This is a genomic window from Sedimentitalea nanhaiensis DSM 24252 (assembly GCF_000473225.1).
GTDB classification, from domain to species: Bacteria; Pseudomonadota; Alphaproteobacteria; order Rhodobacterales; family Rhodobacteraceae; genus Sedimentitalea; species Sedimentitalea nanhaiensis.
This window is the reverse complement of the sequence record NZ_KI421509.1, coordinates 583130-638512: the sequence shown is the minus strand read 5'-3', so window position 1 is coordinate 638512 and position 55383 is coordinate 583130. Positions and strand designations below refer to the sequence as shown.

The window sequence follows — 55383 nt, the reverse complement described above, 5'->3', positions numbered from 1 at the left end:
TCCCTGCGACAGTTCGGTGATTCTTTCGGCCAGGCGTTGTGCAGACGTCCCCAAGCCCGGGAAATCCCGTCCCCATGTCGACACGATCGTGAGCGTCTTGCCGCCTTGCGCGATGGCCGGTGCCGCCAGAGCCGCGCCGGTGCCCGCGATTGCGGCCCCCTTCAAAAATTTACGACGTTCCATATTCAGTAGTTCCTCCCATTGGATCGCAACATTTTTTGTTTTTTTATGCAGGCGGGGCGCTGATGAAGAACCCCAAACCCGTGTGAGTGCGCGTCAGACTATTCGGAAGGCCCGGAAATGCAATGGCTTTTCTTCCCGAAAACGACTTGCCCGACGTAATTGCGTCCGCGCAAACCACGACCGGCCAACGTTTGATCACTGTGGCGTTACGACAGTTTGCCACAGGGGGGGCGCAAAGCAATTCGATGCGGGATCCGACAGGAGCGGCCGAATCCCGGCGTTCCGGACCACAGCATCCGGACCCGCCCGATGTGTGCTGCGGGTTTTCCTTGACCTGACCTGCCGCGATATCCGAGGCTGGTGGGCAAGAGGCGGACAGTCACGCGAAGCCAACCGTGGCGACGCCCCGCATTGAGACAGGCAGACTTTCAGGCCATCCGCGCGATCCCGGATCGCGTCATCCCTTCGAGCGGAAGACGACGTCGAGTGTCGCGTATCCAAGGAGGGACTGAACATGCGGGCAATCACAGTGATCGGACCGCCCCATTCGGGCAAGACCACGCTGGCCGCGGCGCTGGCCGCGCTGGACGGCACGCCGCCGACGATGCTGAAATTGATGGGCGATGTTGAACTGTCCTGCTTTCCGTTCATGCAGGACAGGTGGGCGGTGCTGGACTTGCCCGGCGGGTTGGACAATTTCGCCATGATCGGACCGGCGCTTGCGGCCAGCGACGCGGCCGTTCTCTGTGCACCGGCCGATGTCGAGGCCGCAGTGCTGAGCGCGCCCTATCTGCGCATCATCGAAGACTCCGGCATCCCGGCATTCCTGTTCATCAATAGAACTGACGTCGCCACTCATCGGATCAGCGATATCGTATCTGCGTTGCAGCAATATTGCGCACACGGAATTCTGCTGCGCCAGGTGCCGATTCGTACCGAGGGCCAGATCACCGGAGCCGTTGACCTGATATCGGAACGGGCATGGGAATATCACGAAGACGAACGGTCTTCGCTGGTCGAACTGCCCAAGGACGTCGCGATGCGCGAACAGGAAGCGCGCTTTGATCTGTTGGAATCGCTGGCCGATTTCGATGATGCCCTGCTGGAGCAGATCATCGAGGATCAGAGACCCATGACCGAAGGGATCTATGCGGTTGCGACCCGTGCGCTGCAACGCCACGATCTGATCCCCGCATTCCTGGGGTCGGCGTCGCATGGCAATGGCATCATGCGGCTGATGAAGTCGCTGCGCCATGAGACCCCTCAGATCGCCGCCCTGCCCCGGCACCATGGGCTGGGCGAGGACGAGCTTGCGGTGGGGTGCCTTGCGGATACGGTCAAGCATATGGGTAAAACGGTGCTGATCCGTGCGTTGGCCAACGGCATTGCCCCGGGCATGGCCCTGGGCGGCAGTAGCATCGGCAGCCTGAACCATATCGACGGCAGGACACCTCTCAAGTCGATGTCAGCCGGCGATCTCGCCCTGACGATCAAAAGCGATCACATAGCCCCGGCGACCTATTTGTCAGCCGACGGCTCGATGCCGTTGCCGGAATGGGCACAGGCCCATCCGCCTGGCCTGCATCGCCGGCTGACACCGGTGCATGAACGCGATGAAAACAAGCTGTCCTCCGCACTGGCAAAGCTGGCCGGGATCGATCCCGGCCTCCAGATCGGTCAGGACGAGTCGACCGGCCAGTTCGTGATCGGCGTTCAGGGTCCGTTGCACCTGCGGCGGATCGCCGAAAAGCTCGAACTGGGATTTGGCGTCAAAGTAGAGTGCGCCCCAATGCAGACCGCGCTGAGGGAAACCATCCGTCGCAAGATTGAAGCCCACTGCCGCCACCGCAAACAGTCCGGGGGTGCCGGCCAGTTTGCCGATGTTCTCATCGACGTGGCGCCTCGGCCTCTGGGCAGTGGCTTTGTCTTTGACGAGATCGTCAAGGGGGGGGCTGTGCCGCGCAACTACATCCCGGCGGTCGAGGCAGGCGCACGCGATGCGCTGGACAGGGGACCATCCGGTTTTCCGGTGGTGGATATTGCCGTAACACTGAAAGACGGCAAGTCACATTCGGTGGACAGTTCGGATCATGCGTTTCGAACCGCCGGAAAAAATGCGGTCAAGGCAGCGCTGGACGAGGCGGGAACCGTTGTGTTGCAACCGATCATGCGTGTGCGCATCGACGTGCCATCAATTCTGTCCGGCGGTCTGGCTCCTCTGTTCAGCGGCCTCAAAGGGCAGGTGCTGGGATTTGAATCCCACCCCACCGCTAACGGTTGGGATGTGTTCAATGGCCTGCTTCCCATGGCGTCAGAGGAAGATCTGTTTCGCGCCCTCGGCGGCGCCACGCGCGGCACCGCCTGGTTCAGTTCCAAACTTGATCATTACGAAGAAATCACCGAACCGGTGGCCTCTTACGCCTGACCGATATCCGCTGGATCGAAAGCGCGGAACCGACTGCCAAATGAGGAATGCCGCCTGCCGGCGCTTGACGCCGTAGTGCATCCAGGAGGGGAAATTTCGAACACCTCGTTCGATGTTCTCGTTCACTGGAATCGGGCGCTTAACGCACCCCCCCCCCGAAAAGGCCCCCGAGCAAGCCCCTTGCGGGGTGCGCGTTCTCGGCGGCTGGCAGACGATCATCACCTTCCGTCTTACTGGCCCACCTCCGAAGCAAGGAAGGCGCGTTGGTCCGGATGGCTTTGACCAATTGAGACTTCCGAACATAGCGGCCAAGGGCTGCCTGGGCCTCCAAAGCTTGCCAAACGTTACGGGCACGCGGTGATGTCCAATCAAACGGCAAGCACATCAATGGTATCGACAGGCGGTGCGCTCTGAATTATCTATGATTTATGAAACGCGCCCCTGAACAGACCCAGTCCGCCCGCATCGCGCGCGCCCTCGCCGAGCGTATCATTTCGGGCGAGATCCCGCCCGGCGCGCGGCTACGACAGGATCGCATCGCCATCGAGTACGGTGCCAGCCACGTCCCCGTGCGCGAAGCCTTCCGCGAATTGCAGACGCAGGGTCTGGCCGAGAGCGAACCGCGGCGCGGCTTTCGCGTCACCGAGTTCGACGTGGCCGAGTTGCGCGAAGTGGCCGAGATGCGCTCCAGCCTCGAATCCCTTGCCCTGCGCCATGCCGCCCCCAACATGACACGCGCCATTCTTCAGGAAGCTGAAGAGGTTACGCGCCACGGCGACAGCGCGAGCAATGTCCGCGACTGGGAGGCGGCGAACCGCCATTTCCACCGGGTGATCCTCGCGCCCTGCCGGATGCCGCGTCTCCTGCGGACCATCGACGACCTGCAGGCGGCCAGCGCGCGCTTCCTCTTCGCTGCCTGGCGCCGGGACTGGGAGGCGCGCACCGACCACGATCACCGCGCCATTCTCGAGGCCCTGCGCAAGGGTCAGACCGATCTCGCCTGCGCCACGCTCACCCGCCATGTCGGATGGATCGGCAAGCGCAAACCTTCGGTGAAGAATACTGACGCAAGAGAGACTTACGAGATTCCCGGGTGATTATCTATAATCCTGATTGCCGAAGCCCGCGCAACCTTCGTAATCATAGATAGATTAGATTCCTATCTCCGGAGAACAGACTCATGGCATTTCTCGACCCGTCCCTGACCCGCCCCGCCGCGCTCTGGCGCGGCATCGGGATCGCGCTTGGCGGTGCCCTGCTGATCACGCTCGGTGCCAAGGTCCAGATCCCGTTCTGGCCGGTGCCGATGACACTGCACACGCTGGCGGTGTTCTTGCTCGCCGCCGCGCTCGGGCCTCGGCTGGGCCTGGCGGCGATGGCCGCCTACCTGACCGCCGGAGCGCTGGGTCTGCCGGTCTTCTCGGGCACACCGGAGCGCGGCATCGGGCTGGCCTACATGGCGGGGCCCACCGGCGGCTACCTCGCGGGCTACCTGCTGGGTGCGGGGCTCACCGGCTGGCTGGCTCAGGGTCGCGGACTGATCGGACGCGTCCTGGCGATGCTCGCTGGTCTCGCCGTGGTCTATGCGCTCGGCCTCGCCTGGCTCGCCACCTTCGTCCCGGCACAAACGCTGCTGGCGGCGGGCTTTACGCCCTTTATCCTCGGCGATCTGGTCAAGCTGGCGCTGGCCTCGGGGCTGATCACAGGCCTCGCCCGCCTCGGGAGGCTTGCGCAATGATCCGGACCGACTGGACCACGGCGGAGGCCAGGACGATCCACGCCCTGCCCTTTCCCGACCTCTTGCACCGCGCCCAGACGCTCCACCGCGCCCACTTCGATCCCAATGCGATCGAGACCGCGAGTTTGCTCAGCATCAAGACCGGCGGCTGCCCCGAGGATTGCGGCTATTGCTCGCAATCCGCTCATCACGAGACGGGCGTGAAGGCCACCAAGCTCATGGGCACTGGGGAGGTTCTTGCAGCCGCCAGACGCGCCAAGGCCGCCGGCGCGCAGCGCTTCTGCATGGGCGCCGCCTGGCGCGGCCCCAAGGATCGCGACATGGATAAGCTGTGCGACATGGTGCGGGGTGTGGCCGATCTGGGACTGGAAACCTGCATGACGCTGGGCATGCTCAATCCCGATCAGGTCACACGGCTCAAGGCGGCGGGCTTGGATTTCTACAACCACAACATCGACACCTCGCCAGACTATTACGCGCAGATCGCGACCACCCGCACGATGGAGGATCGTCTGGACACCGTCGCACAGGTCCGCAAGGGCGGCATCAGGGTCTGCTGCGGCGGTATCCTTGGCATGGGCGAGACCGAAGAGGACCGGATCGTCATGCTCGTGACGCTGGCCACGCTCCCCGCACATCCCGACAGCGTGCCGGTGAACCTGTGGAACGAGATCGAGGGCGTGCCCGTACAGGAGCGCGCACAGGAGATCGATCCCTTCGCGCTGGTGCGTATCGTGGCGCTGGCCCGCATCCTGATGCCCGCCTCGGTCGTGCGCCTGTCCGCCGGGCGCACGGGAATGAGCGACGAGCTGCAGGCGCTGTGCTTCCTGGCGGGCGCGAATTCGATCTTCGTGGGCGACCAGCTGCTGACCACCGGCAACCCGGAGGCGTGGAAGGATCGGGCCCTGCTCACGCGGCTGGGGATGCATGTCGCCCCCGCGCGGAACCGCGCCGGGGTCGCGGCGGAATAGGCTCAGCCCCGCCTGCCCCGCGCGCTCGGCCCAGATCCCTGCCGGAACACCCGCGCAGCGCAGCCACAGCGAAGCCCCCCGACCGGCAGTTCGAGGGCGGCACGCCCGGCGAGCGGATCCCCCGGCAGCCCCGCCAGCAGATCCCGCCGCACCCTGCGGGCGCGGCGGCCGAGAACATCTGGACCGTGGACCTAACCGAGACGGGCGTCGCCGAGGGCAACACCTTCCGGCTGACCGTCTGCCAGCTCGATGTTTGGCGTGTGACCGGAGAGCGCCGCAAGCATGTGGCCAAACCAATCAAGAGTTGAGAGCCAGCGAGTGCACCGAGGCACCACGATACGGCAGGCTGACGTTCAACGTTTGGTGGCGGCGGCACAAGGTGCTGAAATCGGGCACCGCCCGGTCCAACCCGACCAGCCGCAAGAGGCTCTCGGCGAGCCCGGTCGCCTGTCTCAGAGACACGCCAAAGAGAACCTTTATCGTCAGCCAGGCCGGGACCGCTTCATCGCTGAAAGACTGTTGCCGATGGCACTTGCAGGTCGGTCGAGGCGTCCTGACCATCTTAGGATCAAACCAACCTCTCACACACGAAGACATGTGTTGCCGGTCAGCGATCCGCGCCGCCTCAGTGCGTCATTGTAAGCCGGCCAGTTCGTGGTCTTGTACGTCGAAGGGACCCAACTGCTCATAGCCTTCAGCTATCATTCTGGATTCGTGAGATGAATCCCGGAACGCTATTTGTGCAACAAAGCCGCGATGGTGATCAAAGCATCCTTCTTGACCAATGCCGCTGGGCGCTCAAACGACCGGAAAAGGTAGGTAAGCCTGCGCGCCTATGGCAACTCATACAGCCCAAAGGCATTCCCGTCAGGATCGCTAAATTCTGAATACGTCACAACACTTGGTACTTGAATTGCGTCGCCGGTATCAATGCCAGCGTCGGCCCACATGGCCTGAGTGGCGGCGATATCGTCAACAAGAAACCTCACTACCGCCCCGGCAGGCTGGTGATCTTCGGTTTCGAAAATCTGATACCAGACACCGGGCGCAACTTTGAACTCAACGACACCGGGAAAGGGCCTTAAAACCTCGACCTCCGCGCCGAACAAGCCGAGATACCACGCCTCTGCGTCGACAATGGATGAAACCGGACCCCCAACAGTGACTTTTCGGCTGAGGCAAAACCGGTTGTAAGCAACAGGGCCGCAGAAACTGCGTGAAGACCGCGCATCAGTCTACCCCGCCGGTTAAGTCCTCAGCAAGCATCATCGCATTCCCATCGGGGTCATAGAAAGTTGCCGTTTTGACCATCCCTTCAACGACATCGGTTTCGCCATCAAATTTCACTTTGGCCTGTTCCAGTTTTTGCCTCGCGGCATCCAGATCAGCAATACCGAAGACGGGAACGCAGTTACCGGGCGCAGGCCTGGTATGCTCGCCCAAACCGATTGTCACCCCTTGTGTGTTGGTCTGAAGCTCCGACCACCCCGCCTCATCTGCATGATAGATTGCTTCAAACCCAAGCATACCTTTGTACCACTCGGCACTTGCATGGCGATCTTTGACTGAAAGCGAGATAGTGATTGTCTTGCCCAACGAAATAAGCGACATGGTCTTCCCTGATGATTAAATCTATACTAACTATACTTTATGGACATTAGAACGTTTGTCAACACCACGTCAAGAGCTTGGGCCATTCCTATTCTGGCGAGCCTGCACGCAGGCATTGCCGGGCGACAAGCGCCGCTATTGGCTGCCACCGGAGCGAGCAGGACTGCTTTCGCGCAAAGCATGGACCACTTGATCTCAATGGGATTGTTGGAACGAAACCCCGGCTATGGCCATCCGCTTCGTCCAGAGTTTCGCCTTACAAAGCCTGGCGTTTCTGCTGCCGCCATTGCCAGCAAAATTCAAAGTGTCACCGCTGAAGAAGATCGGGATTTGCTTCGCCGTTCATGGACACTGCCTGTGCTGACAGCGCTCCACAGACCGAGTCATTTCAATGATATCAAACGAAACCTGCATACGATTACGGATCGCGCCCTGTCGCAGTCGTTGAAGACGATGGAAGTTAGACGCTGGGTTGAGCGCAGCGTTGACGAGGCTGCTCGCCCACCCAGATCTATATATTGTGCTGTCAACACTGGCGGATTGATAAGCAGTGTCGCCGCGTCTGAAGTTAGCTTTTTCTAGCGTCACCAGCCCGTCATCGTGAGACAACCGGAAAAACCTACCTTCCGGCGGTCCAAGGTTGGAGAGCAGTGCAATCGCACTGCCATGGCAATCTCCGACTGATCCGATTGACGGGCGCACACCCATTTCATTGCAGCGTATGCCAAAGGCCACGGATGTGTATTGCGATCCCTGGTCGCCATGATGAATGACGCTGTCGGGTTTGCGCTGTGTTACAGCCATGTCCATTGCCTCGATGACCAGCTGTGCTGTCTGCCCATTGCCCATCCGATGATTCGGCAGCCGTCAGGCGATCACCACCGTGGCAAATACGGCGGAAAGGTCAAGATCGCCTGGCGCGAGACCTGCCCTCGGGCGACCGGAACCACGGCGCGGGCCGGGCGCGGGATCGTCCGGGTCGGGCGTTACAAGCGGCCAGACATAGATTGGGCGGCAGAGCGCTCACACTCTGCCGCAACACTGGCCAATGGCGGCTGTCACCCGATGGGGGCGGTTGGGTTTATTTGGCGTTGGGGAAAAACAGCTGTTGACCGTCGCGGGTATATCCGGCGATGGCCGCCTGCCCCGCGTCCCCGGTCAGCCAGTCGATGAACGCCTGTCCTTCGACCGCCTTCACACCCGGATGCCTGTCCGGGTTGACCAGGATCACGCCATACTGGTTGAACAGGCGCGGGTCGCCCTCGACCAGAACCTCCATGCCGTCCTTGTTGCCAAAGGCGATCCAGGTGGCGCGGTCGCTCAGCACATAGGCCCCCATGCCGGTCGCCGCGTTCAGCGTCGCGCCCATGCCCGACCCCGTCTCGCGATACCAATCGCCCGACGCCGCCGCCACGTCGATGCCGGTGTCACCCCAATGGCGCAGCTCGGCCTTGTGGGTGCCGCTGTCATCCCCGCGCGAGGCAAACGGCGCCTGCGCCTTGGCAATCGCGCTCAGCGCCGCCACGATATCCTTGCCCCCGGCAATCTCTGCCGGGTCCGCCGAGGGGCCGATCAGCACAAAATCGTTGTACATCACGTCCTGGCGCGACACGCCCCAGCCATCGGAAACGAATTTCTCTTCGGCGGGTTTGGCATGCACCAACAATACGTCGCCATCGCCGTTCATCGCGTTCTTGATCGCCTGCCCGGTGCCCACGGCCACCACCCGCACCTCGACGCCCGACAGCTCCTGAAATTCGGGCAGGATCGCATCCAGAAGGCCCGAGTTCTGGGTCGAGGTGGTGGATTGCACCACGATGAAATTCTCCTGCGCCACCGCCGCGGTTGCACCGAGTCCTATGGCCAAAACTCCGGCCCGGATCCAAGTTCCGATCATTCCCTTCACTCCAATATTCAAGGGGTTACAAAACCAGCGACCCGGCCAGAAACCGGCGTCCGGCCTGGCTTTGCGGGTCGTCAAAAAAATCGTGCGCCAGACTGTGTTCCGCAATGCGGCCCTGATGCATCAGCACAATGTCGTGGCCCAGCCGGCGGGCCTGGCCGATGTCATGGGTGACCATCACGATACGGGTGCCCCGGCGTGCAGCGCGCAGAATCATCGCCTCGATGTCCTGCGTCGCCGCCGGGTCCAGCGCGCTGGTCGGCTCGTCCAGAAACAACACATCCGGCTCGGTTGCCAACGCGCGCAGGATCGCCAGCCGCTGACCTTCGCCGCCCGACAGGCTGCGTGCCGATTGCCGCCCCTTGCCGGCCAGCCCACCCTCGGCCAGCAGCGCCTCGATCCGCGCCCGACGCCGGGCCCGTGTCAGCCGGTGGCGTTTCAGCACATAGTCCAGATTGGCCGCCACCGACCGGCGCAGCAGCACCGGGGTCTGAAACACCATGCCCTGGCGCGCCCGGCTTTCTGCACCGATCGGCACACCGTCCTGACGCACCTGCCCCGCATCCGGCGCGATCAACCCGTGCAGGCACCGCAACAGCAGGCTCTTGCCGGCGCCGTTCGGCCCCATGATCAGGGTCGGCCCCGGCCCGTCCAGCGCCAGATAGCGCAGATCCAGCAACCGCTCGCCATTGCGCCCGATCCGCAGGCCCTCGGCCTCGATCATCGGCTGTTGGCCCATTTCGAGAACCGGCAGATCACGCATGGCGCATCGCCTCGCCCTCCTGACGCAGCGACAACAGGCTGACCAAACCGGTCACGCTGATCGCCATGCCGATCAGGATCACCCCCAGGGCCAGCGCCAGGGCCAGATTCCCCTTCGAGGTTTCCAACGCGATGGTCGTCGTCATCACCCGCGTGACATGGTTGATATTGCCGCCCACGATGATCACCGCGCCGACCTCGGCGATGGCGCGACCGAACCCGGCCAACAATGCCGTTGCCAACGCAATCCGCCCGTCCCACAACAGCGTCGGCACCGACGCCAGCCGCGACACACCCAGGCTGCGCAGCTGCTCGGCATATTCCGCATCCAATGTCTCGACCGTTTGCCGGGTCAGGGCCGCGATGATCGGCATCACCAGCACCACCTGGGCCACGATCATCGCAGTCGGCGTATACAGCAACTGCAAAACCCCCAGCGGCCCGGACCGCGACAGCACCAGATAGACCAGCAGGCCCACCACCACCGGCGGCAGCCCCATCAGCGCGTTCAGCAAGACGATCACGAGCCGCCGCGCCGGAAACCGCGCGACCGCCAGCGCCGCCCCTAAAGGCATGCCGATGACCGCCGCAATCAGCACGGCCATCACCGACACCTGCAGCGACAACAGCACAATTGCCCACAACTCGGAATCTCCTGTCAGGATCAGAGTCATCGCTGTTGTGAATTCTTGCGCAAAATCCTGCATTATTTACCAAATTTAGCAAGTATGGAAACACAAACAAAATATGACATGGATTCTCATGGCCGTCATCCCCCAAGATACGCCGCATCCCCAACAGCGAAAAAAAACGCGGCCCCCAAAAGGGAGCCGCGCAACCGCTCAGCCATGAGCGCTGCTGCGTTACTTCAGCGCCGCAGCGGTCACCGCATGGGTCCAGGCCCCCTCGGGCGCCTTGGTGATCACCGGGTCCGAGCCGCCCGACAGCAATGTCTGCACCGTGCGCTCGTAATCGCCCTCGTCCAGCGCGCCGTTGCTGCCTGCGGTCAGCTTGGCAATTTCGCCCATCATCCGCACCTGATGTGCTTCGGTCTGCGCGCCGCTCGCGTCGTTCTCAAGCACGATATCGGCCGCCTCCTCGGGATGCTCCTCGGCATATTTCCAGCCCTTCATGCTGGCCCGCACGAACCGCACCATCCGGTCGACAAAGGCCGGATCGTCCAGGTTCTTTTCCAACACATACAGGCCGTCCTCCAGCGTCGCGACACCCTGATCCTCGTATTTGAAAGTCACCAGTTCCTCGGCGGTCACACCCGCATCCAGCACCTGGCCGTATTCGTTATAGGTCATGGTCGAGATGCAATCCGCCTGGCGCTGCAACAGCGGATCGACATTGAACCCCTGCTTCAGCACCGTCACCCCGGTCTCGCCCCCATCGGTCGCAACACCCAAAGTGTTCATCCAGCTCAGGAACGGGAACTCATTGCCCGAGAACCACACGCCCAGCGTATGGCCCGCAAAATCCTCCGGCGTCTCTATGCCCACATCCGCCCAGCAGGTCAGCATCATGCCCGAGCGTTTGAACGGCTGCGCGATATTGACTAGCGGCAACCCCTTTTCCCGCGCCGCCAGCGCCGCGGGCATCCATTCCACCACCACATCGGCCCCGCCTCCGGCGATCACCTGCGGCGGGGCCACGTCCGGCCCGCCGGGCAGGATGGTCACATCCAGCCCCTCTTCGTCATAGAACCCCTTGTCCTTGGCGACATAATAGCCGCCGAACTGCGCCTGGGTAACCCATTTCAGTTGCAGCTTGACCTCGTCCGCCGCAAAGGCCGGCATCGCCCCCAACGCCAGCGCCAGCGTGGCTCCGCTCAGTATCTTTTTCATCCGTACATCTCCCTGTTGGTTGGTTTTGCCCGGCCCACGCCGGGATCTTTGGTTAACTGCGTTGCGACGGGTGCCAAAAGGTCACCGCTTTCTCGATCATCGCCACCAGACCATAAAACAGCGATCCGGCCAATGCCGCCACCACGATTTCGGCCCACACCATATCCAGCGCCAATTGTCCCACGCTGGCCGAAATCCGAAACCCCATGCCCACAGTGGGCGAGCCAAAGAATTCGGCCACAATCGCCCCCACCAACGCCAGCGTGGTGGCAATCTTCAGCCCGTTGAAAATGAACGGCATCGCTGCGGGCAGGCGCAGCTTGAAGAAACTCTGCCAATAGCCCGCCGCATAGGTGCGCATCTGATCGCGCTGCATCGCGCTGGTCTCGTTCAGCCCGGCCACCGTGTTCACCAGCACCGGAAAGAACACCATCACCACCACAACCGCCGCCTTGCTGTGCCAGTCAAATCCGAACCACATCACCAGAATCGGCGCGGTTCCGACAATCGGCAGCGCGGCCAAAAAATTGCCCACCGGCAACAAGCCACGGCGCAGGAAATCGCTGCGATCCACCAGAATCGCGGTGGCAAACGCCGCCGCACAGCCGATCACATAACCGCCCAACGCGCCCTTCAGGATGGTCTGGACAAAATCGGCCCACAGGATCGGCAGGCTGCCCGCGAATCGCTGCGCAATCAGACTGGGCGCGGGCAGGATCACCAGCGGCACCTGCAAGCCGCGGACCAGCAACTCCCAGACCAGCAGAATCGTCGCGCCAAAGATCACCGGCACCAGCAATTGCATTGCGCGGCTCTGCGCGCGGGGTCCTTCGGCCAGCCGGGTATTCACCCACCAGCCCAGCCCCCAGACCAAAAGCGCCACACCCACCAATATCATGCCCCGCAGCCCTTCCTCTTGCCGTAAATATCCCGGGGGAGTCGCCCCTGGGCGACGGGGGCTGGCCCCCGCATGGCCTCAGAGCCGATCACGTCATCCCCATCCGTTTCAGCACCCGCGTCTCGATCAGCCCCAGCACTCCGACCAGCACCGCCGCCAGGATCGCGGCGGCAAACAGCGCCGACCAGATCTGCACCGTCTGCCCATAATAACTTCCGGCCAGCAGACGCGCGCCCAGCCCGGATACCGCCCCGGTGGGCAACTCGCCGACAATCGCTCCGACCAGCGAGGCGGCGACGCCGATCTTGAGCGAGGCAAACAGATAGGGCATCGAGGCGGGCAACCGCAGCTTCCAGAACCCCTGCCCGTTGCTGGCATTATAGGTGCGCAACAGATCCAGCTGCATCGCATCCGGGCTGCGCAGCCCCTTGACCATACCGACCACCACCGGGAAAAAACTCAGATAGGCGCTGATCACCGCCTTGGGGACGATCCCCTGAACGCCGATCGAATACAGCACCACGATGATCATCGGTGCCAGCGCGATGATCGGAATGGTCTGGCTGACAATGGCCCAGGGCATCACGCTCATGTCCATCACCCGCGAATGCACGATACCGATGGCGAGCAGAATGCCCAACCCGGTGCCGATGACAAATCCCAGCAACGTCGCACTCAGCGTCACCCAGCCGTGATAAACTAGGCTGCGCTTGCTGGTGATCTTCTTCATCACCGTGGTGTCCCACAGTTCGATTGCCACCTGATGCGGTGCCGGCAGCCTTGGCCGCTCCTGCGCCCAGGTGGCGGGGATGGCAAAGCCGTTGGCCACCAGCAAGGCAAATTCCGACATGTCGCGCCGCGCCTTGCCGCCTTCCGGAGTTACGGTCGCCCCGGCCCGCTCGGCCTCGGTCAGCACACCCTTGATGTTCATCGGCAGGCAGGCCGCGTACCACAGCCCCAGGATCATCGCGACCACACTCAGAACCGGCAGAACCGACCTCATGCCGCCGCCCCGCGGTCGGCACCGGCGTATGTACAGCATATGTACGCAGTATGTACGCGTGCCATACCCCTGAAATCAGTCATCGCCATGGCCCGCCCTCAACCCCTCGCGCACCCGGTGGGCGATCTCGATGAACTCCGGCGTGTCGCGGATTTCCAGCGGCCGTTTACGCGGCAGCGGACTGTCGATCACATCGGTGATCCGCCCCGGACGCGGGCTCATCACCACGATCTTGGTGCTCAGATATACCGCCTCGGGAATCGAGTGGGTGACAAAGCCGATGGTCTTGCCGGTCCGGTCCCACAGCGCCAGAAGCTGCTCGTTCAGGTGGTCGCGCACAATCTCGTCGAGCGCCCCGAACGGCTCGTCCATCAACAGGATATCGGCATCGAACCCCAGCGCCCGCGCGATGCTGGCCCGCTGCTGCATGCCGCCCGACAACTGCCAGGGGTACTTGCCACCAAACCCTTCCAGATCAACAAGTTGCAAAACGTCCTTGACGCGCCTGTCCCGCTCGGAGCGGCTGAACCCCATGATCTCAAGCGGCAGCTTGATGTTGCCCGCAATGGTGCGCCAAGGGTACAATCCCGCCGCCTGGAACACATAGCCATAGGCCCGGCTCTTGCGCGCCTCCTCGGGGCTGACCCCGTTGACCGTGATGGTGCCTCCGGTGGGCGTCTCCAGCGCCGCCATCACCCGCAGGAACGTGGTCTTGCCACAGCCCGACGGCCCGATGAAACTGACGAACTCGCCCTTTTCGATGGACAGGTTCACGTCTTTCAACGCCTGCACGGGGCCGTCGTTGGTCGGAAAGGTCAGATCAAGGTTCTTCGCCTCGACTACCGTTGTTTCGCTCATTCTGTCCCAGTCATGTTTGGCTCCATGCTTGCCAGTCAAGCCGTTGCTTTCAATTGTCTTTATAGATAGGCTATCAAACCCCTGTTGCCGGAATTCCCGTGCGCTCGACGGGGCGCGGCGCGGTCAGTTCTTTCCAACTGCTCAGCGCCCTGTTCACCGACATGTTGGCCTCACGTTTGACGAATTTTCCATGCCCTTCCTGAGTGCGGATCTCGCCATCATGCACAGCCACATGGCCACGGGTCAGGGTGAACCGGGGCAGCCCTTTCACATGTTTGCCCTCGAATACATTGTAGTCGATCGCCGATTGCTGGCTGGCCGCGCTGATGGTCTTTTCCTTCTCCGGGTCCCAAACCACCAGATCCGCGTCGGCTCCGACCAGAACGGCACCCTTTTTAGGATAACAATTCAATATCTTGGCGATGTTTGTTGAAGTCACGGCCACAAACTCGTTCGGCGTCAGCCGACCCGTTGCCACCCCATGGGTCCACAGCATCGGCATACGATCCTCCAACCCGCCGGTCCCATTGGGAATCTTGGTGAAATCCCCGACGCCATAGCGTTTCTGCTCGGTGCTAAAGGCGCAATGATCGGTCGCTACCACGCTCAGAGAGCCCGATTGCAACCCGGCCCACAGGCTGTCCTGATGCTGTTTGTTGCGAAACGGCGGGCTCATCACCCGGCGCGCGGCATGGTCCCAATCGGTGTTGAAATACTCGCTCTCATCCAGCGTCAGATGCTGGATCAGCGGCTCGCCCCAGACCCGCTTGCCCTGCATCCGCGCGCGCCGGATTGCCTCGTGACTGTCCTCGCAACTGGTGTGCACCACATACAGCGGCACGCCCGCCATGTCGGCAATCATGATGGCGCGGTTGGTGGCCTCGCCCTCGACCTGCGGCGGGCGGGAATAGGCATGCGCCTCGGGGCCGGTATTGCCCTGCGCCAGCAGCTTGGCAGACAGTTCCGCCACCACGTCGCCGTTCTCGGCATGCACCATGGCGATTCCGCCCAACTCGGCAAGCCGTTGGAAAGACGCGTACATTTCGTCGTCATTCACCATCAGCGCGCCCTTGTAGGCCATGAAGTGCTTGAAAGTGTTGATGCCGCGATCCTCGATCACGGTCTCCATGTCGTCAAACACCTGCTCGCCCCACCAGGTCACCGCCATGTGGAACGAGTAATCGCAATTGGCCCGCGTCGACTTGTTGTCCCAACGCTTGAGCGCGTCGAGCAACCCCTCCTGCGGATTGGGCAGGGCGAAATCGACCACCATCGTGGTGCCCCCGGCCAGCCCCGCGCGGGTGCCGCTTTCAAAATCGTCGCTGGAATAGGTGCCCATGAACGGCATTTCCAGATGGGTATGCGGATCGATCCCGCCCGGCATCACGTAGCAGCCAGTTGCGTCCAGTTCCTCGTCGCCTTTCAAGCCTTTGCCGATCTCGGCGATCACTCCGCTCTCTATCAGCACATCCGCCTTATAGGTCAGATCGGCAGTAACGATGGTTCCGTTCTTGATGACTGTGGTCATTTCATATCCTCCTCCGAGACGGGATTTAGCGGTCCGTCATTACCCCTGTGTGTCGCTCTCCCTCAGCGACACCTGGCGTAATGAACAGCAAGGTTTCATCTTGGGCCTCAGCCACTCCCTTGGTGATGTCCAAGAAAGTGTTTTCATGAACTCGTCGAACCTCACTCCACAATTTCCGCCGTTTCGACCACCGCATGGAACAGGACGTTGGCACCGGCGGCGGCCCACTCGGGGCTGATCTCCTCGGCCTCGTTATGGCTCAGCCCGTCCACGCAGGGGCACATCACCATCGCGGTGGGTGCCACGCGGTTGATCCAACAGGCATCGTGGCCGGCGCCGGAAATCAGGTTCATATGGCTGTACCCCAATCGCTCGGCGGCATTGCGCACCGCAGCGACACAGGTTTCGTCAAAGGTGACCGGGTCAAAGCCTCCGACTTTTTCGAACTCGACCCCCAGTCCCATGTCATCACAGATCTTTTGCGCCTCGATGCGCAGGCGCGCCTCCATGTCCTCAATCACGCTCAGATCCGGGCTGCGGAAATCGACGGTGAACACAGCTTTGCCCGGTATCACGTTGCGGGAGTTGGGAAATACATCAATGTGCCCAGCGGCTCCGACGGCGTGCGGCGCATGGCTCAAGGCAATCGCCTCGACCTGTTCCAGCACCCGCGCCATGCCCAATCCGGCGTTCTTACGCATTGGCATCGGGGTCGATCCGGTATGGCTGTCCTTGCCCACGATCGTCACTTGGGTCCAGCTCAGACCCTGACCGTGGGTGACCACGCCGATCTCCTTGCCCTCGGCCTCCAGGATCGGGCCCTGCTCGATATGCAGCTCGAACATCGCGTGCATCTTGCGCGCCCCGACCTCTTCCTTGCCACGCCACCCGATCCGCGCCAGCTCGTCACCGAATTTCAGCCCCTCGGCATCCTCGCGCGCATAGGCCCAATCCTGGGTGTGGACGCCCGCAAACACGCCCGAGGACAGCATCGCAGGCGCAAAGCGCGTGCCTTCTTCGTTGGTCCAGTTCGTCACCACGATCGGATGCCTGGTCTTTATCCCCATGTCATTCAGGCTGCGGATGATTTCCAGCCCGCCCAGAACCCCAAGCACACCGTCATATTTGCCGCCTGTCGGCTGCGTGTCCAGGTGACTGCCGACATAGACCGGCAGCGCGTCCGGATCAGAGCCCTCGCGGCGGGCGAACATGTTGCCCATCTGGTCCAGCCCCATGCTGCACCCGGCGGCTTCGCACCATTTCTGAAACAGGGCGCGGCCCTCGGCGTCTTCGTCCGTCACCGTCTGGCGGTTGTTGCCGCCCGCCACGCCGGGGCCGATCTGCGCCATCTCCATCAGGCTGTCCCACAGCCGTTCGCCATTGATCTTCAGGTTCTCGGCCGGTGCCGCCATCTCTCTCTCCCCCGCGGATTTGCCCGCTTATGCTCGAATGATTTGACCATCTGGTCAAACCGACGCTATCACGGCACGGTATACAGTCAAGAAGCTGACGGCGCGGGCGGGACAGGATCCGTCTGGTTCGCCCATTTTTCAGGCACCACAGCACGGATTCCGCCCATGTCCCCACCCCGCCCCGCAACCCGCATTCAGGCCCGAAATCGTGCCGCGATTCTGGACGCTGCCCTGGACGTGTTTTCGGCCCAGGGATTTCGCGGTGCAACGGTCGATCAGATCGCCGCCGCGGCCGGGCTGAGCAAGCCCAACCTGTTGTATTATTTTCCCTCCAAGGAGGCGATTCACAACGCCTTGCTGGAACAGCTCCTGGACACATGGCTGGCTCCGCTGCGGGCGTTGGATCCCGACGGAGATCCATTGCAAGAACTGTTGGCCTATGTTCAGCGCAAGCTGGAAATGAGCCGGGATTACCCGCGCGAAAGCCGCCTGTTCGCCAATGAGATCGTACAGGGCGCACCCCGCATTCACGGTGCATTGTCCACCGACCTCAAATCTCTGGTCGACGACAAGACCCGCGTTATCCGGACCTGGATCGAGGCGGGCCGCATCAATCGCGTACATCCGTATCATCTGATCTTTTCGATCTGGTCGCTGACCCAGCATTATGCCGATTTCGACGTGCAGATCCGTGCCGTGCTGGATGATGAGGATCCATTTGATGCTGCTCCCGATTTCATTGACACGCTATACCGGCGATTGCTGACCCCGCCCTGATCTTTTGGTATCAGGGCAGGACAGGTGCAGGCAAAGCTCACTCGGCCGCCTGGGCGGCTGGATTGTTGGGGTGCATTGTCCAGTTGGCATAGTCCGGCTGAACAGTTTCGCCCGTGCGCGGATCGACCTCTCCGGGTTGCATCTGGACCATTGTGATACAGTTCTCGACCGGACAGACATCGACGCACAGGTTGCAGGCGACACATTCCTCGTCGATCACCTCGAATACGCGGCCTTCGCTCATTGCGATGGCCTGATGGCTGGTGTCCTCGCAGGCGGCATAGCAGCGTCCGCATTTGATACAGTCGTCCTGGCTGATCTTGGCCTTGGCGACATAGTTCAGGTTCAGATACTGCCAATCGGTGACATTGGGCACCGCCATGCCGACAAAATCGGAAGTGGACTCATAGCCTTTTTCGTCCATCCATTGGCTCAGACCCGCGATCATCTCCTGCACAACCTTGAAGCCATAGGTCATGGCGGCGGTACAGACCTGCACATTGCCGCACCCCAGCGCCATGAACTCTGCCGCGTCGCGCCATGTGGTCACACCGCCGATGCCGCTGATCGGCATGCCCGCGGTCTCCTGCGCGCGGGCGATCTCGGACACCATCGACAGGGCGATGGGTTTCACGGCGGGACCGCAATAGCCACCGTGGCTGCCCTTGCCGTCAATCGACGGCTCGGGGCTCATCGTGTCCAGGTTGACCGTTGTGATCGAATTGATCGTATTGATCAGGCTGACAGCATCGGCACCGCCATTCCTGGCCGCTGCCGCCGGTTTGCGAACATCGGTGATGTTGGGCGTCAGTTTCACGATCACCGGGCGGTCGTAATACTGTTTGCACCAGCGGGTGACCATCTCGATATATTCCGGCACCTGCCCTACGGCGCTGCCCATGCCGCGCTCGCTCATGCCATGGGGGCAGCCGAAATTCAGCTCGATCCCGTCCGCACCGGTTTCCGCGACACGCGGCAGGATCGCCTTCCACGCCGCCTCTTCGCAGGGCACCATGATCGAGGCGATCAGCGCCCGGTCGGGGTAATCCGCCTTGACCCGCGCCATCTCTTCCAGATTCACCTCGAGCGGGCGGTCGGTGATCAGCTCGATGTTATTCAGCCCCAGCAAACGCCGGTCCGCGCCGTAGATCGCGCCATAGCGCGGCCCGTTCACGTTAACCACTGGCGGGCCGGCCTCGCCCAGAGTCTTCCAGACCACACCGCCCCATCCGGCCTCGAACGCCCGGCGCACGTTATATTCCTTGTCGGTCGGCGGCGCGCTGGCCAGCCAGAACGGGTTGGGGCTGCTGATGCCCAGAAAATTCGTTGTCAGGTCTGCCATCGGTTCAGTCCTTTTCCGCTCAGCCCATCAGGCTGTTGTGAATATCCATTGCTGCATCGCGCCCTTCGGCCACCGCCGTAACGGTCAGATCGTCACCGCCGCTGGCGCAGTCGCCTCCGGCCCAGACCCCGGTCACACTGGTGCGCCCTGTGTCGCTGACCGCGATCTTACCGCCGTCCAGGTTCAGCCCGTCCGGTGCATTTTCCAGCGTCTGGCCAATCGCCTTGTAGACCTGATCAGCCGCGAGCCGCACGGTTTCCCCGGTCGGCTTCAGACTGCCGCCTTCGCTGCTGGTGTATTCCAGTTCGATCTCGCGCACCGCGCCGTTGCCATGAAGGGCGACAGGCTGGACGTTGGTCATGATCCGCACCCCTTTGGAGGTGGCCAAATCCCGCTCAAAACGGCTGGCACCCATGGCATCCTGATCCCGGCGATAGGCAATGGTCACGTTTTCCGCGCCCAACAGTTTCGATTGCACGGCCGCATCGACCGCCGTCATGCCACCGCCGATCACCACAACATTGCGTCCGACGGGCAATGCGGCCAGATCCCCCGCCTGGCGCAAATCGGCGATGAAATCCACCGCGTCGCGCACGCCGTCCTTGTCCGCGCCCTCTGCGCGCAGGGCATTGACCCCGGTCAGGCCGATCGACAGGAAAACCGCATCATAGGCATCTCGCAGCCCGCTCAGGGTGAGGCCCCGCCCCAAGGCACTGTCGGTTTCAATCGTGATGCCACCGATCTGCAACAACCAGCGCACCTCGGCCTCTGCAAAATTCTGCGTCGATTTATAGGCGGCGATGCCAAATTCATTCAGCCCGCCGGACTTTGCACGCGCTTCATGGATCACGACATCATGGCCCAGCATCGCCAGCCGATGCGCACAGGCCAGCCCGGCAGGCCCCGCACCCACAACGGCCACGGTCTTGCCAGTAGGCTCGGCACGTGTGAACGGATGCACCCCGGCTGCCATCACCGTGTCGGTGGCATAGCGCTGCAGGCGGCCGATCTCGACCGGCTTGCCCTCGGCCGTCTCGCGCACGCAGGCCTCTTCGCATAAGGTTTCTGTCGGGCAGACTCGCGCGCACATGCCGCCAAGGATATTCTGATCAAAAATCGTACGCGCCGCCCCCGCAGGATGGCCGGTCTGGATCTGACGTATGAACAACGGGATATCGATGCTGGTCGGACAGGCCGTGACGCAGGGCGCGTCATGACAGAAATAACACCTGTCCGCTGCCACCGCCGCTTCGTGCGGCGCATAGGGCGGATGCAGGTCGCTGAAATTCTCGGCTAGCACGTCGGCGGACAGTCGCCCTGCGACAATACCCGATGCCATCTGGCCCTTCGCCATGATTGTCTCCCTGATCTGTGTTCATCTTGGGTATCAGACTGCCACAACTTTTGATTTTGGCAATTCATTTTTTACCGATTGGTCAAATTTGTGATCCGACACAAAAAAATGCACCGAAAATCTGCCGGAAAGCCGAAAATCGGTGCAAGATTGATCGCATTGCTGCTCAGGCCAACTGTAAAGCTGCGTCTCAGACCATGCCAGAGAGGTGGCCGCGTTTGATCCAGACCGTCGCGCCATCGGACCCCACGCGACCTTCAAACCGCGATCCCGGCGGCAGACGCAGCCAATCCCAGCGCATAAACGCTTCTCCTCCCTCGCTGAATCCACCATTGACCACAAACAGCTCCGCACCGCCGCTGGCGTCAAACCCGACTGTGGACTCCGGTGTCCAGCGTTCCATTCGCACCTCTTCGTGCGTGTCTCGGTACAGCAGTTCGGACTTGGGGCCAGTTGCATGGGTCTGAACATGTACTTGCGCGCGATTATCAGGCTGCATCTGGTGCAGCTTGACAAGAATCGTCGCGCCTTGCTCAGCTGCAGGCGTATGCCGCGAGGTCGGTGGATTACGCACATAACTGCCAACCGGGAAATCGCCGGTTTCATCCTGAAATACACCGTCCAGCACCAGATATTCCTCGCCGCCGCCATGGGTGTGGGCCTCAAAGGCGCTGCCCGGAGCAAACCGAACGATCGTCGTGGCCCGCGCGATCTCGTCACCGATGCGATCCAGCATCTTGCGCTGCACGCCCGCAGCGGGGGATTGAACCCACTCGGTCTCCTCAACATGCACCGCGACGCGTTTGGTGAAATCTGCGTTTAGCTTCATCGCTCCTGCTCCTGTCAGACTGGTTCAGCAAACAAGGTGATGAATTTTGCACCAAATGGAAGCGGCCTCACGTGAACGTGGGGCTGGAAGTATGACGGCGGGTCCGCCATCGCTTTGAACCACGCTGAATTGCACCTTTATTCGGTCATCTCGGGTCTGCTCTTTATTTTCAGGCGCTAAAACACAGCAACTGCACCGAATTCCCGCGAACCCCTCTGTAATGAAAATCCAGACTTCTATCCGAAATAGTGATGTAAAATTTGGCCAAACCACTTGTCCGCAACAGGCGCAGGGCACGTCGCTTGTCGGCGGGATCTTTTTTGCATCGCCACCCGACCGAAAGCGCCGCTGTCGCTTCGTTGATTGACCTTGGCGTCGACAGGCTGATGTATCGCGAAATCACACCCCGTGATCTGGTGGCAATGGTCATGCGCACCGCCACCATTTTCTCGTTGGGGATCTTTATGTTTGCGACGGCCAATGTGTTTGGCTGGGTGGTGATCCACGAGGAGGTGCCGCAAAAACTGGCCATCTTTATCTCGACCGCGACCCCGGATCCGTTCATCTTTTTATTGATCGTGAATGCCTGTCTGCTGCTTGTCGGTATGCTGATCGACGACATCGCGGCCTTGCGTCTGATCACCCCGATCCTGCTGCCGATTGCGATGAACACCTATGGCATCGATCTGTTCAGTTTGGCGTCGGGATCGGTCTGGATCTTGTTCTGGACCTTTGAACGCCGCGGGTCGGCGTTGGGCTGTACATCGCTTCGTCGATGTCCGGCGTGCGCCGACTCCCCATCTTTGCCGCACATTGGCAGTTCCTGTTGGCTGCGGCGGCGGTTCTGATCCTTTTTAGCTATTTCCCGTTTCTCGGCACCGCCTGGATCTGAGGGGTAAGCCATCGGCTGCGACGGCTCGCACTTCTTTGCGGCCATCCTCGCCGCTTGCTGCGCCTGAATCTCGGCCTCGTAGGGGCGTATTCGCGGCGGCGCGCTCCAGATTCCCAAGCGCAGGGCCATCATGGTGGCGTGGTCATAGTAGGTCATTCGCGAATCCTTGTGATTTTCCGCATCCGACCACATCCCTGCTGACAGCACGTTGTCAGCAGGGGATGCTACTGTGTCAGTACGCAGCAAGGAGCCTGTCATGCGCCGGTCCAGCCGATTGTTCGAAATCATCCAGACGCTGCGTGCCGCGCCCGGCCCGCTGAGGGCAGATGATCTCGCTCAAATGCTCGAAGTCTCGACCCGGACCGTCTATCGCGACATCGCCGCCCTTCAGGCGATGCGTACCCCGATCGAGGGAGAGGCCGGGGTCGGGTATATCATGCGCGCAGGCTATGACCTGCCGCCGCTGAATTTCGACCGCGACGAAATCGAAGCCCTGCGCGTCGGGCTTTCCATGCTGGCGCGCACCGGCGACAGTGCCCTTCAGCAGGCGGCGCTCCGGGTCTGCGACAAGATCAAGGATCTGCACGAACCTGCGGATTGGCTGCGGGTTGCGCCCTGGGGTGCCCCGGCTGATGATCCTGCGCGCGGCTGTGTGTCACTGGCCATGCTGCGCCAGGCGGTTCGCGACCAACGCAAGGTTCGGCTGAACTATCGCGATGGTGCCGAAAACGAGACAACGCGCACTGTCCGGCCCGTGGCGTTGATCTATCATGTAGAATGCGTGATGCTGGCGGGATGGTGCGAAATGCGCCGGGCGTTTCGTCATTTTCGCTCTGACCGGATTTACAACTGTTCCTTGCTGGACGAGGATTTCCGCGATCAGGGGACGATGCTGCGCAAGCTCTGGCTGGAAGACAACCAGTGGCGCGACGAGGCCTAAAGCCGTGCCCAACCTGACACAGGGTCTTGATAAAGACCTGCGCCGCAGGCGGCAGCGCGCCCTGTCGACGATAGGACACGCCGACAGGGCCCGGACCCACCGGAACCTCCCAACCCAGCGGGGTCAGCTCGCCTTTTCAAATCAATCGCGGCCACTTAGCCCGGCAGAACCGAAATCACATCTCTGAATTGCTCGTGCCCTTCATCGCTTTGATCACAAGGTCGGGACGGCCCTGCAAGATGATTTCGATCGCCATGGGCAACAGCCGCGCCGTGTCCGCCAGCCCGCAACCGGTGCGCACCGCGTTCGATGGCTGTGGGCTGCGAACCCGAGCCCCGTTCAGAACCGAAAGGTTACTCCGGTCAGAATCCCTTGCTGGACCGTGTCATAGATGAATGCGCCATCGACGCGGTCAACCGACAACCAGCGATAGCCCATGACCGCCGAGACCCTGTCGGAAAACGTATACCCCAGCCCGCCAAAGACATCGTACATCTCGTCCGATCCGACACCGAATCCCCCGACGTAGGCCCAGCCGGTCAGAAAGGTGCGCGCCCCGATGCTCGTGCGCCCGCGAAGGCCGATGACCGGGTCAACCCAACTGTCGCTGCCGCTGGCACCAACCGCGGGCTGCACGCCGGAGCCAAGTGCGATGTCGGTCTGAACCTTCCAATAGCGCAGTCCGCCAGTGGCCCACAGCTCGGCCTTGCCGGTCTGTGCCAATTGGTAGTCGGCGGCCAGCGTGGCAATCGTTGTCGTGCTGTCTACCGACACGTCGCTGAAATTCGGTCCGGCCGTTGCCTGCCCGGCTGAAACCTTGATATATTGCAAGTCTCCGGAAACGCCAAAACGCCCGCTATACCCGCGCATGGCAACCATTCCGGCAAAGTCGAGATTGTCCCAGATTTCTCCGAAACTCAGGTCGATATCCACCGGCGGAAGATTGCCGACCACCGCCTCGCGTCCGGACAGGCCCGCAGCCCACAAATAGGGAGCCACCACCCAATTCCAGTCACGGCCCAGTCCGGCCGGATCTGCCTGCGCAGTCGGAACCGTTGCCAGTGTGAAACCCAGCGCACCAAGCAAAGCCGCGCACCGGGTCCATCCATCGCGTTGGGCCACCCGACCCGGAATCGTACCTAACGTCATGTCTCACTACTCTCCCTTGTTCGTGACCTGATAGATCATCGCAACACCTGCGCCCCACTGTCACCCGGGATGGAACACGGCCTTTCAAGATCCGCCCCGTTAAGGTAACCCGATCTTCGAACCCTACCGGTATTGGACAGCATGGCAGATAATCTGGCACACCGCCAATCGTTCAATATCATGATCGTCGGGCAGTCCGGACGACTGCAATACGAGGCCGTTCTTTTTGCCGCTTCGTTGCGGCACAGTGCGCCCGCCTTCTCCGGACGCCTTTTTGTTGCGACCCCCCAGCCCGGCCCGACCTGGGAAAAGAACCCGACCCTGCGCAACCCCGAGGTCTTGCACCTGCTCGAGCGCCTGGGGGCCGAGATCCTGCCGTTCGAGTCACTGGCGTTCGGTCAAAACTATCCATATGGCAACAAGATCGAAGCCTTGTTATCCCTGCCGCCGGACGAACCCTTTGTCTTTTTCGACTCCGACACGTTGATAACCGGCGATCTGATGTCGGTCCCCTTCGATTTCTCCCGTCCCGGTGCATCGCTGCGTTGCGAAGGGTCCTGGCCAAAGCCAACGCTTTACGGTCCCGGCATCGGCGAAATCTGGAAATCGCTGTATGACCGGTTCGATCTGGATTTCGACAGCAGCCTGGATCGCTCACAACCCGAAGGATACTGGCGGCGCTATCTCTATTTCAACGCCGGATACTTCTTTGGCGCATGTCCGGTGAAATTCGGGCAGCGGTATCTAGAATATGCCACTTCGATTCAGGGCGCTCCTCCGCCTGAACTGGTGGAACAAACGCTGGACCCCTGGTTGGACCAGATTGCTCTGCCTCTGGTGGTGCACGCTTTGGGCGGTGGGCGCGACGTCCTGCCAGCGGGCTATCTCGATGGGAACGTCAGCTGTCACTATCGCTTGTTTCCGTTGCTTTACGCGCGCGAAGACGACAGCGTTGTCGATCTTCTGGAACGGGTTGCCGCGCCCAATTGGATCAAGAAGGTCCTGAAAAACCACGAGCCGATCAAACGGCTGGTGTATCAGGGCCGCGGTGCCAAGCTCCGCGCGCTGATTGACCGCAACAACCTGCCGCGCCGTGAACAGGCCCTGCGCAACCAGATCAAATCGGCGGGCTTCTGGATCCGATGACCGGGCACCAAGCGCAGTTGTCATGGCAAAACCGATGGCATAGGACTTGTCGCCGAGGACCATTCAGGGAGACATTTCATGACCGACGGCCCAAACTACGGCTTTGACACATTGCAGGTTCACGCCGGTGCCCGCCCCGACCCGGCCACGGGCGCCCGGCAGACACCGATCTATCAGACCACGGCCTATGTGTTTCGCGATGCCGATCACGCGGCAGCGCTGTTTAATCTGCAAGAGGTCGGCTATATCTATTCGCGCCTGACCAACCCTACTGTGGCCGTGCTGCAAGAGCGCATCGCGACGCTTGAGGGCGGTGCCGGTGCGGTTTGCTGCTCTTCGGGCCACGCGGCGCAAATCATGGCGTTGTTCCCGCTGATGGATCCGGGCAAGAATGTCGTGGTGTCGACACGCCTATACGGCGGTTCGATCACCCAGTTCAGCCAAACGATCAAACGCTTTGGCTGGTCGGCCACCTTTGTGGATTTTGACGATCTGGACGCGGTCAAAGCTGCCATAGACGACAACACCCGGGCGATTTTTTGCGAATCCATCGCCAACCCGGGCGGCTATATCACCGACATTCCGGCGATCGCAAAGATTTCCGACGCCGCAGGTATCCCATTGATCGTCGACAACACCAGCGCCACCCCCTATCTGTGCCGCCCCATCGATCTGGGCGCGACGCTGGTGGTGCACTCGACCACAAAATACCTGACAGGTAACGGTACAGTGACCGGCGGTTGTATCGTGGATTCGGGCAAGTTCGACTGGTCCGCGAATGACAAATTCCCTTCGCTCAGCCAGCCGGAACCGGCCTATCACGGGCTGAAATTTCACGAGACCTTTGGCCCGCTGGCCTATACTTTTCACGGCATCGCCATCGGGTTGCGCGATCTGGGCATGACGATGAACCCGCAGGCGGCACATTATACCCTGATGGGTATCGAAACCCTGTCGCTGAGGATGCAGCGCCACGTCGAGAACGCCGAAACGGTCGCAACCTGGCTAGAGAACGATCCGCGGGTGGATGCGGTCACCTATGCCGGGTTGAAATCCAGCCCCTATTACGACCGGATCGCCACGGTCTGCCCCAAGGGCGCGGGCGGATTGTTCACCTTTGCAGTCAAAGGCGGCTATGACGCCTGCATAAAGCTGGTCGACGCGCTGGAAATTTTCAGCCATGTGGCCAACCTGGGCGATACACGCTCGCTGGTGATCCATTCCGCCAGTACCACGCACCGCCAACTCACGCCCGAACAGCAGGACGCCGCTGGCGCCAGCCCGAACATGGTACGGATTTCAATCGGGATCGAAGACGCCGGCGATCTGATCGCCGACCTGGATCAGGCGCTGGCCAAGGCCGTCAGCTAAAAAAGGCCGGGACCGCCGATCGGCGGTCCCGTTTCCCCGTCATTCGGCGATGGCAAAAACCATCGAAACCGAAGCCGACAGTGTGATCTCGCCCGCCGCGACCGGCATCGAGGACTCGCGCGCAGCGGCCATCTCCATCATCATCGGGCGCGGAGTGTTGCCGCCGTGATCGGCAATCGACACGACCGGCCCCAAGGTCACGCCGGCGGCCTCGGCCAATTGACGCGCCTTTGCGATCCCGTCCTCGACCGCTGCCTTTCTCGCGGCCTCGATCAGTGGTCTTTGTTCTTGAACCGAGAAATTCAACCCATTGAAATCATTTGCACCCTCAGAGATAACCGCATCCAGAAGCGGCCCAAGTGTGTCCAGATCCCGAACCCGTGCCAAAACCATATTGCTGGCAACAAAACCTGTGATCTCTGCCCGTTCACCATTGGACGCGGCCCGGTTGGACCAGACCGGATTCAGTGAAAACCGTTGCGTCTGGATATCGCGAGGTGCGAGCCCCATCGCGGCGAGACGCTCAAGGATCTGCGCCACCGCATCCGATGTGGCATCCATGGCTGCCTTGGCTTCGGTGGCTTCATGGGTCACGCCCAGGGTGATCGTCGCCATATCGGGCACCGCTTCGATTCGGCCTTCGCCCGTCACGGTGATCTGACGTGACGCCGACTCGGCCATCGCCGGTCCGGTTGCCGCCATTGCCAAGATTGCGGCCATCGCCGCAATGCCCAAAGATCGTTTCATGCTACTCGTCCTCCGTTGACGTTGTATCGAACACAGTTCGCAACATGGGCATCGTCCCGCCGGTCCCGCAAGGGGACAGGTGGTCTTTTCCTTTTCCTCGGCTTTCTCCTGATCTAAAGTCACAGCGCAGTCGCTCGAGGCAGGCGCTGCTGATTGCATGGGTTGTTTGTTGAATGAAACCGGGTTTCGCGCTCTCCTTGTCGTTTCAAGGCATTACGCTGCTGCATCGCGCAGCGGACGGCTGGCGTAGTGTAGGCGAAGTCCTGCTGGATGTTCCGAACCTGTCCGATGCGTTGTCGGATTTGCGCGCCAAGGCGTATGCGTTGAACCCCGACAATCCGGCCTGCAAGATCATAATCCCCAACGACCAGATTCGGTACATAACGATCGACACCGGATCGTTCGAGGGTCAGGCCCGCGAGGAAATGGCCCGCGCCGCATTGGAGGGCGCAACGCCCTACGATGTCTCGGACCTGGCCATCGACCTGTGCTTTGACGGCCATCGAACGCATATCGCGGCAGTCGCGCGCGAAACCCTGGACGAAGCCGAGACCTTTGCCCTGGAGCATGGATTCGAACCGGTCAGTTTCGTCGCGACCCCGGATACGGACGGCTATGACCAGGAACCATTTTTTGGCCTGACCCGCTCTGTCGACCCCAACATGGAAATCGAACCGGACAGCAACCCGGTGAAAATGATTGGCCCGGCTGTCTTTCCGGATTCGCCCCCGGCCCTGGAACCGCGTGAACCCGAAACGCCCCCCGAGCCGAAACAGGCACCGGAGCCCCCGACCGACACAACGCCCGAGCCTTCCATCGAGCCGGAGCGGGAAGCGCCGCCTGAACCTAAAATCACCCAGCCGGTGACCCCCGACCCGCCCGGCGTCGTTGCCCAGGAGGCGCCCCCCGAGCCCCCCTTGCCTGCCAAGGTGACGTCCACTCCAAAGTCGACATCCGCCGGCTTTGCCAGCCGTCGCGGTAAACCTGCCGATTCCGGTGACGCTCCGTCACTGTCCGGTGCCAGCCGTGATGCGGCGACGCCCGCCGGCGCGGCACGGTTGCACCTTTCTCCGGTCGCGCAACCGGCGGGGCCCAAACCGACGGCCCCGTCGGCACGCTCTGTGTCCGTTGCTGCGCCATCGCTGGACCTGCCTGATGATCCGGTTGATCCGGTTGACGAACCCACTGCGGATCGGCAGGTGCCCCTGCCTGCGAGCAATCCCCCTACACCAAAAGACAACGCGCGGACCAGGTTCCTGAGCGACCGCAAATCGGATGCACCCGACGCCGGGCCACACCGGACCGACGCCAAAGTGATCATCCCCTCTCGGCCCTCTTTGGACGCCCCCAAGGACGAAACCGAGCGGATGACCGTCTTTGGCGCACGCAACCGCCAGCAGGTCGGTGGCAAACCGCGTCATCTGGGGTTGATATTGACGTTGGGGCTGTTGGTTTTTCTGGCGGCCGTCGCCGCCTGGGCCGCGATCTTTCTTGAGGATGGTGTCAGCGGCCTGCTCGCCCCCGATGCGCCAAAGGACTCCGTGGTCGCCGCCATTCCCCAGACGCCGTCGGTTGAGGGCACCCCGGCTGCTCCCACCCCGCAGGCAATCGCTGAAAAGGGGCGCTCGGCGCTTCCCGCCCCGACCCGTATCCCCGCGTCGGAGCCTGCCGAAACAATCGCTGACCGGCCTCTCCCTGACCTGACCGACACGGATGCTGCGGTTTTACAGGCCATGGGCACGACCGAGGGGTCCAAGCCCCCCTCGCTGCAGCAAGAGGATGCACGGTATGCCGCGACAGGAATTTGGCAGAACGTCCCGCATACCCTGCCCGCGCCGGAACCGCTGGATCTGGAAAACCTGTACGAAGTGTCTATCGACCGGCGAGACCTGTCTCAGGATGCCGTGGCGCTGCCCCCCAGCGCCGGTTTCGATACCGATCAGCCGCCCGAGTCGATCTCTTCGCCCGCCGCCGCTGGCATCGCATTTTCACTGGATGAACAAGGGCTGGTGACACCGACCCCGCAGGGTACGCTGAACCCGGACGGGATCCTGATCCACCTGGGGCGCCCGCCTGTCTCGCCGCCCCCCACCCCGGTTCGCTTTGAAGTCGAACCTGAGGGCGAGGCCGAAGCCTTGCAAGACCGGCTGGCGGGGCTGCAACCGCGCCCGCGCCCCACTGATCTGGTCGAGCAGAATGAACGGTCCCGTCTCGGTGGCCTTTCGCGCGAGGAACTGGGCAGGGTCCGTCCCAAGACACGGCCCCGCGCCGCCAAACAGGAAGCCGAAGCTGACGAAACTCCGACCGCACAAGCCGTGGCCGCATCGCGCCGGCCGGATGCCCGACCGAAAAACTTTGCCGCCAAGGTGCAAAAGGTAAAACAAAACCAGGCCAGCCCCTCTGCCCGTGCCGCCAGCCTGGTTCCAGCGGCTCCGCGTACGGTCACGCCCAAGATCCCGTCTTCGGCTTCGGTGTCGCGGCGGGCGACGTTGGACAATGCCATCAACCTGAACAGGATCAACCTGATTGGTGTCTACGGCACGCCCGCCAACCGTCGGGCGTTGGTCCGGTTGCCCAGTGGGCGCTATAAGAAGGTCAAGGTCGGCGATAACGTGGACGGTGGCCGTATTCTGGCCATCGGCGACAGTGAGTTGCGTTATCAAAAGGGCGGTCGCAATCTGACGCTCAAGATCCCAAGAGGCTGAGCGGCATTGTCTGTCGGACCGGCTCACGAAGACGCGCCGCAGGCACAAATCCTGCGGCGCTCTTGATCGCCCCCCCCCGATCGGCGGACCTCCCCTTAGTCGGCAGTCAATTCACCGCTGTCGATCTGCTCTTGTTCAATGCTTTCGAACAGCGCCTTGAAGTTTCCTTCGCCAAAGCCATTGTCGCCCTTGCGTTGGATGAATTCGAAAAAGATCGGCCCGATTACGGTCTTGCTGAAGATCTGCAACAGGATTCTGGTCTCGCCCCCGTCCACAACCCCTTCGCCATCAATCAGAATGCCGTGCTTTTTCATCCGCTCCAGCGGTTCGTCATGCCCGACCACACGGTCTTTGCTGAGATCGTAATAGGCATCCGGCGGACCCGGCATGAATTTGATTCCCCTTTCGGCAATCGCGTCCGTGCTGTCGTAAATGTCGTCAGAGCCAACCGCGATGTGCTGAATACCCTCTCCCTTGTACTTTTTCAGATAGGCGACGATCTGACCGGTCTCGCCCCGATCCTCGTTGATCGGGATCCGGATACGTCCACAGGGCGATGTCAGTGCACGGCTGAACAGGCCGGTGAACTTACCTTCGATGTCGAAAAAACGGATCTCCTTGAAGTTGAAAAGATCGCTGTAGAAATTGAACCACTTGTCCATGTTGCCCTTGAACACGTTGTGGGTCAGATGATCGAGATAGAAAAAACCGACGCCGCGCGGCTTGGACTGGACCAGCCAGTCGAATTCTTCGTTATAGGGGCTGGTTTCGTAATACCGGTCGATGAAATAGATCAGGCTGCCACCGATGCCCTTGATCGCAGGCACGTCCATGGTCTTGTCATCACCTTCGTAGGGTTCAGCCCCCTTGGACACTGCGTGATCAAACGCTTGCTTCGCATCCACCACCCGCCAGCCCATGGCTGGAGCACAGGGACCGTGCTCCTCGACAAATCGTGCGGCAAAGCTGCCCGGTTCGGCATTCAGCACATAGGTAATATCGCCCTGTTGCCACAGCTCGATATTCTTGGTTTTGTGCCGCCCTACCAATGCATACCCCATGCGCGCAAACAGCCCACGCAGTTCTTCCGGTTCAGGGTGGGCAAATTCGACAAACTCGAAGCCGTCGGTCCCGGCGGGATTTTCGTCGCTGATCACTGATTTGGGTGCATTATGTGGAAAGGGACCCATGTACGCCTCCTGTTAATGTTAATGATGTGTTCGTCGTACATGATATAGGCAGAAAGCCGCGCTTGTTCTGCGCATTGTTCGGCAACAAGGGGATTGGATGTGCGGGATATTCACACTAGGTCAGTTCAAAGCGAGGAAAACCCGCATATGTTGGATTCTATTGATACGCGCCTGCTGTCCGCCCTGCAAAAAGACGCCCATCTGACGGCCCAGCAACTGGGCGAAATGTTGAACTTGTCGCCGAGCCAGGCCGGCCGACGACGCCAACGCCTCGAGTCCGAGGGATATATCCAGGGCTATTCAGCCCGGCTGGATCCAGCCCGGCTGGGCCTCAGGGTGCAGGGATTTGTCCAGGTTCAGCTGGGGACCCATGGGCCGGATCAATCGACCAGCTTTGCCCGTCTGGTTCGAACCCGCCCCGAAATCACCAGTGCCTGGACCATGACGGGCGAGGCCGACTATCTTTTGAGAGTATATTGCGACGACCTGCCCGCGTTGAATGCCCTGATCCACGAGGTAATTTTGCCCCATCCGGCAGTTGCGCGAGTGCAGAGCCAGATCGTAATGGATCAACTAAAACGCGACGCCCCGCTGCCGACCTGAACCGTACCCTCGAAAGGACGACCGAGTATGGAAAACTTTCTCTACCAGGCTGCAATCTACCTGGCTGCCGCCGTGATCGCGGTGCCGATTGCAGCGCGATTGGGTTTGGGCTCGGTGCTGGGCTATTTGGCCGCCGGCATCATAATCGGACCTGTCCTGGGGCTGGTTGGCAGCGAAACTCAGGAATTGCAGCATTTTGCCGAATTCGGTGTGGTGATGATGTTGTTCCTGATCGGCCTGGAACTGGAACCACGCGCCCTTTGGGACATGCGGCACCGGCTGATCGGTCTGGGCGGCTTGCAGATTGCGATCAGCACGCTGGCGCTGATGGTGGCCGCCATGTCCGCCGGGCAGGATTGGCCGGTGGCGCTGGCCATCGGTCTGGCGCTGTCTCTGTCTTCGACCGCGATTGTGCTGCAGACCCTGTCGGAAAAAGGGTTGATGCAGACCAGCGGCGGGCGGTCCGCCTTTTCGGTGCTGCTGACCCAGGATATTGCTGTGATCCCGATTCTGGCGATCCTGCCGCTGCTGGCTGGCAAGGCCGTTACCAGCATTTCCAGCGACGGGTCGATCGCGCGCGCTGGCGATAAGGCCGCCGCCGGATATGGCGGACAGATGTCCCTGGTCGAGGGCCTGCCGGGTTGGGGAGTAACGCTGGTCACCATCGCTGCCGTCGGTGCCGTCGTTCTTGCAGGTGTCTATCTGACACGACCGGTATTTCGTTATATTCACGCGGCACGGTTGCGCGAAATGTACACGGCGCTGGCGCTGTTGATCGTGGTGGGAATTTCATTTCTGATGACACTGGTGGGGCTGTCCCCTGCGCTTGGCGCGTTTTTGGCCGGTGTGGTTTTGGCCAACAGCGAATTCAGGCACGAATTGGAAAGCGATCTTGAACCCTTCAAGGGCCTGTTGCTGGGCCTGTTCTTCATCACTGTTGGCGCCGGAATCAACTTTGCCCTGTTCTTTTCCGAACCAGCAGACCTGATCGGTCTGGCGTTGCTGGTCATCGTCGCCAAGGGAACCATTCTCTATGTCTTGGGCCGAGCCTTTGGGCTGAAGGGACGTAATCGTTGGCTGTTCACCCTCAGCCTGGCACAGGCCGGGGAATTCGGTTTTGTGCTCGTCGCCTTTTCGGTTCAACAACACGTTATTCCGCAATCGGTCTCGGAAAAGCTGTTGTTGATCATCGCCCTGTCGATGCTGATCACGCCCCTGCTGTTCATTATCTACGATTTCATTTCCAGCAAGATGCGCGATGTATCCAGTGCAAGCCATGAACCGGACGCGATTGATGAACAGGGTCCGGTTATCATCGCGGGCATCGGACGCTTTGGTCAGATCGTCAACAGGCTGGTGCAAGCCAGCGGGTTCAAGACCGTCGTTCTGGACAGCAACATGGAAACCATTCAGCTGATGCGCAAATTTGGCTTCAAGGGATTTCTGGGCGACCCCACCCGCCCCGAGTTGCTCAAGGCGGCTGGCCTTGCCAAGGCGCGGGTGCTGGTCGCGGCGATGGACGACAAGGACGCCGTGACCCGCCTGGTGGCTTTTGCGCGCCGCGAACGATCGGACCTGCATATCATTGCCCGCGCCTATGACCGCAACCATGTCTATCACCTGTATCGGGCCGGGGCGAATGACATCGTACGCGAGACGTTTGACGGCAGCCTGCGGGCCGGGCGCTATGTGCTCGAAAACATCGGACTCAGCGAATTTGAAGCCGACGCCGCCGAACGAACATTCTATTTCCATGACCGCTATGCGGTTCGTCAACTCGCCGAGGTCTGGGACCCCAACATTCCCGCCACCGAAAACGAAGCCTATCTGGCACGCGCCCGGGAATTGGAGAAAGAACTGGAACTCGCCCTGCTGAACCGTGACAGCCAGCAAGAGAAAAAATCCGCCTGATCCATTGCAACCGGCCGCCCGAGGTCTTCGGATCGGGCGGCCGAGTAACTTTCCGGTCAGGCCGACCCCGCGACTCCGGCCTCGGCAAAGGTGGCCATACCGCTGTGACAGGCAACCGCGCCTTTCAGAATGCTTATCGCCAACGCCGCGCCCGAGCCTTCGCCCAGCCGCAAGTTCAACGCCAGCAGAGGCTCTTTGCCCAGACGGGTCAGTAAATCGCGATGCGCACCCTCGGCACTCTGGTGCCCCGCAACCGCGTGATCCAATGCAGACGAGTTCAGCTGCTGCAGACAGGCCGCCGCCGCGCCGCAGATAAATCCGTCAAGGATAACCGGTATTCGCAGCATACGCGCCGCCGCAATGGCTCCGGCCATGGCCGCAATCTCGCGCCCTCCCAAACGTGCAAGAATCTGCAACCCATCCAGCGCGCCCCCCCCATTGCGGGCCACGCCCTCGGCAACAACACGGGTTTTCACCTGCAACCCGGCATCATCCACCCCGGTACCACGCCCGGTCCAGTCCTCGGCCGCACCGCCGAACAACGCATGACAGATAGCCGCCGCCGAGGTGGTATTGCCAATGCCCATCTCACCCACCACCAACAAATCGGCATCGGCATCCACGGCCGCCCAGCCGACCCTCAGCGCGGCCAGCAGATCGGCCTCGCTCATGGCAGGTCCTTGAGTAAAATCCGCCGTTGGCCGATCCAAATCCAGCGCATGAACATCCATTCGTGCGCCCGCCGCGCGGGCCAGCTGATTGATTGCTGCCCCGCCATGTTGGAAATTCGCCACCATCTGCACCGTTACTTCCGCCGGAAAGGCCGACACACCCTGGGCCGTCACGCCATGGTTGCCCGCAAAGACGATCACCTGCGGTGTTGTGATCGTTGGGCGGCCGTTTCCACGCCAACCGGCATACCAGATCGCCAGATCTTCGAGCCGACCCAGCGCGCCCGGCGGTTTGGTCAATTGTCCGTTGCGCTCTTGCGCTGCCTGCCGCGCAGCCGCGTCGGCACAGGGGGCATCGCGCATCAGGTCGCGCAACGTTGTCAGATCTGTCAGGTCGGGCAGCATTCAAAGCCTCATTGCATCGGGTGATACCCCGGTGTTTAACCGGCACGGTGCCCACGACAAGCCCCTGAAAGGCCAAGACATGCGCAAAAGCGACACGGCCCGTCCCCGGCCCATCGACCTGATGGTCGCGACGGCGCTGCTGACCCGGCTGCCACTGCCCCGTTTGCCTGACCGGGCCTTTGCGCGGCAGGCCCGCGCAGTCTGGGCCTTTCCTCTGGTGGGCGCGCTGGTGGCCGTGTTCGCCAGCGCCTTTGGATACATCGCCCTGTCCGCCGGATTGCCCGTGACTGTGGCCTCCGGCATCGTTTTGACCGCGCAGATCGCCGTGACCGGGGCCATGCACGAAGACGGGCTTGCCGATACGGTGGACGGTTTCTGGGGCGGATGGACCCGTGACCGGCGACTTGAGATCATGCGCGACAGCGCAATTGGCACTTATGGGGTTCTGGCATTGATCCTGTCGCTCGGGCTGCGGTGGGCCGCGCTGACGGCTCTGCTGCCGAATGGGTTTTATCCGGTCTTTGCGGCGGCCATCCTGTCGCGCGCCGTCGTGCCAGTGGTAATGGCCGCCTTGCCACACGCCCGCAGCGACGGGTTGTCCCACAGTGTTGGAACAGCCACCCGTGGCAATGCCATGCTTGCTGCCTTGCTCGGGCTGGGCCTGGCAGGGGTGGCGCTGGGACCGTTGATTGTACCGGTCGGCCTGTGCCTAGGTTTGGTCGTTGGGGCGTTGGCATGGCTGGCTCACATCCGAATCGGGGGACAGACAGGCGACGTTCTGGGGACCGCACAGCAGGTCGGGGAGCTGTCCGTTCTGCTGATGGCATTGGCCCCGATGCCCACCTAGGGTAATGCGTCTCCAGCTATCCGGCCGGGCTTCATATCAAGACGGTTGAGGCCGGCCTCGCAGTCTGCAGCTTGAAATAACAGGCGTGCATTCAGCAGGTTGCGATTACAAAGCAAATGGAGAACCCGGCGGCCCGTGCCAGGCCGAACCACCGCCAGTGGCCGCATCATCGGCATGACCCGTATGGCAAAGGCCGTGCTGGCGCTTCTCACCGCTCAAAACAAGGTGTAACCCGGATCCCTGTGACACCAACGCCGCGATGCACCTAAACGGCGCAGATAAGCGCGCAAAGCCATTTGAAGCCCGTTCGGTACGGGGGAACTGGCATCTAGGGGCCTGCCAATTGGGGGAACCCAAAACACAAGCCTTTCAAGAATTCTGCCGGGTCAACGACTTTTTCGAACCGCATTCGCGTGCAACGTTTGTACGCTAGTCCGTGGTCCGCAGCCTGGACGTCTGCACAACCGCGACCGCGGCCAAGGGCAGGATTACGCCCAGAACTGCCACCGTGATCAGCAGCATTCCAAGCTGCGAGTAATCCGCCGGAATCTGGATCGCATCGGTCACCCTGTCACGTACCTCGCGGGTGATCGTAAAGACCTGATTCAGATATTTCGTCGCCAATGCGCTCGCCGACAGGGCCAGATTGGTGAAGGAGGCCATGACGGCGAAAAATGTCGCCTTGAGGTGGCTGGGTGCGTTGCGTGCAATCCAGGCCAGCATGGGGATCATTGCAACCTGTCCCAGGGGCGATTCCACTGCCGTATCCATAATCGCGATGAACCGGGCATCGACGATTCCGCCGGTATGGGCCGCCGTCCAGTTCTGCAGACCGTAGAACAGTCCGATATTGGGCAGTGACAGCACACCGGCCACCACCGTCAACAAGATCACGATGCTGGTGATCGGCCTGTTGGCCATCATGGGGCGCAGCAGAATGATTCCGAGCAGGGTCAGGACCGAGGTGATCAGATAAAGTACCGACAGAAACTGTTCGTCAAACTCCAGTATGTCGATCTCAAACCAGGTCGCGCCCTGCCCCGGCAATGGCACGGCGCGAAACACGAAGATAATGATTGCGGTGCCGATCAACGCGCGCGCCTTGGCCGGTTCCAACGCCGCGATCAGCTGCCGCATCAGGAACAGCACAATCGCCATCGACCCGGCAAAAACGATTTCTTGCGCATAGGCCACATCGGACAGTCCGATGGCCACGGTCAGTGTGACGAACACCAGGCCGCCGGTGAAATACCAATGGTTGGGGGCCACGTCTTCTTCTGACCGTCCCAGGGCGATTTCAACCTCTGTGGCCGATTTCCCAATGTGCTCCAACCGGCGGCGCAACCGCAGACGCTGTAGCGCGGCAAGCAGCACGCCCGAGATCGAGATCAGCGGAATGATCAGCGCCAGCAGATAGATCCGGGCATATATCGCAGCCTTGTCCGCCTGCCCCAGGCTTTCCGCCCCCGAAAACATGAAGATGTTAAGCAGTGCAACCGCCACGGTTCCGCTGATCAAGGAGAACCGGCCCAACGTCTGCATTGTGGTGTGCATCGCCTTGGCATCCGCCTCGGGCACTGGCGTTCCGTCATGATTGTACCGGGGGACGGCCTCGACCGACATAGCATCGGCTACAGCGTCCTGGATGACATAGCCACAGGGTGCAAGCAGCGCACTGGTGACGTACCAGACCGCGATCGGCATCAGCCCGGCCATCCAATCGGGTGCGGTAATCAGGAAATACATGATCAGCAGACTCGCTGCGATCAGCCCCGCGCCCAGATAAACCAGCAAGGACTTGAAACGCCATATCAGGTCCACCAGATGCCCCAGCGGCATTTTCAACGCCCAGGGCAATCCGGCCCAGAATGCAATACCCGCCAGAAACGCAGCCGATAACCCCAGATAATCCTTAACGAAAAAAGTTCCGACAATTGCCGTCAGACCGGAAACGCCATAAGAGAAATAGATCATCAAGGGCGGCAGAAAAGACCAACGCATCTGGCGGCCCAAATCCAGAACCACCCTATCGAACCAGATTGACGTGGCGCCTGCGGTCATGTGCGTTCTCCTGCCCGATCCATCGCGAACCTAGGCGCAATAGGATACATTGGAAATCGACATCGCCCAGCTGAACGGCCTGCGGCACAAAAAAACCGCGCCCTCAGGACGCGGTCATACATGTGAACTTCAGCAGGTTCAGGCCGCGCGCGACATCAGCACGTCGCCAACCTGTTTGGCAGCCAGGCTTTCGTCACCACCGCCAACGGCGGCGACTTCGCGCGTCAGGCGCTCCAGCGCAGCTTCGTAGAGCTGGCGCTCGGAATAGCTCTGTTCGCGTTGATCGTCGGTGCGGTGCAGATCGCGCACCACCTCGGCAATGGCGATCAGATCTCCCGAGTTGATCTTTTGTTCATATTCCTGCGCCCGGCGCGACCACATTGCGCGCTTGACCTTGGCCTTGCCCTTGAGCGTGGTCATCGCCTTGGTGATAACATCGGGCGAGCTGAGGCTGCGCATACCGATTTCGGTGGCCTTGTTGGTCGGAACCCGCAGGGTCATCTTGTCTTTCTCGAAAGAAATCACGAACAGCTCCAGCTTGAGACCGGCGACTTCCTGCTCCTCGACAGATATGATCTGACCAACGCCGTGCGCAGGGTAGACAACATATTCGTTGGGGCGGAAATCGAGCTTTTTCGTTTTGGTCATTCAGATCTTCCTTGCTTGCCACCGGCATCGGCCACAAGAAACCGCAGCGGGGCAAACGAATGCCTCGTCTGACAGTCAATTCTGGCAAATAAAACCGCCCCGCACGAGTGAATGCGGTCGACGGATCCGGTCATTGACACCATTTGTAACCGCACTATAGCACAGAATCATCCCCTCCGAAAGCGGACGTAACGGAAACTTGTAATTCAGTACGTTGTTTCAGGCACTTGGCTGTCTGAAAGAAGTCCACCCCTAACAATCGGGCGATTCGTTCAGCCGCCTTCGCCGGGCGCTTCGGAAAAGTACTTTTCCAGCTTTCCAGATTCGCCATCGCGTTCCTCGGCCTCGGGCAGCGGGTCTTTCTTGGTGATGATGACCGGCCACATTTCCGAATACTTGCGGTTGAATTCGACCCATTTGTCCATGTCCGGCTCGGTGTCCGGGCGGATCGCATCGGCCGGGCACTCCGGTTCGCAGACGCCGCAATCGATACATTCGTCCGGGTGAATCACCAGCATGTTTTCGCCCTCGTAGAAACAGTCCACGGGGCATACTTCGACGCAATCGGTGTATTTGCAGGCAATGCAGTTGTCGTTGACAATATAGGTCATGGTCGGCTTTCCGGTTCACCTTTTGGCGGCCTAGCTAAATCAGCAGAGGCGTTTCTTCAAGCTGTCAATCGGCCACGGGTTCAGTTGCGGAACAACTCCCTCGCCCAACCAGCGCAACCCAAGACACGGTTTTGCTGCGGCAAGGCACAACAGACAACCGTCCGCACAGCCCCCTGAATTTTGGACCACGGGTCTCCTTCGCCTCAATCCCCGCGCAGGGCGTCCAGCGCCCGACGGTCCTTTTTTGTCGGTCGTTCGCCGACTCGTTCCGGCGCGGGGGCCGCCCGCTCGGACGGCGACAGATCCTCGTAAAGACCCTGGGCCTCGCTGGCGGGGCCGCGCCGCGTCCCCAAGGCCGCGATCCGGATGACCCGAACCTGACGCCCCTGCACAAAAGTCAGCACATCATCGATGCTGACCCCAAAGGCGGGCTTGGCCACACGGTCGCCATTGACCCGCATCTGCCCGCCGCTGACCTGCTTTGCCGCCAGCGTGCGGGTCTTGAAAAACCGCGCCTGCCAAAGCCACTTGTCCAGCCTCAGCTTGTCCATCGCGGCCTCGGGCACGGTTACTTGCTGTCCTTCAGCCCCATCAGAGCCGCAGCAAAAGGATTGTCCGGATCGATCCTCTTTTCCGGCTTTGGCGGGCGGGCGGAAAAGGTCTTTGCCCCCTGCGCGCGGTTCGTGGCGTCACCCTTGCCACGCGGTTTTCCCTTGCCGGCCGGTTTACCTTGGCGCTTGCCCTGCCCCTGCGGTTTCCCGCCGGCCCGCTGCTGCCCGCGACCGCGGCCACCGTCCTGCTGGCGGTGCCCCCATGTGAAGGTGTAGTAGACCTCCATCTCGGGCTCACCGCTTTCAGACACTTCCGCAGGCGTGTCGGGGGTAGATTCGGCTCCGGTTTCCGCGACCGGATCGACAACGGTTTCTTTAGTCGCCTCGGAATCTTTGACAGCCTCGGGTTGAACGGAGGCCACCTCATCGGGCACCGCAGTCGCGGTCACCGGGTCGGAATTGGTTTCGGCTTCCAGGGCTGCGGGTGTCGCAGGCGTGGTTTTGGCTGTCGCGGGCTTGACCTTGATGCGCTCGCCCCGCTCGCCGCTATAGCCCAGCCCCTGCATCAGTTTTGCGAACTGCTCCAGCGTCGTCCCTGTGATCGACAGCATGTCCGGTTTGGCCTCGAACCCGCTCCGGCTGTTTTCGGCCCGCAGCATGTCGGCCAGTCGCTCAAGCATATCGATTCGCACAGCCCGCTCGCCCGCCGCGCGATAGCCGCACATGCTGTGATAGCCTTCCGGCGCGTTCGGATCTGCGGGCACAGTAACCAACCCCGGCGGCGGTGCCTCAGGAAACTCCTGCAAGCCTTTGGCCAGAGACCATAAAACCAATCGAAGCCGGGTCGGCGCCGGCTTAAGCAACAGCGGCATGAAGATGGTGAACTGGCCAAAACGGATCCCATGCTTGCGCAGCGCTCCGCGTGCATCCTGATCCAGTTCCTTGACGTCCTGGGCGACTTCGGCGCGGGGCAGGATGCCCATCGCTTCGACCATTCGGAAGGCAAAGCCACGGGCAAGTCCGGTCAGGTCCTCGTCGCGTTGCAGGTTCAGCAACGGCTCGAACAGCGCGGCCACCTTGCGATCGATGAAATGTTGCAACCGGCGCTGTACCTTCTGCGCCACATCGGGGCCTGCCGCCTCGTCCACGAACACCTCGACCAGCGGTTTCAGCGGCTCGGCACCGGCCACCAGTTTGCCAACAGCGTGTTCGCCCCACATCAACCCACCCTGTTCGGTATAGTCGATCTCGGTATCGGGGGCGTTGTAGAACCGGTCGGCCCGCAAATGGAACTGCGGTGCCAATGCCTGAATGGACGCGGCCTTGACCGCCTTTTCCTCGGCTCCGGCGGCGGCGCTTTTGTCCGGAGAAAACCGGAACCCTTCCAACCGTCCGACATATTCGCCTTCGACGGTCACTTCACCCTTGTCGTTTACTTCGGCCAAAAGGGCCTCCTTTTGCTTGAGCCGGCGCAAAAGCACAGATGTGCGCCGGTCCACAAATCGTTGCGTCAGGCGCTCGTGCAGCGCATCCGACACCCTGTCTTCTACAGCGCGGGTTTGCCCACGCCAATGGCTTTCGTCCGTCGTCCAGCCCATGCGCTGTGCGACATATGTCCATGTGCGGATATATGCCAATCGTTTGCTCAGTGTATCGATGTCGCCGTCGGTGCGATCGATTCTGTTGATCTGGCGCGCCAGCCAGTCGTCGGGCACCCGGCCGTATTCATGCAAAAACCCAAAGATCACTTCAAGAAGACTGGCATGTTCCGCGTGGCTGATCCCGCGAAAATCAGGAATGCGGCACACATCCCAAAGCAGTTTCACAGAGGTCGGGTCCGAAGCACGGGCAAATACCTCGTCTACCTGGGCCAGCGATTTCAAGGCCGCCAAGTCATCGGCCTCGCGGGCCTTGAGCAGATTTTCATTGTCCGGCGGCACCTCGAGCGAACGGATCAACCTGTCTATACTGCCAAATTCCAGCGCCGCACTGCGCCAGTTCAGTTTCTTGAGCGGCGCAAAGCGATGCTCCATGATGGCCTGGGCGGTTCCGTCGTCCAAGGGACGCGCTTCGCCCGTGACTCCGAAAGTACCGTCGGACATGCCGCGCCCTGCCCGCCCTGCGATCTGGGCCAACTCGTTGGGCGCAAGCGGTCGCATCCTGCGCCCGTCGAATTTGGACAGGGCAGAAAAGGCCACATGATCGATATCCAGATTCAGCCCCATGCCGATGGCGTCCGTCGCCACCAGATAATCCACCTCGCCGTTCTGATACAATTCGACCTGCGCATTTCGTGTGCGCGGTGACAACGCCCCCATGACAACCGCCGCGCCCCCCTTTTGACGGCGAATCAGCTCGGCGATGGCATAGACGTTTTCAACCGAGAACCCGACGATGGCACTGCGCGACGGCATCCGGGTGATTTTCCTTGCGCCCGAATAGACCAGTTGTGACATTCGTTCGCGCGCCTGAAACTGGGCCTCGGGCACCAAGGCCCGAATTGGTCCGCGCATGGTATCGCTGCCCAGAAACAGTGTCTCAAGCAGGCCGCGCGACCGCATCAGCCGGTCTGTAAATACATGGCCGCGTTCAGGATCGGCGCAAAGCTGGATTTCATCCACCGCCAGAAAATCGCAGCCCATGCCCTGAGGCATCGCCTCGACCGTACAAACCCAGTATTTCGTACGCGGCGGAACGATGCGTTCTTCGCCCGTGACCAGCGCCACCACCGACGGCCCCCGAATCGCGACGATCCGGTCATAGACCTCGCGCGCCAGCAACCGCAACGGCAGGCCGATGACGCCGGTGCGATGGCCCAGCATCCGCTCAATGGCGTAATGCGTTTTGCCTGTGTTGGTCGGCCCCAATACGGCCACGACCCGCGATGCCCCGGTCACCTGTCGCCCCCTGCCCTTTAGGGCCTAAAGTGCCTTGCCTTCGATTCCAGACCGCAAGCGCTCCAACGACTTGGTTACGTCTTCGTGGTGGGGATGTATAGCCTGCGCACGTTGATAGGCCTGATAGGCACGTTCGTTATCGCCAAAGGTTTCAAGAATGGAACCCAGCCCGATGATTGCGTTGTAGTTGTTCGGGTTCAGCGCCAGCGCATGCCTGAGATCCGACAGCGCCGGGCCATAAAGATCGGCCTGAAAATAAGCCATGGCTCGCACGTTCCAGCCCTCGGCAAAATCGGGCGCATGATCGGTCAGCGCCGTCAAATGTTCGATCGCAACCAGTGGCTCATCGGCCTGCAGAGATTCGCGCCCCCGCTCAAGAAGCAGATCCATCGCCGCCGACCCGCTGCGCGACCACAGACGCTGCAACTGGCGATCCAGACTTTGCGCTTGCGCTGCATCCGCCACCGCCAGCGCTGCCAGCAATCCGGCCTCGTCCTGCGAGTCGGCGGTCTGGGCATTCAAGGGTATGGAATACATGACTATGGCTACAACTGCCGCCACGGTAGTTTTGATAAAGGGGTGTGCAACGCTCATAATGTCGTTCAGTGTAACGCGGTGTGCGGCGAATTCCAGACATGAGCACATCAAATAACAAAGAGAGTGGAAATGAGCGAATTTCTTGAAAAGGCTGCGGTCGAGCTGAACGCAAAACTGTCGACTGCGGATCTAGATGGCACCGCCAAATTCGACGTCGCGGGCGAAGGCGCAATCATGATGGATTCCTCGGGCGCGCGCGTCGCGGACGAAGAGGCCGATGTCACCCTGAGCGCGGATGCCGACACCTTTCAGGCCATTTTTGACGGCGATATCAATCCGACCAGCGCCTTTATGACCGGCAAGCTGACGGTAGACGGCGACATGGGCATGGCCATGAAGCTGGCTTCGGTTCTCGCCTGATGGTGACGACGCCGGCTCCCTTGTTCGAAGAGATGGCCGGCGTCCCCTCCGGGGGGCTGGCCTGGTGGGCGCGTACTGCGGACAATGTCCGGATTCGGGTCGCATTCTGGCGCCCTGCTGGCGCGGTACACGGCACCGTTTTGATGTTTCCGGGCCGTACAGAGTATATTGAGAAATACGGCGACACGGTCGACAGTTTGGCGCGGCGCGGATTTGCCACGCTGGTGGTCGACTGGCGCGGTCAGGGGCTCGCCGACCGTCTGCTCGACGATACCCGGCTTGGCCATGTTAACCTTTTTACCGACTATCAGCACGATGTTGACGCGGCCCTGCGGGTTGCCCGCGAATTTGGTCTGCCGCAGCCGTTCCACTTGATCGGCCATTCCATGGGCGGAGCCATAGGTTTGCGCGCCGTGATGCAGGGGCTGCCCGTGCAAAGCTGTGCCTTTACCGGGCCAATGTGGGGCATCTACATGTCCCCCGTCGTCCGTCCGTTTGGATGGGCGCTGTCGCATGTGGCACCGATCATGGGCATGGGCACGCGTTTACCGCCCAGCACCCGTTATGAGGGATATGTCCAGGCCCAGCCGTTTGAAAACAATGTGCTGACGGGCGATCGCGGTATGTACCGCATGATGCAGGACCACATAGCCATGCATCCGGAACTGGGCATTGGCGGTCCAACGCTGGTGTGGCTGCGCGAAGCCCTTAACGAATGCCGCCACCTGGCGCATCAGGCGTCGCCAAATCTTCCCTGCGTGACGTTTCTGGGTGAAAAGGAAACCATCGTCGATTGCGAAGCGGTGCATCAACGTATGAAGAACTGGCCCGGCGGCACCCTGGACATGGTCAAGGCCGCCCACCATGAAGTGTTGATGGAAACTCCCGACATTCGCGCGCGGATCTATGACCGCCTCGAGGCGCTGTTTCGCACCGAGATCGCAAAGCCCAGAAAGGCTGTGCCGGCCTGAACGGGGCAATGGCACTTTTCCCATTATCATATCCGATTCTAACCTGTGCGCATGCCTCGGCGGGTCTGGTCGCTTGTGATGATGGGTTGCGCGGCATAGATAGAGCCCAACGCCACAACACGAGGTCCACGATGTTCCACCTGCCCTTCCCCTTGCGCGACGCCAACTCCGGTTCCGGCACCAAAGATCTCGGCAATTTGCCAGAGTGGGATCTGAGCGATTTGTATGCGAACGAGGGCGCGCCCGAGCTCAAGCGCGATCTGGATTGGCTCGAGAAAGCCTGCGCGGATTTCGCCACCGATTACGAGGGCAAGCTGGCGGACCTGGATGCCGCCGGGCTGTTGGACTGTGTGCTGCGCAACGAACGCATCAGCGCGGTGGCCGGGCGGATCATGTCCTTTGCCGGGCTACGCTATTACCAGCGGACAACCGATTCCGAGCGGGCCAAGTTCATGTCCGACATGCAGGAAAAGATCACCAATTTCACCACTCCGCTGGTGTTCTTTACGCTAGAGTTGAACCGGTTGGACGATGGTACATTGGATGCGCATTTCACCGCCAATTCCGATCTGGCACGCTATAAACCCGTATTTGACCGCATTCGGGCGATGAAACCCTATCAACTGTCTGACGAGCTTGAGAAATTCCTGCATGATCTGGGCGTGGTTGGTGATGCCTGGGAACGTCTTTTCGATGAAACCATTGCGGGTCTGGAGTTTCAGGTCGACGACGAGGTTCTCAACATCGAAGGCACGCTGAATCTGTTGACCGAACAGGACCGCAGCAAGCGCGAGGCGGCGGCACGCGAACTGGCGACGGTCTTTGCCGAGAACATCAAGACCTTTGCCCGAGTCCACAACACCCAAGCCAAGGAAAAAGAGGTCCTCGACCGCTGGCGCGGTATGCCTACGCCACAGACCGGGCGGCACCTGTCCAACGACGTGGAGCCCGAGGTGGTCGAGGCCCTGCGCGAGGCAGTCGTCGCAGCCTATCCCAAGCTAAGCCATCGCTATTACGAATTGAAACGCAAATGGCTGGGGCTGGACGTGATGCAGGTCTGGGACCGCAACGCGCCCCTGCCAATGGAAGACAGCCGTATCGTGGACTGGGATCAGGCTGAGCGGACGGTGATGGAGGCGTATAGCGCCTTTGATTCGCGCATGGGCGAGATCGCGGCACCTTTCTTTACCAAGGGCTGGATCGACGCAGGGGTAAAACCGGGCAAGGCACCGGGTGCCTTTGCCCACCCGACCGTAACCGAAGTGCATCCGTATGTGATGCTGAACTATCTGGGCAAACCACGCGACGTGATGACCCTGGCGCATGAGTTGGGCCACGGTGTGCATCAGGTGCTGGCCGCCGGACAGGGCGAAATGCTGTCATCGACCCCGCTGACGCTGGCCGAAACCGCCAGCGTCTTTGGCGAAATGCTGACCTTTCGCAAGATGCTGGAAAAGGCCGAGACCCCGGCACAGCGCAAGGTGTTGCTGGCCGGCAAGGTCGAGGACATGATCAACACGGTCGTGCGCCAGATCGCGTTCTACGACTTTGAGTGCAAACTGCACGAAGCCCGCCGCGGTGGCGAGTTGACGCCTGACGACATCAACGCCCTGTGGATGAGTGTGCAAGCTGAAAGCCTGGGGCCGGCATTCGAATTCATGGACGGCTATGAAACCTTCTGGGCCTATATTCCGCATTTTGTCCATTCGCCGTTTTATGTCTATGCCTATGCCTTTGGCGACGGTTTGGTGAATGCGCTCTACTCGGTTTACGCCGAGGGTGCCGACGGGTTTGAGGACAAGTATTTCGAGATGCTCAAGGCCGGCGGGTCCAAGCACCACAAAGAGCTGCTGGCACCCTTTGGACTGGATGCCAGCGATCCCAGGTTCTGGGACATGGGGCTGAGCATGATTTCCGGGTTCATCGATGAATTGGAAGCGATGGAAGACTGACGCGGTTGCGGGGTCGCCGGTGGGCGGCGCCGCGGCAAAGGATCTGGTCTCAAAGGTCGACGGATGTCATCGCACCACACACGCCTGAACCTGTCCGCCGCCGCCGCTTCGGTATCGGTCGCGCTGTTCCTTGTCGTGATGAAACTGTGGGCGCTCGTGCAGACCCAATCGCTTTCGGTGGCCGCCTCTCTGGCCGACAGTGGTATGGATCTGGTGGTCTCGGCCCTGGGGCTGATCGGTATCGCCTATGCAGCCCGCCCGCCGGATCACGATCATGCGTTTGGCCACAGTTCGGCCGAGGACCTGACGGCCCTTGGCCAGGCGTTGTTTCTGGTGGCGACGGCCATCGCCCTGGCTGGCGTTTCGCTGCGCCGGTTGCTGGCCCCCACGCCCGCCCCACTGACGTCGGAAGGCACCGGAATCGCAGTCATGCTGGTATCGATCCTGCTGACCGGGGCTTTGATCCTGTGGCAAAGGCGGGTCGCGCGTCTGACTGGCAGCCGTGTGGTTGCGGCGGATTCCCTGCATTACCTCAGCGACCTGCTCCCCAGTCTTGGTGCAATCCTTGCGCTTTGGTTGTCGGCCCGGTTCGGGTTCACCGATGTCGACACGGTGGTTGGTCTTGTTGCCTCGGCTGTCCTGTTTTTTGGTGCGGTACGGATCGGAAACGGTGCGTGGAACGCCCTGATGGACCGGCGTGCAGACCCAGGCCTGATCGCGGAAATCGAGGGTATCATTGCCGACCATCCCGGCGTCATCGGGTTTCACGATCTGCGCACCCGAACAGCCGGAAGCCGCATTTTCGTCGATTTTCACATCGAACTGGACGGCACCCTGTCGTTGAATCAGGCGCATGCCATAGGGGCCGGACTAAAACACCGGATCATCCAATCCTTTCCCCAGACCGACATTCTGATCCATAAGGACCCGCGCGACCCGGACGCGTAGCACCGAATTCACTTCAGTTGGCTGTCCTTGCTGCCCCGCCGGTTGATTCCGCCCCGTGTCTTGTGCGCCCCATCGCGTTCTTGCTGGCAATCGATGCACAGTTTTACGCCGGGGATCGCCGCGCGCCGTTTTTCGGGAATCGGTTCCTCGCATTCCGCGCAATGGGTCAGGCTATTGCCCACGGGGGTCTTGCGTGCCTTCAGCCGCGCCAATTCATCACTGATCGAGGCTTCGATCTGTTCACTCACCGCGCCGTCGCGCGCCCATCCACCCGCCATGAAGTCCTCCTGTTTCACGACACAGGCTATGCCGGATGCAGGCGCCTGCCAAGGTGCACAGACCAGAACCACAACTCGCATGGGCACTGCCTGGATATCAAATTGAAAGCGACCGCCGTTTCCGGCAGCCGCGAAGATTTCCAAACGCCGGTGCGCCCCTGACCACCAGATCAGATGGCGGCCAGCATCCCCTTTTCGCGGGCCAGATCGCGCATACGTTTTTGCAGCTTTTCAAAGGCGCGCACCTCGATCTGACGAATGCGCTCGCGGCTGACACTGTACTGACCGCTCAGATCTTCCAGTGTGACGGCCTGATCACTCAGACGGCGCTGGGTCAGGATGTCTTTTTCACGGTCGTTCAGCACGTCCAGCGCCTGGGCCAACAACTCGCGCCGCGCCTCAAGCTCGTCGCGGGCTTCGTAATCGCTGGCCTGATCGGCGTCTTCATCCTCCAGCCAGTCCTGCCACTGCATTGTCCCTTCGCCTTCGGATCCGACCGTGGCGTTCAGCGATGCGTCGCCGCCGCTCATGCGGCGGTTCATGCTGATCACTTCGTTCTCGGTCACGCCCAGATCGGTTGCGATCTGCTTGACGTTTTCCGGGCGCAGGTCGCCCTCTTCGAGCGCACCGATCTTGGCCTTGGCCTTGCGCAGGTTGAAGAACAGCTTTTTCTGCGCCGAGGTCGTCCCAAGCTTTACCAGCGACCAGGACCGCAGGATATATTCCTGAATACTGGCACGGATCCACCACATGGCATAGGTCGCCAACCGGAATCCTTTTTCCGGATCGAACCGTTTGACGGCCTGCATCAGCCCCACATTGGCCTCGGAAATCACCTCGGCCTGGGGCAAACCATAGCCGCGATATCCCATGGCAATCTTGGCCGCCAGGCGCAGGTGGCTGGTGACCATTCTGTGGGCCGCCTCCGTGTCCTGTTCCTCGACCCAGCGCTTGGCAAGCATGTATTCCTCTTCCGGCTCTAGCAAAGGAAACTTGCGGATCTCCTGCATGTACCGGTTCAGACCGCCTTCGGGCGTTGGCGCGGGCAAATTCGCATAGTTGGCCATTGTAATGTCCCTCCGATGTATAACGGGTTAACATGTATATGGTAGCTTTATTGACCCAATCAAGAGGTCCGTGTCCCATAATGGAACATCTGACGCTTTTAGTAAGGGAAAAACCGAAGCGATCACGCGCATGTGCTGTTCATGACAATATTGCCTGCGCCGCCGATACAAAAGCCGCTACTTGGCCGCACTGCCCAGCAAGGCAATCAGGGTTTCCATATCCTCGGGCATGGGGGCTTCGAACCGCACGGGTTGGCCGGTAACAGGATGAACAAACCCCAGAACGGCGGCGTGCAGCGCCTGACGCGCAAAGCTGCGCACCGCTTCTGCCGCTTGCGGTGAAATCGCACGCGATGCCGGTTTTCGCCGCCCGCCGTATACCGGATCGCCAATCAGCCCGTGCCCGGCGTGGACCATATGCACCCTGATCTGATGCGTTCGTCCGGTTTCAAGCCAACATTCGATCAGCGCGGCAACAGGCGGCGTGCCAAAGGGCTGAACGATCCGCGCTCGGGTCACAGCGTGGCGTCCGCCCTGAAACACCACCGCCTGTTTCTGCCGGTCTGTGCGGTGCCGCGCCAATTGCGTCGTCAGGCGCAGGATATTGCCCGGCTCAAAGCTTGCCCCGCGTATCCCGCGCAACCGCGGATCGCTGGCTTGAGGAACACCGTGACAGATCGCCCGGTAGTAGCGTTCGACCGTATGGGCCTCGAACTGCGCCGCCAACCCCTGATGGGCCGCGTCGGACTTGGCCACCACCAAAAGCCCGCTGGTGTCCTTGTCGATCCGGTGCACGATACCGGGCCGCTTGACCCCGCCCACGCCAGACAAGTCGTCGCCGCAATGGTGCAGCAGCGCGTTGACCAGCGTACCCCTGGGCGATCCCGGCGCGGGATGCACCACCATCCCGGCGGGTTTGTTGATCACGATCAGGTCCGCATCTTCATACATCACCTCCAGCGGGATCTGTTCGGGGCCGATATGACTGTCCTCGGCGACCTCGATCTGTACCACCACCGTCGCCCCTTCAGGCACCCGCGCTTTGGCATCGGTCATGGGGTGGCCGTCCACCGACACAGCGCCATCCGCGATCAGCCGGGCCAACCGCGTGCGCGACAGCGACTCGGCGACTGGAACATCACGCGAAAGCGCCTTATCAAGGCGGGACGGCGGATCCGCCGCGATTGTGAACTCGATTTGGCGCCTGAGCATGACTGATCCTTCCCAGCCGATCCCGGAACCGGCCAACCTGCGTTTCCTGCGTCGGCTCGTGACGACATTGACGGCGGTGATGATTTTCGGGCTTTTAATCATAGTGGGGCTGCTTGTCATGCGTTTCTCGCAAGATAGCGCACGCAAATCGTTGCCTCTGCCCGAAACTATCGCGCTGCCCGACGGCTTAGCCGCACAGGCCGTTACATATGGGCCAGGCTGGTATGCGGTGGTCACCGCGGATCAGCAGATCCTGATATATGACGCCAACAGCGGAGCACTGCGCCAAACCATCCAGATCGAGACCCCATAATAGCCACAGTCACTGGCTTCGTTGAAAATCCGCGCAACCTGTGCCATCCTTGTGACCCATAAGGTTATTTCAATGCGTGCATTTTTCTTTCTGCTCTGGATGGCCGTCCTGCCCGTTGCGGGCTGGGCCGAGAACATCGCACTGGTGATCGGCAATTCCGACTATCGGACGGTTCCGACCCTGCCAAATCCGGTGCATGATGCCAACGCCGTCGCCCGGGCCCTGCGCCAGCAGGGGTTTCAGGTCGTCACAGCCACCGACATGACCCGCGCGCAAATGCTGACCGCCTTGCGGGATTTTCGCAACCGCGCCGATCAGGCCGATATCGCCATGGTCTATTATGCTGGCCACGGCATGGAAATCGGCGGGCGCAACTATCTGATCCCGGTCGACGCCCGGATCGCGGATGAGCGCGATGCCCGTCTGGAAATGATCGAAATGCAGGATGTGCTGGCACAGTTGTCAGGGGCCAGAAGGATGAAGATGATCGTTCTGGATGCCTGTCGCGACAATCCGTTTGTGGCGCGAATGCAGCGTGAAAAAAAGGGGCGCAATGTCGGGCGCGGCCTGGCCATCGTCAACGATGCCGGGGCGGATACATTGATCGCCTATGCCGCTGCCGCCGGCGAAGTGACACCGGATGGAAAGGCAGGCGGCAATTCTCCCTTTACCCGGGCTTTCCTGAACGCGTTGCAGGGTCCACCAAAAGATGTCCGGTTGTTGCTGGGTCAGGTTCGCGACGAGTTGCGGCAATCGGTGCCGGGGGCCGCACCCTTTGTCTATTCATCGCTGGGCGGAACCCAGTACATCCTGAACGCGCAAAGCCCCGCCCCATCCGAGCCAAAACCCGGACCGGTGACGGAATTGGACGAAAACGCACTGCTGATCGATTTTGCCACCGCCGAGATATCAAATTCGTCTGCGGCCTGGGACGTTTTTCTGGCCAAATATAAAGCGTATTCAGACCACACGCTGTACATTCTGGGCCGACGTAGCCGGGACAAGCTGGCGGCGGAAGTGAATGCCGCCTCTGTTGCGTCAGAGCCGCGATCCGGCAGCGCAAACGCCGCCTCCGAACAGGTTGCGGCCCTGGACAGCACGGTCCAAGCCCCGGAGCCTGTGAAACCCGCCATACCGGAATTGACCCGCAAGGAGGCAATTCTCGAGATTCAGAAACTGTTGAAACGGCGTAACTGCTATCCCGGTCGGCTGGACGGATTGTACGGGCGGCAGACGGCGGGTGGCCTGGCCACCCTGTCGGACCGGTCCGGTCTGACTCTCAGCGTGCGCAAATCTTCGACTATCGACGATCTGGAACAGCTGATCGCGCGGCTGGCGATTATCGACGATGTGAAATGCCCAACCGTCCAGGTCGTGCGCAGACCCGCCGCCAAAGCCAAAGCATCCAGCCGGGTTTCGCCCGCCGCGCCAAAACCCGCGGCCCCGATCGCCGCGCCGGCACCCAGGACAAAGAAGCCGCAGCCCGGCTCGACCGTATTCAAAAATCCCCCGAACTATTGCCCCCAATTCGGCAGCTCCAAGGGCTGCCGGGACGGTACTCCGACGTCATGGTAAGACCACCTTAGAAAAGGCATCTAGATTTTCGGTATATCATGCAAAACGGGGCAAAGCAGGAGGGTGGTACCACCTCCCCGGCTTGAACGGGGGACCTCCTGATCCACAATCAGGCGCTCTAACCAACTGAGCTAAGGCGGCACACAGGCGCGATTTAGACAACCAACAGTCTGATTGCAAGAGCCTTATAGGTCAACCCTCCAGCTTTGTTCGACCAAATCGACGCCGAAAGAGTGAACTGGCCGGCTTTCCAGCAAGTGCCAGCCACTCGCCGCATACAGCGCACAAGCCGCACGATGGCTTTCATGGGTCCACAGCCGCATATCGGCGTATCCCGCGTCTCGGGCGAAGGCCATACAGGTCGTCAACATGCGCTTGCCCAATCCCCGGCCGCGCGCCTGCGGTGTCAGCAGAAACATGCGCAGTTTGGCCGTCGTCGGCCCCTGCCCGACACAGAATATGCTTCCCAACCGTTGTGCGCCCCGACAGGCGATCCAGCCCCGTTCGCGAACCGGGTCGTGATGGTCAATGAAATCCGCAAGAATGTCATTCACCAGCCGACCGAAACTGTCGTCAAAACCCTCGTCACGGGCATAATGGATGCTGTGTTGCTCGCCCAGCCAGGGCGCATCGTCGGGCCGGAACCGACGCAGAGAAACATCTGTCATGGTGCCGATATTACGCCACAAAGCTTGATTCTCAACCATTGCCAAGCTAGCAGAGTCGCTCAGTCACGGAGAGACCCCATGGGCATCAACACCGAGCGCGACATCGAAGCCAATATGCAGATCGGGCCTACCGACGCAGGCATGGTGCGGATCTTTATAGAATCCCAGGGCATCGAGGTGCCCATGGATTTTGATCCTGAAGAAGCCGAAGAGATTGCCGAAGAACTGCGCGTCGCCGCGGCGCAGGCCCGCGCAGTGGAACAGAAGCAACCGCGCAAACGCTGAACCGTCAGTCCGCAGGCGCATCTGGAAGGCAAAAGGCACTGACACCGGGATCGCGCAGACTGTGCAGGCGGCGCGCGGCATGGGTTGCAAATTTGTGAATCATCATCTTGCGCCGAGCGGCGGCCAGCTTGTGTTCCGGTGCCATGCGGATGATCTCGGCGTCATAGGCGTCGGCGATCATCAGCCCCGTTCCCTCGGGTAGCAGATCGGCGGGAAAGTCCTGATCCACGGCCCAGAAGTACCGGTCGCACCACGCCAGATACCCCTGCCATTTTCTGTCGGTCTGAAAATCCGCGCGGCTGGATTTACATTCGATCACCCACAATTCGCTCTTGGGACCCAGCCCCAACACATCGACGCGCAATCCCCGCGTCGGGACAAATTCCTCAACCGACACATATCCATGCCCACGCAGCAGACGACAGACACCACGGGCCAGCATCTGGCCGGGTTTGGTGGTATTCAGCGTATAATCTGCCATGATCAAATCATGAACACTTCATGAACGTCTTGCAAGCCGCTTGTTCTTTGCAACCGGTCCGTTGACACGATACCTTATGGTATCGTAAATGAGATACCATAAGGTATCACGTAGGCCCGTTAGATGACCAACAAAACACAATCCTGCTTTCGCGCCCTCGCCGATCCGACCCGGCGTGACATCGTCCGGTTGCTGGCCCAATCCGACATGACAATCGCACAGCTAACCGACCGGTTCGACATGACGCGCGCCGCCGTCAAAAAGCATCTGACCGTGCTTTCGGACGGAGGTCTGATCACCGTGCATCCGCGCGGACGTGAACGACTCAATCGCCTGAACCCTGCCGGCATCACACCCATTCTGGACTGGCTGGGCTATTTCGACCGGTTCTGGGACGACCGCCTTGCCGATTTGAAATCTGCCATCGAAAAGGATACGATATGACCGAAACGATCATTCAAAAGTCCATCTATCTTAGGGCGATGCGCGAACAGGTCTGGGACTTTCTGGTCGATCCCAAAAAGCTGAGTTCGTGGTTCAACCGCCCGAACGCACGCCTGCAGCAAGATCAACCGTTGGAGATGTACGGGGCTCAGAGCGGCGACACCATCATCTGGGGCACGGTAACAGCCGAACGCCCGCCGGAATATCTGGAGTATACTTTTGTCGTGAAACCGATGGGCGATACCGTCAGCGTCGTGAAATGGACGCTGACCCAGGTGCCGGGGGGGACCCGCCTGTCGCTTGAACATTCCGGACTTCCGCAAGGCACCGAGGCATTTGGCTTGCTGCTTTCGCTGGACAAAGGCTGGGAGGAACACCTGACCAGGCTGCGCGCCGATCTGAGCGAAATATCATAAACCCCAAACCATCAGATACCCCTTGCCGGATCCGTCGCTTGCGCCTATCTCAGGGGGGTGACGGGTTCTGCCCTGCTTGTGAACGGTAGCATTCCAGTGGCCTTAAGCAATTCCTAGGGGGCTGGCTCTGTCCGGACCTTGGTCCAGTTACCTGGCACCCACCTGTACATACAGGTCCTCGGGAATCAAAACCACACGGTTGTTTGGTGGTCCCGTCACGCTTTCCCTTGCTCTTGCGTCAGCGCCGTTTCGGCTTTTTTGCCGCCGCGTGGACGGGAATCGCCTTAAATTCATGCACCGCTGGGGTTCCGCCGCGGCCAGTGTCCGGCTTTTCCGCCAACGCCATCACCGCCCAGGCAAATTGAACGCCCGCAAAAACGATGCCGTGCATGAACCACAACAGAAAGACGGCCAGAATCCCGGCATCGGAATGGCTGACCAGCGCCCACAGACCCATTACGTTGAACCACAGCAGCATCGCCACAAAAGCCGCTGCAATCGCAAAGCCGATAGCGACGTTTCGGATATACAGTTTGACCAGTTTAGGCATGGCACACCTCCTACATGCCTAATCTAGCATGTGAGCCGCCTGGGTCCATGAGCCAGGACGGATTTAACGGCAAATGTCGGCCAACCGCGTCAGAATGCCTCGGGTTTAGCCTCACGTGCCATGTGATCCAGCACCGCGTTGACAAATTTTGGCTCCTTGCCCTCGGGAAAGAAGGCGCGGGCAATGTCGACATATTCAACAATCACCACCTTGGGCGGTGTATTTCCGTTGGTCAGTTCGGCCCCGGCGGCGCGAAACAGGGCACGCAGTGTCGGATCGATACGCGCAATCGGCCATTTTGCCACCAGCGCCCGGTCGGTCCTCTGGTCGATCGGCGCCTGATAGTTCACCGCGTCTTCGACCAGCTGACGAAACAGTTTGATATCGCCATCAACCATTTCGTCGCCCTCATAGACCGCGCCGAACCGATGTTTCAAAAACTCGGCCACCACCTGATCGCTGGTTTGCGCACTCTGT

At 60.9% G+C, this 55383-nt stretch carries 55 protein-coding genes, 1 tRNA gene and 3 pseudogenes (2 of these 59 only partly in view); 23 read left to right on the top strand and 36 right to left on the bottom strand.

Features of this window, described 5'->3' with window-relative positions; genetic code table 11:
- A protein-coding gene (locus NANH_RS0104730; protein ID WP_027260992.1) for a TRAP transporter substrate-binding protein crosses the window boundary here: on the bottom strand, window positions 1-183 show its 5' portion. The gene continues 903 nt to the left of window position 1, outside the view; the window shows 183 of its 1086 coding nt (coding positions 1-183); its start codon is at window positions 181-183; the stop codon falls past the left edge of the window.
- Window positions 184-697: 514 nt separating this feature from the next.
- Here NANH_RS0104730 and NANH_RS0104720 point away from each other — a divergent pair.
- The 4 genes from NANH_RS0104720 (at window position 698) to bioB (ending at window position 5317) form a co-directional block, all read left to right on the top strand.
- Entirely contained in the window at window positions 698-2608 is a 1911-nt protein-coding gene (locus tag NANH_RS0104720; RefSeq protein WP_027260990.1) for an elongation factor G, read from the top strand.
- Window positions 2609-3036: 428 nt separating this feature from the next.
- Entirely contained in the window at window positions 3037-3705 is a 669-nt protein-coding gene (locus tag NANH_RS0104715; protein ID WP_027260989.1) for a GntR family transcriptional regulator, read from the top strand.
- 83 nt (window positions 3706-3788) lie between these two features.
- The gene (locus NANH_RS0104710) at window positions 3789-4346 is read left to right on the top strand and encodes a biotin transporter BioY (protein ID WP_027260988.1); all 558 of its coding nucleotides are present in this window, start codon (window positions 3789-3791) and stop codon (window positions 4344-4346) included.
- Window positions 4343-5317 (top strand): biotin synthase BioB, encoded by a 975-nt coding sequence (gene bioB, locus NANH_RS0104705; protein ID WP_027260987.1) that lies wholly within the window; start codon window positions 4343-4345, stop codon window positions 5315-5317. The genes NANH_RS0104710 and bioB overlap by 4 nt, the downstream gene beginning before the upstream one ends.
- Window positions 5318-5644: 327 nt before the next feature.
- Here bioB and NANH_RS29245 read toward each other — a convergent pair.
- The 3 genes and pseudogenes from NANH_RS29245 to NANH_RS0104690 form a co-directional block, all read right to left on the bottom strand.
- Window positions 5645-6006, bottom strand: a pseudogene (locus NANH_RS29245) (transposase); the annotation flags it as partial.
- 144 nt (window positions 6007-6150) lie between these two features.
- Entirely contained in the window at window positions 6151-6426 is a 276-nt protein-coding gene (locus tag NANH_RS25475; RefSeq protein WP_051372240.1) for a VOC family protein, read from the bottom strand.
- A gap of 121 nt (window positions 6427-6547) precedes the next feature.
- Window positions 6548-6928: a VOC family protein gene (locus NANH_RS0104690; RefSeq protein WP_027260986.1), complete on the bottom strand. Its 381-nt coding sequence runs from the start codon at window positions 6926-6928 to the stop codon at window positions 6548-6550.
- A 39-nt stretch (window positions 6929-6967) separates the two neighbouring features.
- Here NANH_RS0104690 and NANH_RS27795 point away from each other — a divergent pair, with 39 nt between their 5' ends.
- Window positions 6968-7510 (top strand): winged helix-turn-helix transcriptional regulator, encoded by a 543-nt coding sequence (locus NANH_RS27795; RefSeq protein WP_074920567.1) that lies wholly within the window; start codon window positions 6968-6970, stop codon window positions 7508-7510.
- 72 nt (window positions 7511-7582) lie between these two features.
- Here the strand turns inward: NANH_RS27795 and NANH_RS29240 are convergent.
- From NANH_RS29240 to NANH_RS0104645, 10 genes and pseudogenes are all read right to left on the bottom strand, one after another.
- A pseudogene (locus NANH_RS29240) lies at window positions 7583-7795 on the bottom strand (DDE-type integrase/transposase/recombinase); the annotation flags it as partial.
- Between the two features lie 214 nt (window positions 7796-8009).
- The gene (locus NANH_RS0104685; protein ID WP_027260985.1) at window positions 8010-8825 is read right to left on the bottom strand and encodes a substrate-binding domain-containing protein; all 816 of its coding nucleotides are present in this window, start codon (window positions 8823-8825) and stop codon (window positions 8010-8012) included.
- A gap of 25 nt (window positions 8826-8850) precedes the next feature.
- On the bottom strand, window positions 8851-9594 hold the full coding sequence (locus NANH_RS0104680) for an ATP-binding cassette domain-containing protein (protein ID WP_027260984.1): 744 nt from the start codon (window positions 9592-9594) through the stop codon (window positions 8851-8853).
- Window positions 9587-10300, bottom strand: coding sequence for an ABC transporter permease (locus NANH_RS0104675; protein ID WP_027260983.1), 714 nt, complete (start codon window positions 10298-10300; stop codon window positions 9587-9589). Before NANH_RS0104675 ends, NANH_RS0104680 begins: the two co-directional genes overlap by 8 nt.
- Window positions 10301-10456: 156 nt before the next feature.
- A complete protein-coding gene (locus NANH_RS0104670; RefSeq protein ID WP_027260982.1) occupies window positions 10457-11443 on the bottom strand; it encodes an ABC transporter substrate-binding protein in 987 nt (328 codons plus the stop codon).
- Window positions 11444-11495: 52 nt separating this feature from the next.
- Complete coding sequence (locus tag NANH_RS0104665) at window positions 11496-12341, bottom strand: ABC transporter permease (RefSeq protein WP_027260981.1); 846 nt, start codon at window positions 12339-12341, stop codon at window positions 11496-11498.
- Between the two features lie 88 nt (window positions 12342-12429).
- Complete coding sequence (locus tag NANH_RS0104660; RefSeq protein ID WP_027260980.1) at window positions 12430-13344, bottom strand: ABC transporter permease; 915 nt, start codon at window positions 13342-13344, stop codon at window positions 12430-12432.
- 75 nt (window positions 13345-13419) lie between these two features.
- On the bottom strand, window positions 13420-14202 hold the full coding sequence (locus NANH_RS0104655) for an ABC transporter ATP-binding protein (protein WP_027260979.1): 783 nt from the start codon (window positions 14200-14202) through the stop codon (window positions 13420-13422).
- A gap of 73 nt (window positions 14203-14275) precedes the next feature.
- A complete protein-coding gene (gene hydA, locus NANH_RS0104650; protein ID WP_027260978.1) occupies window positions 14276-15730 on the bottom strand; it encodes a dihydropyrimidinase in 1455 nt (484 codons plus the stop codon).
- Between the two features lie 161 nt (window positions 15731-15891).
- Entirely contained in the window at window positions 15892-17142 is a 1251-nt protein-coding gene (locus tag NANH_RS0104645; protein ID WP_027260977.1) for a Zn-dependent hydrolase, read from the bottom strand.
- A gap of 165 nt (window positions 17143-17307) precedes the next feature.
- Between NANH_RS0104645 and NANH_RS0104640 the strand changes: the two genes are divergently transcribed.
- Window positions 17308-17919, top strand: coding sequence for a TetR family transcriptional regulator C-terminal domain-containing protein (locus tag NANH_RS0104640; protein WP_027260976.1), 612 nt, complete (start codon window positions 17308-17310; stop codon window positions 17917-17919).
- Window positions 17920-17956: 37 nt separating this feature from the next.
- Here NANH_RS0104640 and preA read toward each other — a convergent pair whose 3' ends face one another.
- The 3 genes from preA to NANH_RS0104620 all read right to left on the bottom strand — a co-directional run bounded on the left by preA (window position 17957) and on the right by NANH_RS0104620 (window position 21444).
- Window positions 17957-19261, bottom strand: coding sequence for an NAD-dependent dihydropyrimidine dehydrogenase subunit PreA (gene preA / locus NANH_RS0104635; RefSeq protein ID WP_027260975.1), 1305 nt, complete (start codon window positions 19259-19261; stop codon window positions 17957-17959).
- Between the two features lie 19 nt (window positions 19262-19280).
- Window positions 19281-20615, bottom strand: a complete 1335-nt coding sequence (locus tag NANH_RS0104630) for an NAD(P)-dependent oxidoreductase (protein WP_027260974.1) — start codon at window positions 20613-20615, stop codon at window positions 19281-19283.
- A 190-nt stretch (window positions 20616-20805) separates the two neighbouring features.
- Complete coding sequence (locus NANH_RS0104620; protein ID WP_027260973.1) at window positions 20806-21444, bottom strand: cupin domain-containing protein; 639 nt, start codon at window positions 21442-21444, stop codon at window positions 20806-20808.
- 386 nt (window positions 21445-21830) lie between these two features.
- On the opposite strand from NANH_RS0104620, the pseudogene NANH_RS29235 reads away from it, so the two are divergent.
- A pseudogene (locus NANH_RS29235) lies at window positions 21831-22073 on the top strand (TRAP transporter large permease subunit); the annotation flags it as partial.
- Window positions 22074-22117: 44 nt separating this feature from the next.
- On the opposite strand, the gene NANH_RS29230 reads toward NANH_RS29235, so the two are convergent.
- Entirely contained in the window at window positions 22118-22492 is a 375-nt protein-coding gene (locus NANH_RS29230; protein ID WP_245601544.1) for a hypothetical protein, read from the bottom strand.
- Between the two features lie 100 nt (window positions 22493-22592).
- Between NANH_RS29230 and NANH_RS0104610 the strand changes: the two genes are divergently transcribed.
- A complete protein-coding gene (locus NANH_RS0104610; protein WP_027260971.1) occupies window positions 22593-23276 on the top strand; it encodes a helix-turn-helix transcriptional regulator in 684 nt (227 codons plus the stop codon).
- A 339-nt stretch (window positions 23277-23615) separates the two neighbouring features.
- On the opposite strand, the gene NANH_RS0104600 is transcribed toward NANH_RS0104610, so the two are convergent.
- Entirely contained in the window at window positions 23616-24425 is an 810-nt protein-coding gene (locus NANH_RS0104600) for a hypothetical protein (protein ID WP_074920559.1), read from the bottom strand.
- A gap of 141 nt (window positions 24426-24566) precedes the next feature.
- Here NANH_RS0104600 and NANH_RS0104595 point away from each other — a divergent pair, with 141 nt between their 5' ends.
- Both NANH_RS0104595 and NANH_RS0104590 read left to right on the top strand, forming a co-directional pair.
- A complete protein-coding gene (locus NANH_RS0104595; protein WP_036049429.1) occupies window positions 24567-25571 on the top strand; it encodes a hypothetical protein in 1005 nt (334 codons plus the stop codon).
- Window positions 25572-25649: 78 nt separating this feature from the next.
- A complete protein-coding gene (locus NANH_RS0104590) occupies window positions 25650-26942 on the top strand; it encodes an O-acetylhomoserine aminocarboxypropyltransferase/cysteine synthase family protein (RefSeq protein WP_027260968.1) in 1293 nt (430 codons plus the stop codon).
- A 39-nt stretch (window positions 26943-26981) separates the two neighbouring features.
- On the opposite strand, the gene NANH_RS0104585 is transcribed toward NANH_RS0104590, so the two are convergent.
- Window positions 26982-27689: an SIMPL domain-containing protein gene (locus tag NANH_RS0104585; RefSeq protein WP_027260967.1), complete on the bottom strand. Its 708-nt coding sequence runs from the start codon at window positions 27687-27689 to the stop codon at window positions 26982-26984.
- A gap of 173 nt (window positions 27690-27862) precedes the next feature.
- On the opposite strand from NANH_RS0104585, the gene NANH_RS0104580 reads away from it, so the two are divergent.
- Window positions 27863-30394, top strand: coding sequence for a hypothetical protein (locus NANH_RS0104580; RefSeq protein WP_027260966.1), 2532 nt, complete (start codon window positions 27863-27865; stop codon window positions 30392-30394).
- 95 nt (window positions 30395-30489) lie between these two features.
- Here the strand turns inward: NANH_RS0104580 and hppD are convergent, their stop codons facing one another.
- A complete protein-coding gene (gene hppD / locus NANH_RS0104575) occupies window positions 30490-31584 on the bottom strand; it encodes a 4-hydroxyphenylpyruvate dioxygenase (RefSeq protein WP_027260965.1) in 1095 nt (364 codons plus the stop codon).
- Window positions 31585-31731: 147 nt separating this feature from the next.
- On the opposite strand from hppD, the gene NANH_RS0104570 reads away from it, so the two are divergent.
- Complete coding sequence (locus NANH_RS0104570) at window positions 31732-32187, top strand: Lrp/AsnC family transcriptional regulator (RefSeq protein ID WP_027260964.1); 456 nt, start codon at window positions 31732-31734, stop codon at window positions 32185-32187.
- Between the two features lie 27 nt (window positions 32188-32214).
- On the top strand, window positions 32215-34098 hold the full coding sequence (locus NANH_RS0104565) for a monovalent cation:proton antiporter-2 (CPA2) family protein (protein WP_027260963.1): 1884 nt from the start codon (window positions 32215-32217) through the stop codon (window positions 34096-34098).
- 56 nt (window positions 34099-34154) lie between these two features.
- Here NANH_RS0104565 and cobT read toward each other — a convergent pair whose 3' ends face one another.
- Entirely contained in the window at window positions 34155-35174 is a 1020-nt protein-coding gene (gene cobT, locus NANH_RS0104560) for a nicotinate-nucleotide--dimethylbenzimidazole phosphoribosyltransferase (RefSeq protein WP_027260962.1), read from the bottom strand.
- Between the two features lie 79 nt (window positions 35175-35253).
- Here cobT and NANH_RS0104555 point away from each other — a divergent pair, with 79 nt between their 5' ends.
- Window positions 35254-36021 carry an adenosylcobinamide-GDP ribazoletransferase gene (locus tag NANH_RS0104555; RefSeq protein ID WP_027260961.1) on the top strand — a complete coding sequence of 256 codons (768 nt, stop codon included), beginning with the start codon at window positions 35254-35256 and terminating at the stop codon, window positions 36019-36021.
- Between the two features lie 429 nt (window positions 36022-36450).
- On the opposite strand, the gene NANH_RS0104545 is transcribed toward NANH_RS0104555, so the two are convergent.
- The 6 genes from NANH_RS0104545 to NANH_RS0104520 all read right to left on the bottom strand — a co-directional run bounded on the left by NANH_RS0104545 (window position 36451) and on the right by NANH_RS0104520 (window position 43383).
- Window positions 36451-38082 (bottom strand): MFS transporter, encoded by a 1632-nt coding sequence (locus NANH_RS0104545; protein ID WP_027260960.1) that lies wholly within the window; start codon window positions 38080-38082, stop codon window positions 36451-36453.
- 138 nt (window positions 38083-38220) lie between these two features.
- Window positions 38221-38730, bottom strand: coding sequence for a CarD family transcriptional regulator (locus tag NANH_RS0104540; RefSeq protein WP_027260959.1), 510 nt, complete (start codon window positions 38728-38730; stop codon window positions 38221-38223).
- 272 nt (window positions 38731-39002) lie between these two features.
- Window positions 39003-39341, bottom strand: coding sequence for a ferredoxin FdxA (gene fdxA / locus NANH_RS0104535; protein ID WP_027260958.1), 339 nt, complete (start codon window positions 39339-39341; stop codon window positions 39003-39005).
- Between the two features lie 203 nt (window positions 39342-39544).
- Window positions 39545-39892 (bottom strand): RNA-binding S4 domain-containing protein, encoded by a 348-nt coding sequence (locus NANH_RS0104530; protein WP_036050465.1) that lies wholly within the window; start codon window positions 39890-39892, stop codon window positions 39545-39547.
- Window positions 39893-39909: 17 nt separating this feature from the next.
- Window positions 39910-42789, bottom strand: a complete 2880-nt coding sequence (locus NANH_RS0104525) for a helicase-related protein (RefSeq protein ID WP_027260956.1) — start codon at window positions 42787-42789, stop codon at window positions 39910-39912.
- Between the two features lie 24 nt (window positions 42790-42813).
- Window positions 42814-43383: a tetratricopeptide repeat protein gene (locus NANH_RS0104520; protein ID WP_027260955.1), complete on the bottom strand. Its 570-nt coding sequence runs from the start codon at window positions 43381-43383 to the stop codon at window positions 42814-42816.
- A 72-nt stretch (window positions 43384-43455) separates the two neighbouring features.
- On the opposite strand from NANH_RS0104520, the gene NANH_RS0104515 reads away from it, so the two are divergent.
- The 4 genes from NANH_RS0104515 (at window position 43456) to NANH_RS0104500 (ending at window position 47617) form a co-directional block, all read left to right on the top strand.
- On the top strand, window positions 43456-43746 hold the full coding sequence (locus NANH_RS0104515; RefSeq protein ID WP_027260954.1) for an SCP2 sterol-binding domain-containing protein: 291 nt from the start codon (window positions 43456-43458) through the stop codon (window positions 43744-43746).
- The gene (locus tag NANH_RS0104510) at window positions 43746-44717 is read left to right on the top strand and encodes an alpha/beta fold hydrolase (protein ID WP_027260953.1); all 972 of its coding nucleotides are present in this window, start codon (window positions 43746-43748) and stop codon (window positions 44715-44717) included. Before NANH_RS0104515 ends, NANH_RS0104510 begins: the two co-directional genes overlap by 1 nt.
- A gap of 131 nt (window positions 44718-44848) precedes the next feature.
- Window positions 44849-46669 (top strand): M3 family oligoendopeptidase, encoded by a 1821-nt coding sequence (locus NANH_RS0104505; RefSeq protein ID WP_027260952.1) that lies wholly within the window; start codon window positions 44849-44851, stop codon window positions 46667-46669.
- A gap of 63 nt (window positions 46670-46732) precedes the next feature.
- Window positions 46733-47617, top strand: coding sequence for a cation diffusion facilitator family transporter (locus NANH_RS0104500; protein ID WP_027260951.1), 885 nt, complete (start codon window positions 46733-46735; stop codon window positions 47615-47617).
- An 8-nt stretch (window positions 47618-47625) separates the two neighbouring features.
- On the opposite strand, the gene NANH_RS0104495 is transcribed toward NANH_RS0104500, so the two are convergent.
- The 3 genes from NANH_RS0104495 to NANH_RS0104485 form a co-directional block, all read right to left on the bottom strand.
- Window positions 47626-47895 carry a DksA/TraR family C4-type zinc finger protein gene (locus tag NANH_RS0104495; RefSeq protein WP_027260950.1) on the bottom strand — a complete coding sequence of 90 codons (270 nt, stop codon included), beginning with the start codon at window positions 47893-47895 and terminating at the stop codon, window positions 47626-47628.
- A 170-nt stretch (window positions 47896-48065) separates the two neighbouring features.
- A complete protein-coding gene (gene rpoH / locus NANH_RS0104490) occupies window positions 48066-48962 on the bottom strand; it encodes an RNA polymerase sigma factor RpoH (protein ID WP_027260949.1) in 897 nt (298 codons plus the stop codon).
- A gap of 177 nt (window positions 48963-49139) precedes the next feature.
- Window positions 49140-50174, bottom strand: coding sequence for an RluA family pseudouridine synthase (locus NANH_RS0104485; protein WP_027260948.1), 1035 nt, complete (start codon window positions 50172-50174; stop codon window positions 49140-49142).
- Here NANH_RS0104485 and NANH_RS0104480 point away from each other — a divergent pair.
- Entirely contained in the window at window positions 50173-50487 is a 315-nt protein-coding gene (locus tag NANH_RS0104480) for a DUF6476 family protein (RefSeq protein ID WP_027260947.1), read from the top strand. The genes NANH_RS0104485 and NANH_RS0104480 overlap by 2 nt on opposite strands.
- 72 nt (window positions 50488-50559) lie before the next feature.
- Window positions 50560-52062: a caspase family protein gene (locus tag NANH_RS27360; RefSeq protein ID WP_051372239.1), complete on the top strand. Its 1503-nt coding sequence runs from the start codon at window positions 50560-50562 to the stop codon at window positions 52060-52062.
- Window positions 52063-52126: 64 nt separating this feature from the next.
- On the opposite strand, the gene NANH_RS0104470 is transcribed toward NANH_RS27360, so the two are convergent.
- Together NANH_RS0104470 and NANH_RS0104465 are read right to left on the bottom strand one after the other, a co-directional pair.
- Window positions 52127-52203 (bottom strand) — tRNA-His (locus NANH_RS0104470).
- Between the two features lie 44 nt (window positions 52204-52247).
- Window positions 52248-52730 (bottom strand): GNAT family N-acetyltransferase, encoded by a 483-nt coding sequence (locus NANH_RS0104465; RefSeq protein WP_027260946.1) that lies wholly within the window; start codon window positions 52728-52730, stop codon window positions 52248-52250.
- Between the two features lie 78 nt (window positions 52731-52808).
- On the opposite strand from NANH_RS0104465, the gene NANH_RS0104460 reads away from it, so the two are divergent.
- On the top strand, window positions 52809-53015 hold the full coding sequence (locus tag NANH_RS0104460; protein ID WP_027260945.1) for a DUF6324 family protein: 207 nt from the start codon (window positions 52809-52811) through the stop codon (window positions 53013-53015).
- Between the two features lie 4 nt (window positions 53016-53019).
- Here NANH_RS0104460 and NANH_RS25465 read toward each other — a convergent pair whose 3' ends face one another.
- A complete protein-coding gene (locus tag NANH_RS25465; protein ID WP_036049425.1) occupies window positions 53020-53496 on the bottom strand; it encodes an MmcB family DNA repair protein in 477 nt (158 codons plus the stop codon).
- Window positions 53497-53619: 123 nt separating this feature from the next.
- Here NANH_RS25465 and NANH_RS0104450 point away from each other — a divergent pair, with 123 nt between their 5' ends.
- Window positions 53620-53940, top strand: a complete 321-nt coding sequence (locus NANH_RS0104450; protein ID WP_027260944.1) for an ArsR/SmtB family transcription factor — start codon at window positions 53620-53622, stop codon at window positions 53938-53940.
- The gene (locus NANH_RS0104445; protein WP_027260943.1) at window positions 53937-54356 is read left to right on the top strand and encodes an SRPBCC family protein; all 420 of its coding nucleotides are present in this window, start codon (window positions 53937-53939) and stop codon (window positions 54354-54356) included. The genes NANH_RS0104450 and NANH_RS0104445 overlap by 4 nt, the downstream gene beginning before the upstream one ends.
- Window positions 54357-54594: 238 nt before the next feature.
- Here NANH_RS0104445 and NANH_RS0104440 read toward each other — a convergent pair whose 3' ends face one another.
- Window positions 54595-54906: a hypothetical protein gene (locus NANH_RS0104440; protein ID WP_027260942.1), complete on the bottom strand. Its 312-nt coding sequence runs from the start codon at window positions 54904-54906 to the stop codon at window positions 54595-54597.
- 89 nt (window positions 54907-54995) lie between these two features.
- Window positions 54996-55383, bottom strand: the 3' portion of a protein-coding gene (nusB, locus tag NANH_RS0104435) for a transcription antitermination factor NusB (RefSeq protein WP_027260941.1). Its footprint extends 95 nt past the window's final position; only the last 388 of its 483 coding nucleotides appear in the window; its start codon lies beyond the right edge, outside the window — the gene reads right to left on this strand; the stop codon is at window positions 54996-54998.

What these genes read in the sequence shown, in the direction of transcription:
- NANH_RS0104530 (WP_036050465.1), bottom strand. Translation starts at nt 39,892, where the DNA reads ATGGACAAGCTGAGGCTGGACAAGTGGCTTTGGCAGGCGCGGTTTTTC.
- NANH_RS27795 (WP_074920567.1), top strand. Translation starts at nt 6,968, where the DNA reads ATGGACATTAGAACGTTTGTCAACACCACGTCAAGAGCTTGGGCCATT.
- NANH_RS27360 (WP_051372239.1), top strand. Translation starts at nt 50,560, where the DNA reads ATGCGTGCATTTTTCTTTCTGCTCTGGATGGCCGTCCTGCCCGTTGCG.
- NANH_RS0104675 (WP_027260983.1), bottom strand. Translation starts at nt 10,300, where the DNA reads ATGCAGGATTTTGCGCAAGAATTCACAACAGCGATGACTCTGATCCTG.
- NANH_RS0104580 (WP_027260966.1), top strand. Translation starts at nt 27,863, where the DNA reads ATGAAACCGGGTTTCGCGCTCTCCTTGTCGTTTCAAGGCATTACGCTG.
- preA (WP_027260975.1), bottom strand. Translation starts at nt 19,261, where the DNA reads ATGGCAGACCTGACAACGAATTTTCTGGGCATCAGCAGCCCCAACCCG.
- hppD (WP_027260965.1), bottom strand. Translation starts at nt 31,584, where the DNA reads ATGGGTCCCTTTCCACATAATGCACCCAAATCAGTGATCAGCGACGAA.
- NANH_RS0104680 (WP_027260984.1), bottom strand. Translation starts at nt 9,594, where the DNA reads ATGCGTGATCTGCCGGTTCTCGAAATGGGCCAACAGCCGATGATCGAG.
- NANH_RS0104480 (WP_027260947.1), top strand. Translation starts at nt 50,173, where the DNA reads ATGACTGATCCTTCCCAGCCGATCCCGGAACCGGCCAACCTGCGTTTC.
- NANH_RS0104715 (WP_027260989.1), top strand. Translation starts at nt 3,037, where the DNA reads ATGAAACGCGCCCCTGAACAGACCCAGTCCGCCCGCATCGCGCGCGCC.
- NANH_RS0104465 (WP_027260946.1), bottom strand. Translation starts at nt 52,730, where the DNA reads ATGACAGATGTTTCTCTGCGTCGGTTCCGGCCCGACGATGCGCCCTGG.
- NANH_RS0104565 (WP_027260963.1), top strand. Translation starts at nt 32,215, where the DNA reads ATGGAAAACTTTCTCTACCAGGCTGCAATCTACCTGGCTGCCGCCGTG.
- NANH_RS0104545 (WP_027260960.1), bottom strand. Translation starts at nt 38,082, where the DNA reads ATGACCGCAGGCGCCACGTCAATCTGGTTCGATAGGGTGGTTCTGGAT.
- NANH_RS0104450 (WP_027260944.1), top strand. Translation starts at nt 53,620, where the DNA reads ATGACCAACAAAACACAATCCTGCTTTCGCGCCCTCGCCGATCCGACC.
- NANH_RS0104505 (WP_027260952.1), top strand. Translation starts at nt 44,849, where the DNA reads ATGTTCCACCTGCCCTTCCCCTTGCGCGACGCCAACTCCGGTTCCGGC.
- NANH_RS0104645 (WP_027260977.1), bottom strand. Translation starts at nt 17,142, where the DNA reads ATGGCGGCACCGGCCGAGAACCTGAAGATCAATGGCGAACGGCTGTGG.
- cobT (WP_027260962.1), bottom strand. Translation starts at nt 35,174, where the DNA reads ATGCTGCCCGACCTGACAGATCTGACAACGTTGCGCGACCTGATGCGC.
- bioB (WP_027260987.1), top strand. Translation starts at nt 4,343, where the DNA reads ATGATCCGGACCGACTGGACCACGGCGGAGGCCAGGACGATCCACGCC.
- NANH_RS0104440 (WP_027260942.1), bottom strand. Translation starts at nt 54,906, where the DNA reads ATGCCTAAACTGGTCAAACTGTATATCCGAAACGTCGCTATCGGCTTT.
- NANH_RS0104720 (WP_027260990.1), top strand. Translation starts at nt 698, where the DNA reads ATGCGGGCAATCACAGTGATCGGACCGCCCCATTCGGGCAAGACCACG.
- NANH_RS0104660 (WP_027260980.1), bottom strand. Translation starts at nt 13,344, where the DNA reads ATGAGGTCGGTTCTGCCGGTTCTGAGTGTGGTCGCGATGATCCTGGGG.
- NANH_RS0104710 (WP_027260988.1), top strand. Translation starts at nt 3,789, where the DNA reads ATGGCATTTCTCGACCCGTCCCTGACCCGCCCCGCCGCGCTCTGGCGC.
- NANH_RS0104610 (WP_027260971.1), top strand. Translation starts at nt 22,593, where the DNA reads ATGCGCCGGTCCAGCCGATTGTTCGAAATCATCCAGACGCTGCGTGCC.
- NANH_RS0104690 (WP_027260986.1), bottom strand. Translation starts at nt 6,928, where the DNA reads ATGTCGCTTATTTCGTTGGGCAAGACAATCACTATCTCGCTTTCAGTC.
- NANH_RS0104510 (WP_027260953.1), top strand. Translation starts at nt 43,746, where the DNA reads ATGGTGACGACGCCGGCTCCCTTGTTCGAAGAGATGGCCGGCGTCCCC.
- NANH_RS0104585 (WP_027260967.1), bottom strand. Translation starts at nt 27,689, where the DNA reads ATGAAACGATCTTTGGGCATTGCGGCGATGGCCGCAATCTTGGCAATG.
- NANH_RS0104515 (WP_027260954.1), top strand. Translation starts at nt 43,456, where the DNA reads ATGAGCGAATTTCTTGAAAAGGCTGCGGTCGAGCTGAACGCAAAACTG.
- fdxA (WP_027260958.1), bottom strand. Translation starts at nt 39,341, where the DNA reads ATGACCTATATTGTCAACGACAACTGCATTGCCTGCAAATACACCGAT.
- NANH_RS0104520 (WP_027260955.1), bottom strand. Translation starts at nt 43,383, where the DNA reads ATGAGCGTTGCACACCCCTTTATCAAAACTACCGTGGCGGCAGTTGTA.
- NANH_RS0104540 (WP_027260959.1), bottom strand. Translation starts at nt 38,730, where the DNA reads ATGACCAAAACGAAAAAGCTCGATTTCCGCCCCAACGAATATGTTGTC.
- NANH_RS0104600 (WP_074920559.1), bottom strand. Translation starts at nt 24,425, where the DNA reads ATGACGTTAGGTACGATTCCGGGTCGGGTGGCCCAACGCGATGGATGG.
- NANH_RS0104655 (WP_027260979.1), bottom strand. Translation starts at nt 14,202, where the DNA reads ATGAGCGAAACAACGGTAGTCGAGGCGAAGAACCTTGATCTGACCTTT.
- NANH_RS0104590 (WP_027260968.1), top strand. Translation starts at nt 25,650, where the DNA reads ATGACCGACGGCCCAAACTACGGCTTTGACACATTGCAGGTTCACGCC.
- NANH_RS0104630 (WP_027260974.1), bottom strand. Translation starts at nt 20,615, where the DNA reads ATGGCGAAGGGCCAGATGGCATCGGGTATTGTCGCAGGGCGACTGTCC.
- NANH_RS0104595 (WP_036049429.1), top strand. Translation starts at nt 24,567, where the DNA reads ATGGCAGATAATCTGGCACACCGCCAATCGTTCAATATCATGATCGTC.
- NANH_RS0104640 (WP_027260976.1), top strand. Translation starts at nt 17,308, where the DNA reads ATGTCCCCACCCCGCCCCGCAACCCGCATTCAGGCCCGAAATCGTGCC.
- NANH_RS0104460 (WP_027260945.1), top strand. Translation starts at nt 52,809, where the DNA reads ATGGGCATCAACACCGAGCGCGACATCGAAGCCAATATGCAGATCGGG.
- NANH_RS25465 (WP_036049425.1), bottom strand. Translation starts at nt 53,496, where the DNA reads ATGGCAGATTATACGCTGAATACCACCAAACCCGGCCAGATGCTGGCC.
- NANH_RS0104485 (WP_027260948.1), bottom strand. Translation starts at nt 50,174, where the DNA reads ATGCTCAGGCGCCAAATCGAGTTCACAATCGCGGCGGATCCGCCGTCC.
- NANH_RS29230 (WP_245601544.1), bottom strand. Translation starts at nt 22,492, where the DNA reads ATGACCTACTATGACCACGCCACCATGATGGCCCTGCGCTTGGGAATC.
- NANH_RS0104620 (WP_027260973.1), bottom strand. Translation starts at nt 21,444, where the DNA reads ATGAAGCTAAACGCAGATTTCACCAAACGCGTCGCGGTGCATGTTGAG.
- NANH_RS0104495 (WP_027260950.1), bottom strand. Translation starts at nt 47,895, where the DNA reads ATGGCGGGTGGATGGGCGCGCGACGGCGCGGTGAGTGAACAGATCGAA.
- NANH_RS0104665 (WP_027260981.1), bottom strand. Translation starts at nt 12,341, where the DNA reads ATGATATTGGTGGGTGTGGCGCTTTTGGTCTGGGGGCTGGGCTGGTGG.
- NANH_RS0104555 (WP_027260961.1), top strand. Translation starts at nt 35,254, where the DNA reads ATGCGCAAAAGCGACACGGCCCGTCCCCGGCCCATCGACCTGATGGTC.
- NANH_RS0104670 (WP_027260982.1), bottom strand. Translation starts at nt 11,443, where the DNA reads ATGAAAAAGATACTGAGCGGAGCCACGCTGGCGCTGGCGTTGGGGGCG.
- rpoH (WP_027260949.1), bottom strand. Translation starts at nt 48,962, where the DNA reads ATGGCCAACTATGCGAATTTGCCCGCGCCAACGCCCGAAGGCGGTCTG.
- NANH_RS0104500 (WP_027260951.1), top strand. Translation starts at nt 46,733, where the DNA reads ATGTCATCGCACCACACACGCCTGAACCTGTCCGCCGCCGCCGCTTCG.
- NANH_RS0104445 (WP_027260943.1), top strand. Translation starts at nt 53,937, where the DNA reads ATGACCGAAACGATCATTCAAAAGTCCATCTATCTTAGGGCGATGCGC.
- hydA (WP_027260978.1), bottom strand. Translation starts at nt 15,730, where the DNA reads ATGACCACAGTCATCAAGAACGGAACCATCGTTACTGCCGATCTGACC.
- NANH_RS0104570 (WP_027260964.1), top strand. Translation starts at nt 31,732, where the DNA reads ATGTTGGATTCTATTGATACGCGCCTGCTGTCCGCCCTGCAAAAAGAC.
- NANH_RS0104685 (WP_027260985.1), bottom strand. Translation starts at nt 8,825, where the DNA reads ATGATCGGAACTTGGATCCGGGCCGGAGTTTTGGCCATAGGACTCGGT.